This is a genomic window from Microvirga sp. P5_D2 (assembly GCF_054049475.1).
Genome location: NZ_JBFUMH010000021.1, coordinates 1 through 49,215 on the forward strand (window position 1 = coordinate 1; position 49,215 = coordinate 49,215).

Sequence of the window (49,215 nt, forward strand, 5' to 3'; positions counted from 1 at the left end):
CATCTTCAACGACTTCGAGGAGGTAGTGCGCCAGCGCCCCGCAACAGTCGCCGCCGTGTCGGTTGCCGTCGGCTTCCTGGCCGCGCGGTTCCTCAAGAGCACGGCGGAGGATCTGAGGCAGGATCGTTTGAACCCGCAGGTCTCGCAGGGTGGCCGCAACCGGACTCGACAGGCGCAGCGCTCGGGCAACCGAGCCGGTGCGTGACGGAGAGCGCACATGCAGGGCAACGGTCAACAAACCATTCAGGGCCTCGTCGGTGAGGCCCTGCGCGAATCCACCGATCTCGCCCAGAAGGAGTTCACGCTCTTCCGGACGGAAATCTCGCAGAACATCCGGACACTTTTCATCGGCCTCGCCATGATGGTGGCCGCTGCGGTCTTCGCCATCGCCGCCGTGATGCTGCTGACGGAATCTCTCGTCAAGTGGTTAGCAACCGTTCTCAATTCAGAGGCTCTTGCAGCGCTCATCGTCGGCGGTGTGATGGCGATCATCGCCATCGGTCTCGGCCTCTACGGACGCAATGCCATGTCGGCTTCAACGCTTACACCGCAGAGGACGATGCGTTCGCTCAAGCGCGATGCGGAAGTTCTCTCCGAGAGAGGTGCATGATGACACAGAGCCTTCAGGATCTGGAGCGGGATATCGAGCAGAGCCGCGCTCAGCTCGATCAGACCATCGACCGGCTCCAGAACAAGATGACCGTCTCTGGCGTCGTCGATGACATGCTCGGTACCGCGCGCACCAGTCAATACGGCCCGGTCTTCGACCGCATGCTCGACACGGTTCGTCAGAACCCGGTTCCCGTCATGCTGATCGCGGCCGGTCTCGGTCTCCTGGCATATCGCCTCGGCCGTCCGGTTCGCCAGCGTCCGACGCGGCTGATTCCTGCCGACGAAGACTTCGTCACGGAGCAGGATCTCGCCATGGAGAATGACGACATGCGTCTTTACGGATCGGGTGCCGCACCTCTCCACGATCCCGATGACCTTTACTACCAGCGTCGCAGAATGAACCCCGGAATTTGAAGAACGAACAGGAGCTTTTCATGGCGAACAATACCAAGAACGAAGGCGGCAAACCGCAAGCCGACAAGCAGGCCGACACCGGAACCGGCAAGGTTTCCGCCGGAACGTCGGTCGGCAATATCGGTGAAGCCCCAATGCCGCATGCGCATGACGAGAAGAAGGGTGCGCAAAGCTCGACACTCGCCTCCCATACGTCTCACCCAATGGGCGGCAATCAGGGTGATCGTTCGAAGACGGAGGCCTCCCAACAGCGCAGTTCTCAGGATGAGAAGTCTTCCATGACGGACAAGGCTCAGGGCGTGGCGCAAGACGTGCGCCATCGTGCTGAAGAGGCTTATGAGGGTGCTTCCGATTGGGCGCGCGATACTTACGAGCGTGCATCAGACTGGGCGTCTGACACATATGAAGGCCAGCGTCGCCGCGTGAGCCATATGGGCGGCCGTTCGTCGAAAGCTTTCGGCCAGGCGCGCGGCGGTGTGCAGCATTACGTATCTGAGAACCCGATGGTCGTGGGCCTCGTCGGTCTGGCCGCCGGGCTTCTTCTCGGTGCGCTTCTGCCGCGTACGCGCCGTGAGAACGAAGCGTTCGGCGAATGGGCCGATGAAGTCCGCAACCAAGGTGTTCGCTATGCACGCGATGCCGCCAGCCGCGGGCGCGAATATGTGGAAGAGAGCTTCAGCGGCGATGAGCCACGCTTCAGCCGTCACGAGAGCGAATTCGGCTCGAACCCGCAGGACGCCAACCGGCATTGATGCAGGCTATCCCTGAACGACAAAAGCGCCGGCAGAGATGCCGGCGCTTTCATTTTGCGGGGAAGCGAAGGGGCAATCGCACCCTGCGGAAATGGCAACGGCCACGGCGAGAAATGCGCGTACATCCGGCGTCATTCCTCAGCATCGTGACCGTATCTGATGGGCATGCGCCACCAGTTAAGTATGAGATGGTGCCGATGTTTCAAAATTTCAAGAGGTGCTCCAGGAAATCCCGCCAAGCTGCCTCAAAGCATGTGCTTCGCCGCTCATGCTTAACCATGTAAGCGTTAAAAACCCTGTATTTCAGCGGCAAAGCTGGAACTTGGAACTTTTTGAACCGTTTCCTCAAGGATTGGAATAAAGTTGCGTTTCACCTGTCTTAAATCGGCAGCAGACGTGATTTCGCTAAAATCTTTCAGCGGAGCGATAGTGTGCGTATTTTAATTTTAGAGGACGACCCATTCATCGCACTCGATCTTCAGGCCATCCTCGAAGCGGATGGCCACGAGATCATCGGCGTTTTCGAATCCGTCGATGATGCCTACGAGCATATCGAAGATGGTTTCGACTATGCCTTGCTGGACGTGGACGTCGTCGGCGGCAAGAGCTTCGGGGTGGCGAGCGCGTTGGCCGAACGGCGCATTCCGTTCGCCTTCGTTTCAGCCTCGTCGCCGGGCGATCTACCTCATTCGCTCCGTCAGGCCGCTTTCATTCCAAAGCCGTTCGAGGAGAAGGCTATTCTGGAGTCGCTTGCCGACACGCCTTGACCGACGCCCAACTCTCTTCAAAGTAGATCATTGCCCCTCATGACCACTCCGCGCCTCGGCTTCTGCTGCAAGTACCTTCCCGAAGACGGCGCAGCAGATGTGGCGCGGCAGATGAACACCATGACGGTGACGATGACCTATCTGGGCAGGCAGGATGCCACGGCCGCCTATGACAAGCTGTTGGCCGTTGTCTCGCACAATCTCGAAGCCGTCACGCGCCAGATCATGCATGTGGCGAGCCGCCCGAAGCTGGAGCGCCTGCATCGGATGTCGAGCGACCTTCTGCCCGGGTACACCCATGCCTCCTGCCAACAGCTTTATCGGGATTACGACCTACGCAATCTGATCGAGATTAAGCTCGCCCGGGCTGGGCAGCTTGCGCGCGAGCATGGCGTGCGTCTCAGCATGCATCCGGGCCAATTCTGCGTCATCGCATCGGCCAATCCCAATGCCGCAACAAATGGGATCGCCGAGTTCGAGTACCATGTCGATGTCATGCGTCTCATGGGCTATGGCGATGGCTGGCATCCGCATGGCGCCCATATCAACATCCATGGCGGAGCGAAGGCGCTGGGGGCCGAGGGCATCCGGGGCGGCTTGGCGAACCTCTCCGCGACCGCCCGCAACCTGATCACCATCGAGAACGACGAGGTAAGCTTCGGCCTCGATGATCTGCTGCCCCTGGTGGACGATGTGCCGCTCGTCCTCGACCTGCATCACCACTGGATCAAGTCCGGAGGCGAATACATCGAGCCGGAAGACCCGAGGATCGGCCTCATCAACCAATCCTGGCGTGAGGTTCGGCCCCTGAGCCATGTGAGCGTCTCACGGGAGGAGTTGCTGCCGGCCTGCGATATCCATGCGCTTCCCGATTTTCAGGTCCTTACGGAGGCGGGCATCAGGCCAAGGGACCTTCGAGCCCATTCCGACCTCATGTGGAACGTGGCGGTCAACGATCTCGTCGCCCGGCACCTTGCCTGGTCCGATTTCGAGGTCGAGGCGAAGATGAAGAATATCGCCTCCGAGGGATTGGCGCTCCATGTGGAAAAGGCCCTGGACCGGCAAAGGCTTGCAGTCTAGGCGTAACTTTGTTTCTGAGAAGATGCCTGAAATCCACAAGTGGTCTCTTGGAGGTCTGGAACCAAACCGCTACGGCGGCGTTGTTGGGCATTGTGCAGTAGCTTGAGCAGTCGATGTCCGAGAGCCAGTCCACAGTTCTTTTGGTTGAAGACGAACCCCTCATTCGCCTCTTCATTTCCGAGCTTCTCGAGGAAGCTGGTTTCAAAGTGGTCGAGGCCGCCAACGCCACGGAGGCCATGGTCCTCCTTGAGGCCGGGCTGGGCGTCAACGTACTCCTGACGGATGTGGATATGCCGGGCGGCTGCAATGGTTTCGAGCTTGCCCATAAAGTCCGTAAGTCCTGGCCGGAAGCGGAGATTTTGATCATGTCGGGCCGGCAGTGGCCCGCCCAGGGGGACTTGCCCCTCGGGGCCGCTTTTCTGGCCAAGCCATGCCCGAACGAAGCCATCGTATCCTACGTCTATTCCGCAGCGGAACGGTCGAAGAGGTCTCATCAAACGGCCAAGGCTCACCCTGCTTCCTACGAGACAGGCAAGATCGTCCCCTTTCCGAAAACCGCCTAAATTCCTGAAGTCTATCTTGCTGAAGGCGAGGAGCAGACATAAGCTCTGCCGGAATTGAGCTTCCTTCGGGGGCTGGGGCCTAGAACAGTCTCCGGAATATCCGACCCAGGGAAGGTCAATGAGCTGTCGGAGCCAGGACCTACTGCCGACGACAAGCTTTCCCATCCTACTCCCGGAGGAATACATGCCGACCAAGACCACAGACGGAAAAGCCGGAGCGAAGAAGGCTGCTGCTAAGCCCGCCGCCAAGAAGGAAGCTGGCGCCAAGCCTAATGCTCTTCAGAAGCCCCTGCAGCCGTCCAAGGAGCTGGCAGCCATCGTGGGCTCGAACCCGCTCCCCCGCGGCGAGGTTGTGAGCAAGATGTGGGAATACATCAAGAAGAACAACCTGCAGAACCCCGAGAACAAGCGCGAGATCATCGCCGACGACAAGCTGAAGCCAATCTTCGGCAAGCCGAAGGTGACCATGTTCGAAATGAACAAGCACCTCGCTCAGCACCTGAAGTAGGCGCTCTCTACTCTAAAATCAGGAATCCTGCCGCCATTGTACGAGCGGCAGGATTTCCGGCCTCTGGCCCGGGGCACGCCTCCAAGGGTCTACGGCCCATTCCCTGCCCGTCCGCTTTTCCGCGATGATGGCGGTAAAATGCGGGTAGCGCCCGTCGAAGAAGAAGCCACGCGATTCCGGCTGATCGACCCGGTGATATGTCAGCAGGCCCTGGTCCTGCAGCACCAGCAGCAGGCTCAACGTGTTGGCCGTCTCATCGAGACAATCCATCTGTCCGTGAACATTCGACATCTGCGGTGGTGAACCCGGAATGTCCGGCCGGCCACCGAGGCTTGCCGAGACATAGGCCGTATAGGTGCCGACAACCTGCGCCAGGGCCTGCCTTTCCGCCTCCGGAGAGCCACTCCCCGCCCTCAACAGGGCGCTTGCCCGGTTGATCCAGGCTCCGTCCACAGAAATCGCCTTGCGACGTACGCAGCCATAGCCATGGCAGGCGATGATCTGTGTGCCTGCCGGTGCCACATAACCCCTCTCCTGAAACCAGCTCTGTGGGTTTTGCGCCGCATGGGCGGGAGAAAATGCCATCAGCGGCAGCACGACCGAGATGAGAAGTGGCATCGCTTTCATGTTGGGTTTACCTATGGCTCCGAAGCTGATCCGTATCCCCGGTCATTTAGGTCAGATGATCGCGCTGCCTACCGTTACGGAATGGGATCGCGCGTCGTATCATTCGAGGTATTCATGTCCCGCATCGTCTTCCTGAACGGCTCCTTCCTGCCCATCGAAGAGGCCAAAGTAGATTTCATGGATCGCGGCTTCATGTTCGGTGATGGCATCTATGAGGGCGTGGGCGTCCTCGGCGGGCAGCTCATCGACAACGATGCGCATCTGGAGCGCCTGGAGCGGTCCTTGAGGGAAATCCGGATCGCCAATCCCTATACCCGTGCCGAGTGGACTCATCTCCAGGAGGAACTCGCGCGCCGCAACGGGATGGAAGAGGGCTTCATCTACTTCCAGGTCACGCGCGGCGTGGCTGAGCGGGATTTCACGTTCTCCGAGAACGCGGCCCCCACGGTCGCCATGTTCACCCAGGCGAAGGCCATCGCAGCCTCTCCAGCCGCGCAGACCGGCGTCGCAGTCATCACCGTTCCGGACATGCGCTGGAAGCGCCGCGACATCAAATCCATCAATCTGCTCGCGCAGGTTCTGGCCAAACAGGCGGCCAAGGAAGCCGGTGCCCTGGAGGCCTGGATGGTCGAGGACGGTTACGTGACGGAGGGCGGCTCATCGAGCGCCTTCATCATCACCAAGGCCGGGCGCATCGTGGTGCGGCCTCTCTCCAACGCCATTCTGCCGGGCATCACGCGCCGGTCCCTGCTGGCTCTCTCCGAGGAGCACGGCATCGGACTGGAGGAGCGCCTGTTCACGGTCGAGGAGGCTTATGAGGCCGCCGAGGCCTTCCTGACCAGCGCCTCCAACTTCGTGCTGCCCGTCGTCACCATCGACGGCCGCCCCGTGGCCGACGGCAAGCCCGGCCCGATCACCCGGAAATTGCGCGAGATTTATCTCCAGATGGCGGCCGCGCCGCGCCTTGCGGCCGAGTAATCGAAGCGGAACTGCCTCAAGGATCGCCCGTTGCCTCCCCAAAGGAGCGATCCATGAAGCGAATCCTGGTTCTATCCCTCGCCATGGCGGGCAGCATCACCACCGCCCTGGCGCAAAATCCCGAGGTTCTCCAGCAGCAGGCGCCGAACATGCCTCCGCTGCAGCAGATGCCGGCCGAGAAGGTCGCGCCCAAGGAGCCGTCGGAGACAGGCTCTACCGGCAATACCTTGAGCGACAAGCTTCAAAAGAGCGATGGCGTCATTCGTCCTCCGCAGACGGCCACGCCCGATATGAGGGTGCCCGCGCCTGTGCCTGAGCCGGGCACGACGCCAGTCATTCCCGCGCCCGGCGGCCCGGGCGGCAATCCACTGGTTCAGCCTAAATAAGGTGATCTGATCAGGATGCGGTGGGGGCCGTGCGGTTCTGCTTGCCGCCCTTCTTCCGCCGCTGGTTCCGACTGCTGCCGTCGCCGCGCGGCTCTGCCGACTTGCCGTTGCCCTTCATCACCTGGGCCGCGACCTCGGAGATCTGGCGGCGCAGGTCTTCATTCTGGTTGCCGAAACTCTCCTGAGAGGCGAGACGCTCCTGCGCCTCGTCGCGCTCTGCCTCGATTTCGCGGATCCGCTGCTCCAGAATGAGCCCGCGCTCGTGCTCGGCGGCAATGTTCTTGACCAGTTCGGCAAGACGCTTGCGCTCCTCGGTCAGCTCCAGATGGCGCTCTTTCAGGGCACGCTCGAAGTCGTTTCCGCGCGCCGTCTGGGTCATCAGCCGGGTTTCGAGATCCGAGATTGCGATGCGCTTGGCATCGAGTTCGCTCAACGCACCTGTCAGGCGCTGATCCGTATCGGCATATTGCGTTTCGAGACGCGTGAGCTTTTCCACCGCGTGGATGAGGTCGGTCTTCGTCCTGGTGCGGTCCCCGTGCGTCAGGTCCAGCTCCATGCGCGTCTTGGACAGCTCGTCCAGGGTTGCGCGATGGGCGTTCTCGAGCGCGGACAGCGTTTCGCGTGTGCCGTTCAGGAAGGTCCTGGTCTGCGCGAGGTCTTGGTCCGTCACGCCGAGGATGTCCTGAGTGGAGGCGAGCTTGCTTTCCAGCTCCGTAATGATTTTGTCGCGCTCGGTAAGGGCGCCTTCGAGGGCTTCGATGCGCACGGCCCGGCGGCCGAGTTCTTCCATGCTCTGGTGCTTGGCGGCCATGGCTTCTTCCGCCTTGCGCTCAATCCGCCGCTGCAGCACCGCGAATTCGGCGCGCAGGTGGTCCTTCTCCGCCGTCAGTTCGGAGATCGACATGGGAAACAGCGCCTCGGCCCTGCGGCGCGCGAGGCGCTCGGCACGGGCATTGATGGCGGGAATGATGAGAAGGGCGATAAGGGATGCTGCCACAAACCCCAGCGCGAAAATCATGATGGTTTCGACCACGCGGACGCCAACTCCAAGATGCCTGACCGGTAACGCTCAAGCACCTTGCCTTGTGCCCGCGCAGCTTTCCAGAGCGATCATGCCCCGGCTTGCCGGTTGTAGAGCATTTCGAAGAGGTTTCTACCGGCGCGGGATAAATCCGCGCCGGATTGGTGTCTTAGAAGGGATTCCATGTCGGCTCTGGGGTGAATTTCAGGTAGCCCATGTTCACGCCGAGCCTCGCGCCGACGCCCGCCCTGATCGGCACCACGACCATCTCGTCGGCCGCAGCCGCCGTCACGCCGAAGCCCCCGATGAAATAGGCCGAGCCGTCGATGCCCACGAAGCGCTTATAGAGGGCTTCCGTGAAGGGCATGTTGTAGACCAGCATCATGGTCCGGGCGCCTTCGCCACCGAAATCGAATCCAATGGACGGACCCTGCCAGAAGACGCGGCGCTCCCCGGCATTGCGGGTGAACAGCTTGCCCTCGCCGTAGCGAAGACCGCCGATGATGGCGCCGGAGGCTTCCTGTCCGAGGATATAACCATTGGGTTCGCCCCAACGGCTGATGGCCTCCTGAAGCGCCAGCGCCAGGCCGCGGGAGGCCGAGCCGAAGAACTGATGGCCGGAATCCACCAATTCGTCGGAACGGAAGGAATCGGGCCGGCCGGGATTGCTTGCATAGGCTTGCTGAACCCTCTGGGCCGAGGCCTGCATGGGCAGGGCGCTGAAAGCAGCAAAAGCTGCGGCAGCCAGCAACGGAATTCGGGAGCGCATGGGCTATCTCCTCGTCTTGAGACAGGGGACGATCCGGCCGCACACAGCCGGACGGCTTCTATCGAGCCCCAAATTTACGGGCATCAACCCTAACAATCTCTGTACGAGTCGTTCATTATTGCCGCAGGGGAAGGTTCGCTTTGTATAACCTGATCCCTGATGTGAAACTTATACAGGGGCAAGGGGCTGGATCGGCCCACTTTCTGTCGGCGTCACAGGAGCTGTAGCTTGCGGCGCCTTTTCCCGAAGTGACTTTACTTCCGAGACAATTTCCTTGTGGAACGTGCTGTATCCAGGATCATGAAGCTCAAGGTTTAGGATGACCCAACCGAAAACAACAACGTTCAGCAGAATACCTGCGCTCGCTTTGGCTACAACAGCAGTCCAAAGCGAGCCTAGATATGCCGCTTCTGCCATTGAATAGGAACCTCGATTAGAGCCGGAGTATCCACTCGTCGTCAGGATCTCCATAATGAGATAAAACAATCCTCCCAAGTTTACGGGAATAAGCAGAACTACCAGTAACGCCCCAAACCCATTTACTCTGACTTTCATATAATCCTCCCAATTCGCCACCTAGGGAATGTGAGGATGTTGCAAGTGTCAATTAGAAATTGTTAAGCCGCTGCGACCGGCAGGTCGAGCTGCGGCGCCAGGGCGGGATCGCCCATCGCGGCGAAGGGGCCATTCAGATAGCCTCGATCCTCATGGCCGTAGGTGAGGGGGGTGCTGCCCGGGCCGACCACGCTGCCACCGGCGCAGCAGAGGATATGGTCGCCCGCCGCCGTGTCCCATTCCATGGTTGCGCCGCAGCGCACATAAACATCCGCCTCGCCCGAGGCGATCAGGCAGAATTTCAGGGCTGAAGAAGTCATGCGCCGCGTGCCGATGGAAAGCACGGAGAGACAGGCTTCCGTTGCGACATCGCCGTGGCGGCGGCTCACCAGGGCAACGAGGCCGTCCTTGGGCGCCTGGCGAATCTTCGCCTCCCGCCAGTCGAAGCCGCTCGCCAGATCGGCGGGGAGGGGGCTTGTCCAGGCGGTCGTTCCGGCCATCCAGATCGAGCCCATGGCGGGCGCGGAGACAACGGCCGCAATCGGCCGGTTGCCCCGGACCAGAGCGATGTTGACGCTGTACTCGCCGGTGCCGTTCAGGAAATCGCCGGTGCCATCCAGCGGGTCCACCAGGAAAAAGTATTCGCCGGTGGTTGCGGTGCTCGCGGTTTCCTCAGCGACGATGGGAATGCCGGGCCAAGCTTCGTGAAGGCGCTGGATGATGAGCTCCTCGGCCGCCAGATCGGCCGCCGTGGTGGGGCTTCCATCATCCTTGATCCGCTTGTCGATGAGGGCATTTTCCAGCCCCAGCAACAGGTTGCCGGCCTCCCAGGCGATATGGGCCAGCCGCTGGGCGATTTCGTCGGGGTTGGAGTCATCGAGACGCATCATCGATTTGTGCCTGCTCTGCTAAGATCTGTCGATCTCTTTTGACTGCTTTCCAAAGAACTCGTTGCCGGGTATCCGGTTCACRTTCTCTTTCCTGTTTGGCGCTATTCATGACGGCGAAATCCAGCATTTCATGAATCCAACGCTGAACTTACGGTGCTTCCGGAGCCCTCATGGCCACCATTTCCCTTGATTCGCTCGATCTTGCCGCTCTTCTCTGCTCGCGCGTCTGCCACGACGTGATTTCGCCGGTCGGCGCGATCGTGAACGGCTTGGAGGTTCTGGAGGACGACAGCGACACCTCCATGCGCGAATTCGCCCTCGACCTGATCCAGAAAAGCGCCCGCCAGGCCTCCGCCCGCCTGCAATTCGCCCGCCTCGCCTTCGGGGCCGCCGGATCGGCGGGAGCCTCCATCGACTTGGGCGATGCCGAGCAGGTGGCGCGCGGCATGTTCCTCGACGACAAGATCACCTTCTCCTGGTCCTCGCCCCGCCTGCTGTTCCCGAAAAATCGGGTCAAGCTTCTCCTCAACCTGATCATGATCGCGATCACCGCCATCCCGCGCGGCGGCTCGATCGCGGTGACGGTGACGGGCGACGCGGAGAGTTGCCAGTTTGAGATCCGCTCCAAGGGCCTGAACGCCCGCATCCCCGCCCATTCGCAGGAGCTGCTCGCAGGCCATTCCGAAAACGGCACTGTCGATGCGCACGGCATCCAGATCTTCTACGCCGGCATGGTGGCGCGCGCCTCCAACATGAACACCACCTTCAGCATCGACGGCGACGAGGTGACGATCAGGTCGGTGACGGCCTGACTTCAACATGAATGTCATCCCGGACGGAGCACAGCGACGATCCGGGATCGCCTACTATGTGAAGCGCTAGAAACTCAACGCTATCATCCCCACGCGAATGAAAGCGGAGACTCAAGCGCATTCTCACACTCGCATTTCGCAAAACAAAAAGCCCGGCAACATGCCGGGCTTTTTTATTCTCGTATTCGCTTCGCTTAAACCGCGACGCGCTCTTCGGACTCGTTCGGCTCGCGCAGCACGTAGCCGCGGCCCCAGACGGTCTCGATGTAGTTCTTGCCTTGCGAGGCATTGGCGAGCTTCTTGCGCAGCTTGCAGATGAACACGTCGATGATCTTCAGCTCCGGCTCGTCCATTCCGCCGTAGAGATGATTGAGGAACATCTYCTTCGTCAGCGTCGTGCCCTTGCGCAGCGAGAGCAGCTCGAGCATCTGGTATTCCTTGCCGGTCAGGTGCACGCGCGCGCCGCCGACTTCGACCGTCTTGGTGTCGAGATTGACGACGAGGTCGCCGGTGGTGATCACCGATTGCRCATGGCCCTTCGAGCGGCGCACGATCGCATGAATGCGAGCGACCATCTCGTCTTTGTGGAAAGGCTTCGTCAGGTAATCGTCGGCACCGAAGCCGAGACCCTTCACCTTGTCCTCGATGCCGGCCATGCCGGAGAGAATCAGGATCGGCGTCTTCACCTTCGCGACGCGCAATGTGCGCAGAACCTCGTAGCCGGACATGTCGGGCAGGTTCAGATCGAGAAGGATGATGTCGTAATCGTAGAGCTTGCCGAGGTCGATGCCCTCTTCGCCGAGATCCGTCGTATACATGTTGAAGTTCTCGGACTTCAGCATCAGCTCTATGCTTTGCGCAGTTGCGCTGTCGTCTTCGATCAGAAGTACGCGCATGTTCAATCCCCAGCCCATGCCCTTGAGCTTTCGAGTAGCCTTTCGCCACCCATCCGCCGCCGGGCTTGCGACGGATGCCCTTTTGAACTGATTCGTAACGCTAGTTTGGAATGGTTAACAAACCCTGATTCATGCATGCAAGCGCTTAACGACTTGGGCGTGCCAATCTGTCGTTCAAAGCTGTCCCGCTGTGCTCTCAAGATGACCATGCGTAACCGCGTCGCTCCACGTGAAACCCTTGCAAACGAAAGGTTTTGTCTGCACTTGGCTGAGACTCTTGGAGAGCCGCAACCGTGACGGCGAACAGTGTTAACGAAATCGGTAAACGAAAGGTTTACGGGCACTTCAGGGGAGGGGGTGAGAGCCTCTCATTGGAGCTATGGATCTGTGCCGTCAGCGCTTTTCCTTCGCGTCGGTAAGGAAAGGTCAACTTCCATGCGAGATGATGTCTCATACCGGGCGGATAACTGAGCGATCCGCGAGGTACCTGAAACAGCGACGTGTGGAGTTGAATCAAAATGAAGTCGCGGGATACGCTCATCCGCMTCAAGCGCTTTCAAGTCGATGAAAAACGTCGGCGCGTGGCGCAGATCGAGATGATGATGGCCGAGTTCGACCGCATGGCGGCTGACCTCGACCGGGAAATCGCAGCGGAAGAGCACAAGGCCGGGATCTCCGATCCGAACCATTTCGCCTATCCGACCTATGCTCGCGCCGCAGCCCAGCGGCGGGACAACCTTCGCATGTCGGCTCAGAACCTGAACACCCAGCTCGACGACGCCAAGGCCGAACTCGGCGTGGCGTTCGAGGAGCTGAAGAAAGCCGAGAGCCTGGAAGACCGGGAGCGCTCCAGCGAGCGCAACATCGATCCGGCCATCAGCCAGCCCTCCCAGGCCCGTATGCTTCGCGCCACGGCCTGAGATCCTCTCCTGTAGCCTTTCAAAAGGACGCGCCGCAGCCCGGCGCGTCCTTTTCTTTTTCAGCCCTCGGACAGGACTGGAACGTGATCGGCGGAATCGCGCGGCAGGAAGCCTGCAAGGCGCGGATCGTCCGCAACCTCGATGGCGCGCTTGTAGGGCGTGAAACCGGCCCGTCTGTAGAATGCCAAAGCGCCCGGATGATCGAGGGTGCAGGTATGCACGAAGAACCGGCGGATCGGCTTGGAGAAGGCCCGGCGGATCGCCTCCTCGATGAGGAACCGGCCGGCGCCCTGGCCGATGATTCCGGGCACGAGACCGAGGAAGGCAAGCTCGGCTTCTCCTTCCGGCCGGAAGTCCAGCTCCAGCAGGCCGATATCGTCGTTGCCATCATGCAGGGCGAAAGCCTCGACCCTCGGATCGCCGATGATCGCGGCAAGCTCCGCCTCGGGCATGACTGTCCGGCTGAACCAGAGCCACGGTTCGCCGATGCGGCGATATAGAGTTCTGTAACGATCGACGTCGGCCCCGATGGATTGCATCGTCCATCCGGCCGGTGCCGATACGTTCGACAGGCGAGGGGGCTCGTGCATTTCCAGATAGGTGACGATGGCAGCGACCTTGCCCGGCGGCAGATCCGTGTAGCCGTCGAGGTTCAGAAAAGTCTGGTGGTCCGCCATGGATCGCCGTCTCCTGATTGGGATCAGACTGCCGCTGTCTCACGCACGGGATCGAAGGGCAACCGCTCCAAGGCTTGCCTCATGCGGAATTGAGCCGAAATCTTGCTGTCCAGACCATATGTCCAGCCGCTTCGGCCGCCCACCCTCTTGCAGATTAAGGGGATTATGGGCACAGAAGAGGGAACGAGGGAGCGCTGCCGTCTCGATGAAGAATGTGCGTGAGTTCATCTGGCCCGTGATCGGGCTTGCGGCTGTCGTCATTTCCTGTTGGCTTCTCTATCGCGAGCTGCGCGGCATGTCCCTCGACGATGTCTGGGGCAGCCTGACAGCCGTACCGGCCCATCGCTATGCGCTCGCCGGCCTCTCCACTCTCGTCGCCTATGCCGCTCTTGCCTGGTACGACCGGATCGCGCTGCTCCATCTCGGCGTGCGTCACATTTCGTGGCTGTTCGTTTCCGTCACGTCTTTCACCACCTATGCCCTGTCGCACAATATCGGTGCCTCGGTCTTCTCCGGCGCCGTCGTGCGCTACCGGGCCTATACGTCCAAGGGCCTGAGCGCCGCCCAGATCGCGGTGCTCGTCGCCTTGTGCTCCTTCACCTTCGGGCTCGGCACCATCCTGCTCGGCGGCGTGGTGCTGACTGTCAGCCCGACCCTGCTGCATCGGCTCGAGGATCTGCTGCCCTCGGCGCTTACCAATCCTGCGACCGCCCGCATTATCGGCATTCTGCTGCTTGCTTTCGTCACGCTGTATGTGGTCGGCTCCATCCTGCATTTGCCGCCGCTCTCGATCCGCAAGATCAAGCTGGAATATCCGCGGCCGGCCATCATGGTTCGGCAACTGATCGCCGCTCCGCTGGAGCTGCTGGGTGCCGCCGGCATCATCTATTTCGTGCTGCCGGCTCATCTGGAGCCGAGCTTCATCATCGTGCTGGCTGTGTTCCTGGCCTCGTTCTCGGCCGCTCTCGTCAGCCACGCGCCCGGTGGACTGGGCGTCTTCGAGCTCGTCTTCCTGACGGCGATGCCGGACATCCCAAAAGCGGATGTGTTGGCGGCCCTCATCATTTTCCGTCTGTTCTACCTGTTGATCCCCTTCGCCATGTCTCTCGTCGTCGTGCTCATGTTCGAGAGGGCGCGTCTGGCCCAGGCTTGGCGCGGTCGGACCCCAGTCGATACGAGCTCCGTGCCGCCGCCACCGCTGCATACCTCCGATCAATGACCATGTTCTGGCGCCGGCTGCGCTTCGGGCTTCCGACTCTGCTCGGCCTGAAACGGCTAGGCTTCTTCATCCCCTATCGCTATGCGCCGAGCGTGGAAGCCGAGGATTATCCAGCCCTGCGCCCACTCTTCGAGGCGGCAATCCTGCGCTTCGATGCCGTTCTCGGCTCTGTCGAGAGCCACGCACCGGACCTCATACGCATTCTGGAAGGGGAGAGCCCCGCCCGTTTCGACCAGAGCTGGTTTCCACGCCTCGACGCCGTGGCGGCTTACGCTCTCGTGCGCCAGGAAAAGCCCGCCAGGATCGTGGAGATCGGCTCCGGCCATTCCACGCGCTTCATGGCCCAGGCCGTGGAGGATGCGGGCCTGCCGACGCGGATCACCTGCATCGATCCGGCACCCCGCGCCGTCCTCGGCAAGCTCAAGGTGGAGCACAAGCCCGTCCTGCTGCGCGATGCGGAGCCCGGCATCTTCGAGACCCTTGCGGCCGGCGATATCCTGTTCATCGATTCAAGCCACATCGCCATGCCGGGCACGGATGTGGACCGCCTGTTCCTTGATGTGCTGCCACGTCTGGCGAGCGGAACCCTGGTGCATATCCACGACATCACCCTGCCCGATGCCTACCCGGAATCCTGGGACTGGCGCGGCTATAACGAGCAGCTTCTCGTCGGGACGCTTCTGCAGGGCAGGGGTTACGAACTCGTCTTTTCGAGCCATTTCGTGGCTAAGCACCATGCGAAGGCCCTGGCGAACGGCATCCTGTCCCGGATCCCGCTGGTGCCCGGGGCTCATGAAACGAGTGTCTGGCTGAGGAAGCTCTAGGCCGCGAGGGTGGGCTTCTGGCCCGGCTCCGGCACCTGAATGCCCGCCTGCACGTATTCGTTCAGCTTGTTGCGCAGGGTCCTGATCGAGATGCCCAGGATGCGTGCGGCGTGCGTCCGGTTGCCGAGGCAATAGGCGAGGGTATCAAGGATCAGGTGGCGTTCCACATCGGCGATGGTGTGACCCACCAGGATGCTCCTGAGTGCCTCGACGGTCCGATCGGCAGCGGAAGATGGCGGAAAGCCCGCGAATGTAGGGGCAAGGTCTTGCTGTTCCGGCATGTCCTGGGTGCTGAGCACGATTCGAACCTATCCATGTAAGGGTAAGGATTTATGCCCATCTTATGGTTAGGAAGGTCTTAACGCGGCAGGCTCTCAGAGCCGAATTTCCGTAACGGAAATGAAAAAGGCGCCGCTTGATGGCAAGCAGCGCCTCATCGTCTATCGCTTTCAGCGCCCGGCTTACTGCCGGTATTGCTGAATGCGGGTGGTACGCAGCCCGGCGAGTCCATGCTGGTCGATGGACATCTGCCAGCTCAGGAATTCTTCGGTAGTCAGCGTGTAGCGCTGACAGGCTTCTTCAAGGCTCAGGAGACCGCCGCGAACGGCGGCAACAACTTCGGCCTTGCGGCGGATGACCCAGCGGCGGGTGCTGGAAGGAGGCAGGTCGGCAATCGTCAGGGGACTGCCATCGGGCCCTATGACATACTTGACCCTAGGGCGGTGGGGTTCGGTCATGATACGCTCACACAAAAATTCAACGACCTTGATAGGCTCTAACCTACAGGGTGGGGCTTAATGTTTTCCTAAGCCGTCCAGACGGTTACGAGGATGTCTAAACTTAGCCATAAACGTTAATGTTGGCTTATTACGGCGCACTTTCCCTTTAAGAATTGTGGCGCAAGAGCATCGAACCCAAAGTGGACTTACACTTTTGGGATCTATTCCAATGCTCATCTTCTGAGCCGGCGCATCGTTCGGCGCCGATCTGCATGGCCACATTAGTGACCCATCGGGCCGCGCTAGCGACCCGAAGGGCACACTTGTGAAAACCGKGTCCACTTTTCCGCACGATGCGCTATAGAAGGGCTTTGGCACCTCCCGTGCGCCGCCTTGAACGGCGCCTCTGGATGGAATGATGTTCAACTCACTCGACCTAAAAACCGACCCCTCCAAGACCCGCGTCGTCGTTGCGATGTCGGGCGGCGTGGATTCCTCCGTCGTGGCCGCCTTGCTCAAGCGCGAGGGCTATGACGTCATCGGCATCACGCTCCAGCTTTACGACCATGGCGAAGCCGCGCATCGCAAAGGCGCCTGCTGCGCCGGTCAGGACATCTATGATGCCCGCCGGGTGGCGGAGGCCATCGGCATTCCCCATTATGTCCTCGATTACGAGGAGCGCTTCCGCACGGCCGTGATCGACCGCTTCACCCAGAGTTATCTGGCCGGCGAGACGCCGATCCCCTGCGTCGAGTGCAACCGCACCATCAAGTTCCGCGATCTCCTGGAGACCGCCAAGGAGCTGGGTGCCGACATCCTGGCCACCGGCCATTACGTGGCCAGTCGCGCCCTGCCGGATGGGCGCCGCGCTCTGCACCGGGCGGCCGATCCGGACCGGGACCAGAGCTATTTCCTCTATGCCACCACGCCGGAGCAGCTCGACATCCTGCGCTTCCCCCTGGGCGAGCTGCCGAAGGAGAAGACCCGCGAGCTCGCCCGCGAGTTCGGGCTCACCGTGGCCGAGAAGGCCGACAGCCAGGACATCTGCTTCGTCACGCAGGGCCGCTACAGCGATGTCATCGAGCGCCTGAAGCCAGGCGCCGTGCAGGGCGGCGAGATCGTCCATGTGGACGGGCGCGTGCTCGGCCGCCACGAGGGCATCATCCATTACACCGTGGGGCAGCGGAAGGGCTTAGGGCTTTCCGTGGGCGAACCGCTCTACGTGGTCCGGCTCGACGCCAAGGAGGCGAGGGTGGTCGTGGGGCCGCGCGAGGCGCTGGCGACCAAGCTCATCCGCATCACGGACGTGAACTGGCTCGGTGATGTGCCGCTGGAAGCCTTGAGCGAGAAGGGGATGGAAGTCGCCGTGCGCGTGCGCTCCACCCGCGAGCCCCGCCCGGCGCTGTTGCGATCCACAGGAACCGTCACTACGGTCGAGCTGTTATCGGCGGAAGACGGGGTGTCTCCCGGTCAAGCTTGTGTCATCTATGAAAGCGATATTTCGCGGGCACGGGTGCTGGGCGGAGGTACCATAGTCAGGACCGCCGCCGAGGCCGCACCCGCCGCAGCCTGAGGCTCGACATAAGGAACCTGCATGAACGACGGAGCGACCACGGTTCTGATGCGCAAGGCTTATGCGCGTTGGGCGCCGATTTATGACCTCGTCTACGACAAGCTGACGGAACCTGCCGCCCGCGCGGCCGTGAATGCCGCCGTCGCCTGCGGTCCCAAGATTCTGGAGGCAGGCGTCGGCACCGGCCTGTCCCTGGGCTATTACCCCCGTCAGGCCGAGGTCTATGGAGTCGATCTCTCCGAGGACATGCTGCGCCGGGCGCAGGACAAGGTCGAGAAGCGCGGCTTGTCCCACGTCAAAAGCCTGCAGGTCATGGATGTGACCCGCTTGGAATTCGCCGACGAGACGTTCGACGCGGTCACCGCGCAGTTCATCATCACCCTCGTGCCCGAGCCTGAGGTCGCGCTTGCCGAATTCGCCCGCGTGCTGAAGCCCGGTGGCGAGATCGTGCTGGCGAACCATTGGGGCCAGCCCTCCGGCCCCGTCGCCGCCCTTGAGGAGCTAGCGGCGCCGGTCGCCAAGGCCATTGGCTGGAGTTCGTCCTTCAAGGCCGCCCGGGTCGAGGAATGGGCGCGGAGCGCCGGCAACATGGAAGTGGTCGAGCTGAGATCCCTCTTCCCCGTGGGTTTCTTCAAGCTGATGCGGATCAGGAAGCGCGCCTGAGCGGCGCCAAGCGGCCCAAGGGGGCGCTCCGGCTGACTTTGGAAGGCTTGTGCCCTATTTCTAGGATGAGGGCACAACCTGCTGGTAAGAAAGTCATTCCCATGCGTCTTTTCATGTTCACGTCTCAGGCCAAAGACGATCTGCACGCCTTCGCCGGCGACGAATCCGGCAGCAAGCTTCCTGCCAAGTATGGCCCCTGGGGCCTGACCGGAACCCTCAATTCCCGCGAAGCGCCACCCCACAAGTTCTCGCGCCGCGCCATCGAGAATTCGATTTCGGCGGAGGGCTTTCAGCTCTGGCGCATGAAGCCCAAGGGGTAAGCTGAAGGCGGCTGGGAATGAAAGACATACCAAAAGGCTGACGGCGAATCTCGCTGGTTCCGCCGACGGAGCAGGGCACCCCGACTCTCAGCCTCAAGCTCGAAGACACGCGTTATTGGGTGAGCCCATCGAGACGGCCGGCAACAGCTTTAGATGCCGGATCGGGACGGATATTCCGGTCGTCTGACCGGTTTTCCGGGTGCTCACCGAGCACAATCACAGGCCAGCTATAATTTCTTGAGCCAAGCGCAGCCTCATTCTTGACACTGGGGCTCAATCTTCCCTATATCGCCCATGCCTGACGCGGGTTCGCCCCGCGCCCTGGGGCGGAGTAGCTCAGTTGGTCAGAGCAGAGGAATCATAATCCTTGTGTCGGGGGTTCAAATCCCTCCTCCGCTACCACTCTTCAGCCAATCACCGAAAAACCGAATCTGGATTGGCCTTCGGCGGGAAAGCTCGGCAGCTTAGTCTGAAACCCCATCCCGCCCTTCAATCGTCATCAGTGTTGCTGTGTGCCTTACAAGTTCTGTCCCAAACCAATGACTGGTGTGTGGGAGTCGGGCGCGAAATCATCCCAGATGCTCTCGCTGGTATCGCAATCCGTCCGTGTCGGAAGCTGCGCTGGTTGAGCCATTGCATCGGGCGCATCCCAGCCGGAGATTTCGCGGATGATCTTGGCCCGGGTTTCTTTCTGGAACTGCTGGGGATCGCGGACCGGGATCATGAATGCGCCTGCGCCGCCAATGATGCAATCGCGGTAATAGGCATCGATGAGCGCGCTTTCGCGCCGGTCGGTGCCTCTGAGCAGGATAGGCAATCCGTTGATGGTAACGCCGCGGGCCAGCGCCTCGTCGCGCGCTTCCGTCACCAAACGTCCCTGATTGTTGGAGCCGTCGCCCGAGATGTCGATGACGCGCCGTGTGGCCTGGACGGGAGCCGATGCGAAAAGCGCCATGCTGAAATCGATGGCCTGAGAGATGGATGTGCCGCTCGCCCGCTGAATGGGAGCATGGGCGAGGCGATCTGCGAAGGCGAGGCTGTCATCGGATGTCTCGAGGATGCTCCATGGCACCACGATCCGCTGGAAGCGGGGCCGGGCGCCGGCCCATTCCACATAAGTCACCGCGATGCGCCCGAGCATGCCGGCCTGAATCGCCTGATGCATGGGGCTTGAGCGGAACGCTTCGACATAGCCCTGTCGTTGAAGCTGCTGCTCGCCAGGGTCCATGGAGAGCGACACATCGACGGCGAGAATGAGCGCCAGATCCACATCCGGCGGCGCGCGCTGCCAGGCCGGCGCCAGCATCGAAAGGCCGGCGACGAGCACCATGATATGCAAAGCCTTGGGACAGCGCATTGCGACCTCCCTCAAGAATAGGCTCTGATCTCCGGCGGCCTGTGTTGGTCGCTCAGCTTTCTTTTTTGCGATAGGTCTCGTGACAGCCACCGCAACTCTGGCCGACCGGCTGGATCACCGCCTGGAGTCCGGCCTGGTCGGTGACGCGGGTCTGAGCCGCCTTGGCAGCCTGCGCAAGCTTGGCGGCGTGTGCATCGAAATCCGCCTTGCGCTCCCAAATCACCGGCAAGGCTGCGGTTTTGCCCTGGTGCGATCCAGCAGGGAAAAGCGCCGGAATTTGCTCGGCGTTCCGCTCGATGGTCTGGAACGCGGCTTGCGCGCGCGCCGCATCGAAAGGCGCCTGGCCGCGAGCCATCCCGGTCAGCAGGCGCACCTGCTCCTGGTTGCTCTTCATCAGGTTCTGGCGCTGCGTGATCGGATCCCCCTGCTGGGCCACGACGCCGAGGCCGCTGACGATCGACAAAGCTGCTACTACAACGACTGTCTTACGCATGATGCTCATCCTCGCGTGAGGGCAACAGAATTGCTCTTCAGCGGGCGGACGGCCAGTGCGAATGAGTGTTAGAAGGAAACCATTCAGCCGAGCGAGGGTGCCGAACGAGCGGCTGACGGCTTGGCCCTCCCTTCACCTTTCGACCATTCGGTGATTGGGATAATCAGAAAGGATACGGCTCACAGGCAATGCCGTCCTTATCCGCATCGAGGGCGGCTTGGTATCCTGCAAAGCCGCGATAGAGCGGCGTGACGCCGATCCGGCGCGCCTCTGCGCAGCTTCGAAAGGACACAGTCCGCAACAGCGTCTGCTGCGACGACCAGAGGTTCGAGTTCCAGACCCAGGAGTAAAACAGATAAAGCGTCATGACCGCCAAAAGGCCGGTGCCGAGCCAAGTTCGAGACGACCAAATGCGCCATCTGGGCCGCGACTTGCGAAGGCTCTGTTTGGACACAACCTGGAAGCGATGCTTTAGATCCTGGACCTTTTGATCAGGATCYCGCGAAGTCGAGCTTCTATTCCTAAACTTTTCCTGCATCTCAGCCCCATGCCATACTCCCAACTATAAGTTGTTGGCTTTCACAGTTCCATGACATCATGCGTGCAGATGAAGCGAATGCAAGATTTCTAGGAATAAAGCTTCGCTTTGTGAATGTTATGTAATATTGTAATAATGTTCTTTCAGATTGATTTTCATTCAAGGCGCTGGCGTGTTGCGCAAGGTTTCCTCTCTTGACCAGTTAAACTGGCGATTCACCATGCGGGTTCTGCTGCCAGTCGTGGCCAGCACGGCGGCGGCTCTCGTATTGGCGGCGCTTGCCTTGGTATGGGCCGTGCGCCAGAGCGATGAAATTTCCATTGAACGCCAACAGCGGATCACGGAGCGCAGCATCCGCACCTTCGTCGGGGAACTGGCCAAGCAACAAGAAATGGTGGCGGTCTGGAACGACACCGTACGCCAGGTCAACGCGACACCACTGGACGAGAAGTGGCTTGATGCGAATATTGGTGGCTGGTTGAACAAGACTTTCGGGCAGGATCAGGTTTTCATTCTCGATCCCCATAATGCATCTGTGGATGCAGCCATCGGTGGCGTGCGTGTTTCACCATCCGAGTTCGAAAAGGCGAGGCCGGACCTGGAGAGCCTCATAACAGGGCTTCGCGGCGATCCTCACTCCCCTCATCGAGGCCACTCCGCGCGCCCGGTGGACGAGGCCTACCTGACCAGCGGTCGTGCGGTGCATGACGCGCATCTCCTGAAGCTTCAGGGAAGGCCGGCCGCCGTCAGTGCGATGATGATTGTTCCGGAGAACGACGAGATCGAGCAGGTGCCCGGTAGTGAGTTTCTGCTGATCAGTGTTCGCTTTCTCGATGGCAGTTTCGTTCACCAACTCTCTGAGCAGAATCTGATCGAAGATTTGCGCTTCTCCCAGAACAGTGGGACGCAGACAGGGGAAGTAAGCGTACCGCTTCGATCCGATGAGGGAAACTTGATCGGCTATTTCATCTGGCGTCCTGAATTGCCGGGCACGACGATCCTGCGCGTGATCGGTCCGAGTATTGCAGCTGTGTGCGTACTGATGATCGCGGTGATGGCGCTGCTGTCGCGATCACTGCGGCGTTCCATGGCGAAGCTGCGTCACGCCGTCGCCGAACTCCGTGCCAGCGAAGAACAGGCTCATCATCTGGCCTATCATGATGTGCTCACGGGCCTTCCCAACCGGGCCTTGTTCGAGAACAAGCTCGATCGAGTTCTGCTGACGGCGGACGCGCAGGAATCGCTGGCCGTGCTGATGCTCGATCTCGATCGATTCAAACACGTGAACGATACGCTCGGCCATCAGGCTGGCGATTGCGTCGTGCGTGAGTTCGGGCAAAGACTCTCGGCGCTCCTGCGCAGCAGCGATGCGGTTGCAAGACTTGGCGGTGATGAATTCGCGGTCGTACTGGCGGGCATCCCTGGCAAAGAGGACGTCGAGGCGGTTTGCCTGCGGATTCTGGAATCCGTGCGTCAGCCGTTCGATGTTGCCGGCCGGCAAGCCTTTGTCGGCGTGAGCATCGGCGTCGCCCTCGCGCCGGAGGCGGGGACTGAGCGCATGGACCTCATGCGCAAAGCGGACATTGCTCTCTACCAAGCCAAGGCTGAGGGTCGCGGCTGTTATCGCATCTTCACCGCCGCGATGGATGAGACGGTAAAGGTGCGTGGCACAGTCGAAGGGGAACTGCGGGCAGCTCTCGCGGGCGGTAGAGACCTGCAACTCTTCTACCAGCCGCAGGTCGATGTGACCGGCCATGCGATTGTCGGACTGGAGGCTCTAGTGCGATGGCAACATCCGACTCGAGGAATGATTGCTCCTGATCAGTTCATCCCGATTGCCGAAGAGGCTGGTTTGATCTCATCATTGGGAGAGTGGGTGCTGCGGCAGGCATGTCTTGCCTCGAAGCGTTGGCCCGGCCTGTCGGTCGCCGTCAACCTGTCTCCCGTCCAGTTCCGTGCAGAGGATCTAGCCGATCGTCTGATCGCCATCGTTCACGAGACCGGGGCCGATCCGCGAAAACTCGAGTTCGAGATTACGGAAAGCCTTCTGCTTGAAGACAGCGAATTCTCGCGCGAGCATTTGCGAAGGCTGCGCCAAGAGGGCTTCAAGATTGCTCTCGACGATTTCGGAACAGGCTATTCCAGTCTGAACTACCTACGCCGCTTCGAAGTCGACAAGATCAAGATCGACCGCTCCTTCGTGCAGCATATCGGTCAGCAGAATGAGGCGGTCGCGATTGTGACAGCGATTATCACTCTGTGCCGCGCCATAGGTTTGACTGTCACTGYGGAAGGCGTGGAGACTGAGGACCAGAAGATCTTTCTGTCGCAAACGGGATGTAGCGAAATGCAGGGATATCTTTTTTCTCGTGCTTTGCCCGAGGATCAGATCGGCGACTTGCTCAGCCGCCCCGCGGACGTGATTGGCACTGCGTCTGTCAAAAATCACGAGCATCCGCATCCCGAGCGATTTGCAGATAAGTCTGTCGAGGCTGAGAGCCTGATCGCCTGATATGGCCTTCAGGGATGTCTGTCGCCAGCCTCAACGCTGTTCTTCCAAAAGCTCTGACATGGCACTTGGAGAGGGGCGTGTGAGAATCTGAACGCGTCGGCCATCAGGATACTCGATGGTTCGAAGCGTCATCAACTCAAGACCTGAATCAAGACCACGCCTCACACGCTCATCGCGTGTCATTCTCGGCTGCTGCTGACTCGCGCGTGATGAGACGCTCGCTTCCCGTGTTGGCCTGCGCAGCTTCCTCTCGGCCACGACTTTTTTCGGAGCAGGCTTGGCRATGGGCTTCCCGACCGTTTCCGCCGATTTCTCAGCCTGGGTCGTGACCGGCTCTTTTTCCGGTTTGATTGCGGCAGCAGGCGTTACGGGTGCGAGAGGCTTGGTCTCGACCGGGCTCGGTAGCGGCGCGCCGTTATCCGAAGGAGGATCTACCCATGGCCGGGGGGCTTGCGCTAGGCCCGGCGAACCCGTCGCCATGACACAGGCGACCAAAGCGGCGCCTGTCAACCAATGAAACTTCGTAGCCATGGAAACCTCCCTCGTCTGAGAGAAGGAACGCTTGCGCAGCCCCTCATGGTTCCGCCTTGACCTTCCGTCGCCTGCTGTTTGGATACTAGGTCACGCACGATAACATTCCCGTGATGCGGTCGTTATTCGCTCAAGCAGCGACTTGAGAGAGCAGTGTCCCACTTGCCGAACCTTGGCAGGACCCTGACATAGGGTCAGGTTTCATATGAGAGAGGATCATGGATCAAATCATCGCATTAACCGCCGACCCGGCAGCCTGGGTGGCCCTGGCGACCCTCGTCGTAATGGAGGTCGTGCTCGGTATCGACAACCTGATCTTCATCTCCATCCTGACCAACAAGCTGCCCGCCCACCAGCAGGCGAAGGCGCGGCGCATCGGCATCGGCCTTGCTCTCATCATGCGTTTAGGCTTGCTGGGAACGATCGCCATCATTGTCCAACTTACGGAGCCGCTCTTCACAGCCTTCGGCCACGGCTTCTCCTGGCGGGACATCATCCTGATCGCGGGCGGCCTTTTCCTTGTGTGGAAGGCCACAAAGGAGATTCATCACAGTGTGGATCCCAATCCGAACCCGGACCTGTTCGAAACGCGTGGTCCGAGCCTCGGCTTCAGCGCGGCCATCGTGCAGATCCTGCTGCTCGATCTCGTGTTCTCCGTCGACAGCATCATTACGGCTGTGGGCATGACCGATCACATTCCGATCATGGTCGTGGCCGTAGTGACCGCCGTCGCGGTAATGCTGCTGGCCGCCGATCCGCTGTCGCGCTTCATCCAGGCCAATCCCACGGTCGTCATGCTCGCGCTCGGCTTCCTGCTCATGATCGGCATGACCTTGATCGCCGAGGGCTTCGGCGTTCACGTCCCGAAGGGCTACATCTACGCCGCGATGGCCTTCTCGGCCCTCGTCGAGGGCCTCAACATGCTCTCGCGGAGAAGGCAGAAGAGTTCGCATTAACGAAAAAAGGCGCGGTCGGGATAACCGACCGCGCCTTTCTATTGAAGCGTGTTTGATCAGAACACGAAGAAGTCGTGGTATGTCATCTTCAGCTTCGGGGAGAGCTTCGCGAAGGCGATAGCTGCGCCCTTGCCGGATCCGTCGGCGTCGTAACGCAGATATCCCGAATTGGAATCGTACAGGACATGATCGTTCCTGTCCTCGGCAACAGCACCGATCTTGAAGAACGCTTCCTTAAGCTTGCCGGTTTTTGAGCCCAGCTTCTTGAAGATCGCGTTGTCGAGCTTGATCGTATCGTCCTTCACGTTGAACCCAGTGATGACATCCAGGTTCTTGGAACGGCTCAACTTCGTGTCGAAGACAAACACGTCCTTGCCGGCGTCTCCAATGAGTCGATCGTTGCCCAGGCCGCCATTGAGCGTGTCGTGTCCGGAGCCGCCTCTGAGTACGTTCCTTCCGTCATTGCCGGTGATCGTGTTGTTGAGCGAGTTTCCAATCAGTTGGATAGCGTCCGCGCCTGTTCCAAAAAGCTGTTCGACCTCGGGTGCGAGCATATAGCTGACAGAAGAATAAACACGGTCGATTCCACCGCCTCTGCCCTCGATAACCTGATCGCCCCAATGATCGACGTAATAGGTGTCGTTGCCCAATCCGCCTTCCATGCGGTCGGCTCCGCCCATTCCGTCGAGGATATTATCTGCGGCATTGCCGACTAGGACGTTGCCTGACAAAGCATTGCCTTTGGCCCAGATGGAATTGCCGGTCAGGATGAGACGCTCGATGTTGTCGAGGAGTGCGCCGTCGAAATTGCTGTAGACCGTGTCGAAGCCCCCATTGGCAGCTTCGACGACAACGTCGCCGKGATTGTCGATATAGTAAGTATCGTCCCCTTCGCCGCCTTCGAGCCAGTCGGCTCCTGCTCCGCCATCGAGTGTATCGTGGCCGGCGCCGCCTTTCAGAACATTCGCGGCGGCATTGCCGGTCATGTAATTGTTCAATTCGTTGCCGGTCAGGGCAAGGGCAGCGCCACCCGTCGCGACAATATTCTCGACATTCGCAGACAGGGCGAGGTTGATGGAGGTAAGGACGGTATCCACACCTTGCCCGGGAGCCTCGATGGTGAGATCCCCCGCATCATCGACGATATAGATGTCGTCGCCCAGGCCGCCTTCCATGCTGTCCGCGCCCGCCAGGCCGTTGAGCACATTGTTCAGGTTGTTGCCGACCAGGTAGTTTCCGGAAAGGGCAGTACCTGTCGCCCAGATCGCACCGCCGATCAGAACCAGCTTCTCGACTTCGGCTGGAAGGGCATAATCGATGCTGCTATAGATGACATCGTAGCCGCCGGCTCCGGCGCTGAACTTCTCCGTCACCTTGTCGCCGGCATTGTCGACATAATAGACGTCGTTGCCGTCGCCGCCTTCGAGAACGTCGGCACCCGCACCGCCATCCAGGGTATCGTCACCCAGGCCAGCCTTCAGAATGTTTGACGCGGCGTTGCCGGTCATGCGGTTGTTGAGTTCGTTGCCGTTCAGGTTGATGGCCGCGCCGCCTATGGCGAGGATATTTTCGACATTCGCAGACAATGTGAAGTTCACGGATGTGTAGACAGTATCATTGCCCTGTCCGGGAGCTTCGATGGTAAGATCGCCCGCGTCGTCGACGACATAGATATCGTCCCCAAGGCCACCTTCCATACGGTCCTCGCCGGATAGACCGTCGAGGATGTTGTTCAGATCGTTGCCGATCAGGTTGTTCCCCGAGCCGGAATTGCCCGTAGCCCGGATCGCGTTTCCAGTCAGGATCAGTTTCTCGACTTCATCCGGCAGGGCATAATCGACAGAGCTGTAGATGACATCGTAGCCGCCGGCGCCGCCGTTGAACTTCTCCGTCACCTTGTCGCCGACGTTATCGACATAATAGGTGTCGTTTCCGTCGCCACCATCGAGGATATCGGCACCARGGCCGCCGTCGAGGGTGTCATGACCTGCGTTCCCCTTCAGCGTGTTGACGGCCGCATTGCCGATGATGCGGTTGTTCAGTTCATTGCCGTAACCGTTGATGGCTGCGGTGCCGACCAGCGTCAGGTGCTCGACATTCGCCGTCAGCTCATAGGTGATGAACGAAAGGACATGGTCGGTTCCCTCGCCGGGGTTCTCGACGACCTTATCCAGCGAATGGTTGACGACATAAGTGTCGTTCCCGCCCAGTCCGCGAAGCTCCTCGCCTTGCTCCGTGCCATCCATCAGATCGTCGCCGGACGTCCCGTTCCAGATATATCCGGGAACAGAGATGGATCCCCGGTCCATTCCGGAAATCTCGTTGCCGACGACATTAGTGCCGGACGGAGCTTCAGTTACGTTTTCCTTCTCTTCCCGGATGCYGTAGCGCGCATTAACGACGCCGTTTGAGTAGATCTCATTGTTCAGGATCTGGGTGTTGGTGGAGTAGTATATCTGGCCGGAAACGGCAGTATCGTCGCGAAATCGGATATTGATTTCGTCATAAGTGCCGTCCGCTTCCTGCGAGTTATTGTAGATCGTGCTGTTCTGCACGATTGTGTCCGTTGCCCCCTCGATCCGGATGCCCTGTCGCAGATTGCCGTAAACCTTCGCGCCGTCGATGACGACATCATCGGATAGTTTGACGAGAATGCCTTCCTTGGTGTTCCCGTAATACTCGCCGCCAATGATCCGAACGTCGGTCACCCAGTCGATTGTCGTGGAGCCTTCGCGGGGAAGATCGCCACGCTGCACGGTGATGCCTGCCGAACCGTTTGCGTAAGCCTTGTTATTGATCAGGTCGATGTCAGTGCTTGCATTCTGGATGTTGAAGCCATGGCGATCGTTATTGTAGGCGCTGTTGTTCTCATAGACGCCGCCGACTACGCCGTCCGCCACGAAGCCGTCGAGACCATTTCCGTGAGCGACGCTGTTCTTGATGGTGACATTGTGCGAGGTTTCGTGAGGATTGAAGCCGTAGGCGGTGCAGTCTTTGATTTCCACGCCGACAAGGGTGATGTCCTCCTGAAGCTCTTCCTTGTCGCCGCAGATGAAACCGGCCTGATGCCCTGTGTTGTTGGCACGATTGCCGTCGATGGTCAGGTTGGCGATCGACACATCGTTGATCTCGCCAAGAGCTGTTCGAACAATGCCATTGATACGCTCATTGAAGCCATCGGCGAGCCTGATCGTCGTTTGCCCCATGCCTTGTCCGACGAGCGCGACGCCACTAAGCAGTTCGACCGGACCCTTTGATGGATTGGTCGGATCGCCGGTGACTGCATATGTGCCGGCGGAAAGTTGAACAGTGACTTGTCCCGCACTTGGGTTGAGGAGATAGGCCTTGTTTGCATTCGCGATGGCCGTGTTGATAGCAGCCATATCCTGTGCGGCGTTTCCTGTCGGAGGCGCGACATTGATGATTGTGGGCATAGACGACGTCCCTTGGTTTGCATTCTTGATATAGCAAAGGAGTGCCGTCGTTCGACTGAGCCTTCGAGGTAACCCGTCAGGCAGAAGGAGTATGGAGGGTTAGATGTCTAGCATTACACTTTGGAAAAATTTAGGCTGCCTTACAGAACGAGCGCGTTAAAAACAAAGAAGCCCCGGATTGCTCCGAGGCTGCGATGCGTCATCGTGATCGACAGGATCAGATGATGATGAAGTGAGAAGCCATCAGCGACAAACCCGCGTCAATTCTAGCGAATTGAACGGCATCTACATTTCCGCTGCCATCGGCATCATAGAACACGGCGCCTGTTTTGTCGTCGTACACGATCCTGTCACTCGGATCGCTGGCTTGTGCCCCGATCACGAAGCTGTCTGCCGAGAGCCTGCCGGATTGGATGCCGGTATAAACGGAATCGTTGAGGCGAATGACGTCGTCCCTCAGGCTGAAATCTCTGATGACGTCCATATTGGTCTTGCTGTTGGGCGTCGCGTCGAACACGAAGGCGTCTTTGCCTGCACCACCCACGAGCGTGTCATTGCCGCCCTTGCCGTACAACTTGTCCGGACCGCCATATCCGTAAATGACTTCCTTGGACGAACTGCCGCTCAGCACATTGTGCCCGTTGGTCCCCTTGACCGTTTTCGTCACGTTGGAGGAAGGAGAGGCAGCGGCCCCTTTGGACCCGAAGCTGTGGCTGTATGTCAGGGCATAGAATGAAGTCTGTCCGTAGCCCGTGCCTTGCGTTTCATTCACGCCGAGATAGACGCCTGCCTTGAAATAGAATTTGTCCGTGTCCCAGACGTCGTTGATCCGGGACTGTGACTTATAGACGTTTCCGTCTGCCCGAACGACCACCTCCAGAAAATCGCCCTTCGCCTTGATGGAATATGAGAACCGTTCATCCAGAGAAACGTTCGGCTTGTGCCCCGATGCATTCTTCAGGTCGAAACGGAGTTCCTTGTTCCCCGCGCCTGCCCGATCGTTCTTGAAGTAAATGGTGTTGTTTTCCCAATACAGCCGGACCAGTTCCTCGTCCTGACCGTGAACCTGGCCGATGACGACGCGTCCGCCTTTGCCGCTGAAGAGGGTAGGGGCCGTATCGACTTCGAGCGTTGCAGAGAGGGTGCCGCCCTGGGCAAGCGTCCATGCGGCGCGCTCGGAGCCCTTCATCTCGCGAAGCTCGGTGCGGGCATATCGAGAACCGCTTGTCGTGGCGCCTTCTACAGGTGCATTGAAGACCATCGCTCCATCGCTCCCAGTATAGAAGTAGCTGGGGTTCTGATAGTCGGCGAGTTTCTTCACCTCGACGGCGGTCCGGGAGAAGCTGCCGGAGGCATCCACGGGAAGTGTAATCTTCCAATTTTTCAAGCTGAAATTGCCGCTCGGAGCGGCATTAAGATCCAAAGCCACTGTCTTGCCCCAAATATATTAGGTCCCATTCCACGGGACTTCTGCAAAATCTTCAATAACGCTTCGATGACGAATGGGCGACGTGGTAAATAGCGGAATGTTGTAGCGCTATATTAGAATAGCCCATTTCAAAGTCTCGAAATGTCAGACTTTTACAATAACTCAACTAAACGCACGGAATCTTTGTTGCTCGGATAAGGCAACATTATGGCAGATGTCAATCTTTCCTTACTTTAAGGCATGATTCCGATGCGTGTGCCCTTGCCTGCACGAATCTCGACGCAGGTAGCCCTGATGGGCTTTTCTAAACGTTATGACCTTTTACGAGGCCTGTGCTCAAACCTGTTGCCATTGCGCCCGCCTGTTGCATGGCTTGCCCAAGAGCCGGGCATTAACTCGTGGCAACCTGTCTGCTGTAGGTGTTTTCAAGCTCTTTCGAGTTAATTTAAGCCATTAGAGGGAGTAACGCTTTGACTTACCCCTCGGGGGTATCTCTCCAGCCGAAATAGTGACGAGAAAAAGGCCGGGTCGATAGTATTTAATAGGCTACACCGGGCGCCGCTTTAAAGATTTCGCGCCTGATTTTCACTGTTGTCCAGCAGGAACAGCCTATGCAAATCAGTATTTTTGGAATTGGCTATGTGGGAGCCGTTTCGGCTGCATGTTTGGCCAATGACGGTCATAACGTCATTGCAGTCGATCCCAATCCGCAGAAGGTCGAGCCGCTCAATGCCGGCATCAGTCCCATTGTCGAGCCGGGTCTCGAAGGACTCATCCAGGAAGGCATTCGCTCCAAGCGTCTGACGGCGACAAGCGACGTCCGCGATGCCATTCAGGGCACGGACATTTCGTTTGTCTGCGTAGGCACGCCCTCCCGTTCGAACGGCTCGCTCGACACGAATTATGTCACCGCTGCTGCCGAGGAAATCGGCGCGGCGATCCGTGAGAAGAACTCCTTTCACTCTGTCGTCATGCGCTCCACCATCCTGCCCGGCACGATGGAAAGCATCATCCTTCCGGCCTTGGAGCGCGCTTCTGGGCGCCAGGCCGGCGTCGGTTTCGGCATTGCCTATTATCCTGAGTTCCTGCGCGAAAGTACTGCGATCGCGGATTATTACGATCCGGGTGCGATCATCTTCGGACGTCACGATCAGGCTACCGTCGACCGCCTCGTCGACCTGCACAAGATCTTCAAGGTCGAGCCTCGTATCGTTTCGATCCGCACCGCTGAAGCGGTGAAGTACACCAACAATGCTTGGCATGCGTTGAAGATCAGCTTTGCCAATGAGATCGGCAACATCTGCAAGGCAGCCGGAATCGATGGCCACGCGGTCATGGATGTTCTGTGCGCAGATACGCGCCTCAATATCTCGAAGGCCTATCTCAAGCCGGGCTTCGCCTTCGGCGGGTCATGCCTTCCGAAGGATCTGCGGGCGCTGCGCTTTGCCGCGCGCAGGCTGGAGGTTCCGACACCTGTTCTCGATGCAACCATGGAAGCCAACGAGGAGCAGCTCCGTCGCGCCTATTCCATGGTTGCCGCCACCGGCAAGCGCCGCATCGGCATCATCGGCCTCAGCTTCAAGCCGGGAACCGACGATCTGCGCGAAAGCCCACTAGTTGAACTCGCCGAGCGTCTGTTCGGCCGCGGCTACGACATCCGCATCTATGATCCAAACATTCAGGTGTCGAAGCTGACGGGCGCCAACCTGCAGTTCGTGCACTCCCATCTGCCGCATCTCACCTCCCTGCTGACGGCGGACATCAATGAAGTGGTCGACCACGCGGAGGTCTTCGTCCTCGGAAACCGGGCAGAAGCCGCGCGCTTGATGAGCGTCGTCGATGACGACCGTCCACTCATCGATCTCGTCCGCATCGATCAGACAAGGTGTTCAAGTGAGCTCTATCAGGGAATCTGCTGGTAACACCGGCAGCGTTCGGCTCTCGGAGTCGGTTTGGGGACATCTACTCTACATCGTTGCCGTTGTAGCTTTTGCGATCGAACTGCCGGGCGAGGTCTACGGCATGATCGGCGGCGGCTTCATCGGAGCGGTCGGCTTCCTGGCAATCTGGCGCTACGGGTGGGGCTTCCTCCACTTCATCCGTGCGCTGGTTTACCGGAAGCGGGTTTTCCCGAGAATGCGCAGGATCGCCGATGAACTCGTGACCGCGCAGGCCCCGCATGCCTACCTGCTCGTGACGACGTTTCGCATCGATGCCGCCGTCACGGCGCGGGTCTACAAGGCGGCTTTTGAGGCTGCTCTTGCAGCCCCGGGGAAAGCCACGGTCGTCGCTTCGCTCGTCGAGGCCGGCGATCAGCGCCTCGTGAAAGCCCTGTACCACAGCGTCTGCAAGGATCAGGACAAGGTCGATCTTGTCGTCGTGCGCATTGCCGGTACAGGCAAGCGCGATGCCCTTGCCTATGGCTTCCGGGCCATCGCGCGCCGCACGCCCTCGAAGGATGATGTCGTTGCCGTAATCGACGGGGACAGCATCGTTCCGCGCGATCTCATCGGGAAATGCGCAGGCTTCTTCCAGTTGGACCCGCAGGTCGGAGCCTTGACGACGGATGAAGCATGCGAAGTGCGCGGCAGCCGCATTTTCCAGGAATGGTATGCGCTCCGGTTCGCTCAGCGACATACCCTCATGTCGTCGATGGGGCTTTCCGGGCGCGTCCTGACTCTCACCGGCCGCATGTCGATGTTCAGGGCCGACATCGTCTGCGATCCGACTTTCGTTCGCCAAGTCGAGCTCGACTACATCGATCATTGGCGTCTTGGCCGCTTCAAGTTCCTGACGGGTGACGACAAGTCCAGCTGGTTCTGGCTTCTGCGGAACGGCTACAAGATGCTTTATGTACCCGACATGGTCGTGATGACGGTCGAGGACCCGCCGGCCACGAATTTCGTGTCTGCCGCGGCCATGCTGATGGTCCGGTGGTTCGGCAACATGCTGCGCACGAACTCCCGCGCCCTTGCCCTTGGCCCGAAGCGGATCGGTCTCTTCACCTGGTGGGCGATTCTCGATCAACGCATGTCCATGTGGACGTCGCTCGTAGGTTTCGCCGTCGCCATGATCGCCGGCTTCTTCATCAGCGGCTATGCGTTCCTGCTTTACGCGCTGTGGATCCTGGCGTCCCGCTATGTCCTGACGCTCTCGCTTCTGGCTGCGCGCCCCCGGGTGTCCGTCTTCTATCCGTTCCTTCTGTACTTCAACCAGATCTTCGGATCCCTGATGAAGGTGCACATCACCTTCCGGCTCGACCGGCAGAAGTGGACCCGCCAGAAAACCACATCTGCGCAAGCTGCAAAACGCCCCTTTGCCGCAAGCAGTATCATGTCGACCTACATGCATAGCCTTTCACTTGTCGCCTTCCTGACAATCCTGGCCTGGAGCGTGGATGTTCTGCCGACGCCGAAAGCTCTCTTCTTTTTTCCATAAGCTGCCGATTTCGAGATGGAGAATCTAGCAATGAAGATGATTACGCATGAAGCTGAGGTTCAACGACAGCACCCCCGTTACCGCCTGYCGATGAAGTGCGTTCATGCTGGGACACAAGTGTCGGTCATCGATCTTTCCGTTGGTGGAATTGGTCTGCGGAGCGGATCATTCGATGCCGTTCCAGGGAATGTCGTGGATCTGACCCTGATCTTTCCCTTCAACGGTTACGAACTCACCCTGCCGGTGCAGGCGGAGGCTCGCTATGTCAACGAGGAGCATGGCCGGGTCGGCATGCGCTTCGTCAACGTCTCGCCCCGGCAGCACAACCTCCTGCGCTTCATTCTCGATGCCTACCTCTCGGGAGAGGTCGTCGAGGCTGGCGACGTGCTGGATGTCGTCTCGCGCCGCAACGAAGGGAAGACCCGTGAAGTGCCGCAGCGCCCGAAACCTCAGGGTCTCATGGAAAACGCGGCGCACTATGGGCGCAACTTTGCCGGATACGGCGCCGTTGCCGCAGTCACGCTGCTCCTTGCAGGCTTCATCGGAACAGGAATCTTCCAGAAGCTCTACATCATCCCCGCACAATCGGCGCTGATCACGGCTGATCTCGTTACCGTCCCCGCGCCATCCAGCGGTCAACTGACCTTTGTTGCGCAAGGCGAAGAAGTTCAAGCGGGCGAGCCGCTTCTCACCATCCAGGGGCCGCAGGGCAGCAGCAGCATCGTCATTGACAGCCCTTGCGATTGCGTCGTCCAGGCCCGCTACAATCGCGCTTCGAACTTCGTGCGTGAAGGCGCGCCGATCCTCGTGCTGAAAGAGAAGACGAGCGCCCCTTACATCGCGGCCAGCATTCCTCAGAGCGAGGTGCTACGCTTCTATCGCGGGGCAAAGGCCGTCATCGAATACGCCGACGGCACGAAGGTGCGGGACGCACAGATCGAGCGTCTTCCCACTCTGTCGGATGGAGATGCAAGCGCCGGGCGCTTCCTCGTCAAGCTCGCGCCCGGTCGCGAACTTGAGAACAGCGCCATCGGACAGCCGGTCTCCGTCGTGTTCGACACTTTCTCCGGAACATCCATCGGCAGCGCAGCGACGAAGGTTCATGCGGGCATGAGCTGGGCAGGCAATCAGATCGCCTCGATTTTTCGCAGTGAGGAGACCGCTGACGCACGAGAGATTTCCGAAGCACCGGTGAAGGCCGACGACAAGCGCATCGCGATCCTCAAATGAGCTTCATGGGCCGTTCCGGCTGCGTACCCGGAGCGAGTTCGAATTATTGGAGATGAATAATGAATAATATCATTCCGGTTTTGATGTGCGGCGGATCGGGAACCCGTTTGTGGCCTGTTTCCCGCTCCAGCGAGCCTAAGCAGTTTCATGCTCTTTCCGGTGAGCGGAGCCTCTTCCAGCAGACGGTCCAGCGCTTTCGCACGGACCTTTATGCCGAGCCCCTCATCATCGTGAACAACAACCACCGGGATCTCGCCCTGCGTGAGTTCGGGGAGATCAGCTCCGGCGCCGTGCGCCTTCTGGTCGAGCCTTCCGTCCGCAGCACGGCCCCGGCCATTGCCGCCGCGGCAGCTCTGATCGCCGAGGAGGACATCGACCGGCWCATGCTCGTCGCGCCCAGCGATCATGTGATCGACCAGGCGGAAATCTTCGCGGAAGCGGTGGCACAGGCCACTGAGGCCGCGCGCAATGGGCAGATCGTCCTGTTCGGCATTCGCCCGACTCATGCGGAAACCGGCTTCGGCTACATCGAAGTCGGCGAGTCCTATGATGAGGCGAGCTACAAGGTCGCCGGCTTCGTCGAAAAGCCGAAGCGCCCTGCTGCCGAAGCCCTTTTCGCCGGCGGTCGCCACCTATGGAACAGCGGAATCTTCATGTTCACGGCGCGCACGATCCTCGAGGAACTCGAGCGTTATGCTCCGGAGGTCCTGGCCTGCGCTCGCCGCGCTCTGGGCTCCGCCAAGCGCGGCAATGATACGATCCGTCTGTCGTCGGAGTTCGATGCGGCCCCCGCGATCTCGATCGATTATGCCGTGATGGAGCACAGCGAGCGCCTTGTCTGTGTGCCCGTGTCTCCTGAATGGCGTGATCTCGGCTCCTGGTCGGCTCTTTGGGACGTCGGGTCGAAGGACGACAACGGAAATGTCTCGCGCGGCGACACGCTTCTCCATGACGTACGCAACAGCTACGTGCACGGCAATTCCCGCCTCGTTGCAGTGCTAGGCGTGGAGAGGATCGTCGTGGTCGATACGGCCGATGCCGTCCTCGTCGGCTCCATCGATCAGGCGCAGAATGTGGGGCGCCTCGCGAGCGAGCTTGCCGCCGCGCGACGGCCCGAGGCCAACACTCACCGCAAGGTTCGCCGTCCATGGGGATCCTATGAATCCCTGCGGGTAGGCGAGGGCTTCCAGGTCAAGCACATCATCGTCGATGTGGCTGGCCGACTTTCGCTTCAATATCACCATTTCCGGTCGGAGCACTGGACCGTGGTGTCCGGAACGGCGCGCGTCACGGTCGGCGATGCCGTCTCCGTGATGACGGCCAACGAGTCCGTCTACATTCCAAAGGGCGATGTGCATCGGCTGGAGAATATCGGCGACGAGGAGCTGCATCTGATCGAGGTGCAGTGCGGGTCGTATCTCGGCGAAGACGACATCGTGCGCCTGGAGGATCAATATGATCGTATCGTTGCGAGCTGAGCGCCGCCGCATGCCGGCTTTCGTCGCCCTTCTGGCAATCATCCTGAGTTCGGGGATCCTGGCAACGGGAGCCCTCGCTCAGGAGCCGAACGAAGYCTCGCGCCTCGCCGAAGAGGCTCGGCAGGCCTTCATGTCCGCCGAGCAGGGAGGGAATGCGAAGCAGAAGGCCGGCTTCTATCAGGTGTCGCTCGCCCGCATCCGGCTTCTCGAAAAGTTCGCGGAATCTCAGGGCCAGGGATCGCCTGAACTGCGGGACAGCGCGCGGGCCGAGCTCGGGCGACTGGCTGATGACGGACTGAGCCGGGATATGCTCGGCTCGATGCTGCTCCAATCTTCCCTGGCGGAGCTGACGGCCTTGCAATCCAATGCGGACCGTGTCGAACTGGGCGTGACACTTCATCAGCTCGCAAGCGAACAGAAAGCGCCGGAATATCGCGCCGCCGCTTTCATCGAGCTCGCTCAGGCTTATGCGAAGATCGGCGTGCAGGATCGTGCGTTGCGCTACGTGCAGCTTGCGATCGACACGGCGAAATCCATTCCCGGAGCCGGCGAGCAGTCCGGCGCATACAACGCCGCTGCCCGCCTTGCCGTCAATCTCGGTCCGGCAGGCGTCACCTTGGCCGAACGCGCCATCACTCAGATGCCCCGTGCACGTGACCGTGCCTATGCACGCCAGGATCTGGCAGTGGCGCGTCTGAAAGGAACGCCTTGGCAGAAAGCTCCCAAGGATCAGCTCGCAGTCGAGGCACGCAAGCGCCTCTCCGCCGGAGATATTCCCGGCAGCCTTCAGGTTGCGCTGGCACTCCCCGGCAGCAATGATCAGGAGAAGCTTCTCAACGATATCCTCACGGCTTCTCTCAAGAAGCAGGATCAGCAATCCGCGCTGTCTGCCGCGCAGGGTCTCTTCAGCCCCAGCGATCAGCAGAAGGCGCTCGCCGCCATCGTGAAGGAGCACATCGCCAAAGGCGTGCCGCTTCAATCCGTCGCCATCATCGACAGCATGCAGGACGGTGCGTCGAAGATTACGACGCAGCTCACGCTCGCAAGTGAGCTGGAGCGTGCAGGCTATGGCAGCATGGCGGAGCAGGTCTTCTCCAAGGCGCTTGAGAGCGCCGAAGCGGCGGATAAGGCGACCCAGGTCGTGGTCTGGCCCGAGGCCGTTCGTGCTCTCACGCGCGCGGACCGGCTGAATGAGGCCATGAGCTATATCGGTCGTCTGGAGGAAAGCTCGGAGACGTCGTCCGCCCTCGGCGACCTTGCCAAGCGCCTAGCTGAAAGTGAGCGTCTTGCGGATGCGGAAGCCATACTGCCCAAGATCCGCGAGCGCGAGGACCGGTCGCATGCCCTCAGTGGCATCGGTCGCGCCAAGGCTCAAGCCGGGGACGCTGCCGGTGCGCTTTTGATCCTCTCCGACATCTCCGAGCCGGAGGATGCAGGCCGTGTGCAGGCCGCCGTTGTTAAGTCCCATTCCCAGGCCGGTAAGTTCAGCGACGCGACCGCTCTTGCCGGTCGTATCGCGGACAAGGAGGCGCAGGTCGAGGCCTGGGTCGAGATCGGGCGCCAGGCAAGCCGGAAGAAGGACGCCAAGACCGGTGAGCAGGCTTATGCAGAGGCCATCCGCATTGCGGAAAGCCAGGACAAGACGGACCGCGACAAGGCGTTCTACACGATCGTCAAATCGCTTGCAGATCTGGGGGACAAAAATCGAGCCGGCGAACTGAAGCAACGGATCGTCGACGACAAGATCCGTACCCGCGCAGATGAGGCTTTGGCCAAGGCCGAGGCCAAGCAGGCGGTGGAGCAGAAGAAACGCAGCAGCCTGCCGGATGCCGTCCTCAAGCGCCGTTTGAGCCAGACGATGAGCGATGCCGACAAGGAGGACATTGCTCTCGAAATCGCCGGACAGGCCGACGGCATTATTCTGGCTGCGGATCTCATCCGTTCGATCGCGGATGATCGGACACGCGTTGCCTCCTTTCGTCGCCTTGCGGAGATGCAGGCCGCTTCCCTCTCTGTTCCTGTGAAAGAGGATGCGACGGAGGTGGTCGACACCACCGCTAGCCTTCCGACGGAGACGGATGAAGCGGAACTCGGACGCGAGCAGCGCACCCGTCGCGGCCTCGTGCTTGCAAAGGTCGAGAGCGCGCCTGCGCCTTCCACCAAAGTTCCGCTGCCGTCCCACTATGCAAAGGCCAGCGAGATTCGGGACATGGTGCCCTGGCCCGGCGGCGCCGAAGCCGGCGTGACGTTCGCGAATTACAATCTCTACATCTCTAAGTTTCTCGACGAAGGGCCGACCGGCAGCACACGTATCGAGCAGGCGATCCGTTATCAGGGCATCCCGAGCCCGCGTATGATCGTGGTCCAGAAGGGCGTGACCACATTGGGCATGCTGGCACGCCAGCTGCAGGGAACGCCCGACCAGAACCTGATTTCCGTCGATGGAGACGTCCTGACGCTGCGCGTGCCCGTATTCGTCGCTCCCGGTGCGAAGCTCATCCTTTCCCGCCTGGACGTGCCGACTTACCGGTTCAGCGCGGAAGCGGGCGCTTTCATCGCCAGCGCCGGTGAGCTTCACGTCGTGGATGCCGATATCGTGGGCTACAGCGAGCAGGCCGGACAGCCGGCATGGTCCGACAAAAGCAAGACACACATTTTCCGCCCCTTCCTGCTGAGCTGGGGCGACGGACGGATGAACGTGGCCGCATCCGTTCTGGTGGCGCTCGGTTATGAGAACTCCAAATCATTCGGTCTGTCCTATTCGTCAGGTCCCATCCGCGTGTCCGAACTTCGCGATCAGGTTCATGCGACCGGATACGTAGTCGACAACGTCTTCCGCAATTCGCATTTCGGCTTCTACTCCTATGAGGCAGAGAATATTCAGATCGTCGGCAACGAATATGTCGATAATGTCGTCTACGGTCTCGATCCGCACGACCGGACGCGCAAGCTGACCATCGCTTTCAACACGACATACGGCACTATGGTGAAGCACGGCATCATCATCTCGCGCGAGGTCGATGAAAGCTGGATTGTCGGAAACCTCGCCTTCGACAATGTGGGCTCCGGCATCATGCTGGACCGAGACAGCTCCAATAACGTCGTTCACGCCAACAGCGCCTTCCAGAATCTGCAGGACGGCATCACACTCTTCGAGAGCTCCTGCAACCTGATGACCGACAACCAGTTGCTCGCCAACAAGCGTGATGGTCTGAAAGTTCGCAACAGCTTCGATATCGGCATTTACGGCAATCGGATTGAGCGCAACGGGAATTCCGGCGTCAATGCCTATGTGGCGAACCTCATCGACACGAAGAGTGGCGAAACGCGCGATTTCAAGCTCGATCCGTATGCCCCCGTAACCAGCGTATCGCTGCGCCGCAACCGGTTCTCGGCGAACGGCGTGGGCATCAATGCTCAAGGCGCATCCGGTCTCAGCATGTTCTCCAACCGCTTCGTCAAGCAATCACGGCGCTTGTTCGGCGGCGATCTACGCGGTCTAGAAGGGCTCGTGCTGCAAGCGGCCTCCCAGGCCGATACGCTGGTGGCCAGCACCTGCCGCCCGGCAAGGCCGGTCATCGCCTGTCGTCTGCGCGAGCAGGGCTATTTCGAAGGCGCTGCCGATCTTCACATCTTCGATTCCAATGCGTCGTCCGATTGCACGTCGACAAGCGACACCGTGCAACATCGGGCATTCTCCACCACATCCCAAGGGACTTGAGAAACAGGCATGCAGCGTCTTATTGCCATTCTGACCCTGACTATCCTCTCGGCGGGATCATCCTTCGCTCAATCGGCGCAGCCTGGGCTGTTCGATGTGGAGCAGCGGCGCTCGGCTCTGACCCAGCCGGCTTTTGCCAATATTCGCGCGGCATGTCTTGCGATCCCGCGTGACGCCGCGTGGAACGCGTTGAAGCCGATCCCCGGTCTGAAGGCCACTGAAGGGTACGGCACGGACGGTGCGGCCAACGATTATGCCTGGGCGGTGATGGTGCTGACCGGAAGGGCGCTTGCGGGAGACACATCGTCCGAGACTGCGCTGCGCGATCTCTATCTCACTTGGGCCAAGGCAAAGGCCTTCGAGGGCACCGAGGTCGAGAACGATGCTTATTACGCGCTCAAGCGCATCCTCCTTCCGACGATCGTCGGCTACTCGGTCATCCAGAAGGGATTGGATGACGAGCAGCGCCGCACCATCTCCGGATGGATCGATCCTTTGGTGCGCAAGGTCGATTGGATCTTCGACGGCACGGTCGATCACAACAACCATCGCTATCTCACGGACAGCGTCCTTATGGCCTGGGGTGCGGTGGTCGGCGATGAGGCGCTCTATGCCAAAGGGCAGAACCGCTACCGCACGATCCTGTCTGAAACACGCATGGACGGCAGCCTGCCGCTGGAGACGCGCCGTGGCTCCCGTGCTCTCTGGTATATGCGCCAATCCCTCGCGAGCATGACCGTCATGGCCGAGATCGCTGGTGCGCGCGGAACGGATCTCTACAGCCTGCGCGAAGGAAACGGCAGCTTCGATCGGGTTCTCTCCTATCTGCTCAACGGTCTGACGGAGCCGAATGTGGTTCTGGCTTACGCCTCGGAGAACTACATTCCCGGTGACGAATCCGATTTCCGGAAGCCTGACCTCGGCTTCCTCACGAAGCGCGGCCACGGACGTCATTATATGGCCTGGGTCGAGCCCTATCTCGCACATGAGCGCCCCGGCCTCGCATCCAAGCGGCTCAAGGCGCTGTTCGCACGCAATCTTCGCAATGAGCGTCCGCTGATCGACGAGTTCGTCGGCGGCAACGCGACCTGCATTTGGGGGCGCGGTTGATCATGCAAAAATCCCGGCTTCTTCCTTTTCTTGCGACGACAGCATTTCTGTCTACCTCAACGGCCTGGTCTCAGACCAATACCGATGTGGAAACCCGCACCCAGTTCCGCGCGACGATGGAGCGTGTCGAGCAGCTGCGCCGGCGACAGGATCAGGAGGCTTTCGTCGATCAAGCGCAACTCCTCGAGGACGGTCTTCCGGTCAGCGAGTCGAACCCGTTGCGCAAGACTGACCCGAAGGAGGCCGAGCGGCTTTATGAGCGCGCCTTGACGAACCTCGGCCCGCAATGGCCGGCCGCCGCAGTCCGTCGCGCGAAGATGCTGCTCAACAGCGACAGCGGACAGGCCGCCAATGAGCGTGCCGCCGATCTGCTGCGTCGCGCCGCTGCCATGCAGAACCGTGAAGCGGCTTATCTCCTGGCAGGACTGACAGAAAACGGCATCGGCGTCCCTCGTGATGTGGCGGCTGCGCGAAGCCTTTACCAAGTGGCTCTGCGCCAGGGCCACGGCCAGTCTGGTCTAGCCCTTGCGCGCCTTGAGACGGATGCCACCAAGGCGAATGTTTTCGCCACGCAAGGCCTTCGCCTTCTCTTCCAGGAGGCCAAGCAGGGTTCCGCCGATGCGGCGAGGACTCTCGCGGATCACTACCGCATGACGAGCGACGGCGCGGAACGCCTGAGTGTCGCGCTCGACTGGTATCGCCGTGCATCGGATCTCGGTGACGCGGAAGCGGCGCTCCGTCTGGGCCGCATGCGTTACGATTCGAAGTCTCCCCTTTATCAGCCGCAGGAGGCGAGGGCTGCTTTCGAGACCGCCGCGAAACGTGGTTCGGTGGAAGCCGCGCTGGTGATCGCCGAAGATCCGTATAATGGTGGCGCTCTTGGAGTTTCTCCTGCGCAGGCGGAACTGTGGCTCGACCGGGCCATCGAGACGAAGGCGCCGCGCGCGCTCGTGATGGGCGCCGAGATCCGCAGCCAGTTCAAGCCGGATGAAGCGAAGATCCTTTTGACCGAGGCTCTCAAGGTTGTCGACAAGGACCCGGGCGTTCTCGTCTCACTTGGTCGCTTTCTTCGGAACGGTGACTTGATCGATCGCAATCTTCCGCTTGCTATCGAGTTCTTCGATCGGGCAGCAAAGCAGGACAGCACGACAGCGCTCTACGAATTTGCTCGCACTGTTCTGGCTTATCCGGACTCGATCACCGCGCCCTTGCAGAAGATCGCCATCGAGCGCCTGCAGGGTGCTGCCGAGCGCGGCCATGTGAAGGCCGCTGTCAGCCTTGGCGATGCGCTGATGAATGGCAACGGCGTCGCGCCTGCTCCAAACGATGCGCTGCGCTGGTATCAGAAAGCGGCCGAAGGAGGCGCGACCGTCGCGCTGGTTCGGCTTGGCGATTTCTATGCCCTTCGCTCTGACGGCGTGGAAACGCCGCGCGCTTTGGAATGGTATCGCAAGGCCGCCGAGGCGAACAGCTCCACCGCCATGGTCCGGCTCGGGCGCATGTTCAGTGAAGGACGTGGCGTCCCGCAGGACTACGCACTCGCCGCTGCATGGCTGAGCCGTGCGGCTGCGGCAGGCAGTGGGCCCGCGATGATCGAGCTGAGCGCGCTTTACTCCAAAGCGGGCGGCCCGGGTCACTTCAACATGGCGCGGGAAGCCTTGGAGCGCGCCGTCCGCGCCGGCGATGCCCGCGCTCCTATCGCTCTCGCAAAGCTGTATCTGGCTCGCGGCGAGCGTCCCATGGCAGATGCGGCTTTGCGCAAAGCGGCTGAGGGCGGCAATGTGGAGGCGGCGCTGCAGCTTGCCGAGACATATCTGGCGACGAAAGCACCGGATCAGATCGCGCAGGCCCGACGCTGGCTTGCCTCCGCCGAGAAGGCGGCCGCCGGGAATGATGAACTCTTGAGCCGTATCGCAATCCTGCAGCTCAAGGATCCAAGCACATCGCAGCGCGGGGCTGCGACTCTTGAGACGCTTGCTCGCAAGAACAACCCGGCGGCCATGACGGCCTATGCGCAGGCACTTCTCCGCGGTTCGGGCGTTCAATCCGACGGCGTTCGTGGGGAGGCCCTGCTGCGGCGTGCCGTCCAGCTGGGATATGACCCGGCGCGTTTCGTTCTCGCCAAAGCCTATCGCGAAGGGGAGGGGCTGCCGCGTGATCCGGCGCGGGCCATCGCGCTTTATCGCGAGATCTACAATGACGAGCCCGGTGACACGAAAGTCCTTCTCGCCCTTGGCGATGCCTATGTCCAAGGCGATGGGGTCGCGCGGGATCGCAAGCTGGCAACGCAGTTCTATGCGCTCGCCGCGCAGAACGGTGATCCGGAAGGTCAGCTGCAGCTCGGTATGGCCTATCTCTATGGCGGCGGGGTTGAGCATGATGGTGTCAAATCGGAGCAGCTTCTGACGCAATCCGGCGAAGCCAACGTGATGATGGCTCGGCTTGAGCTTGGAAATGCCAAGGCATCCGGAATGGGTGCGGCGGTCGATCCGGAAGGCGCGTTCGCATCCTTCCTGCGGGCCGCCGAGGCGGGTTCCCCGGAAGCGATGATCGAAGTCGCGCGCGCCTTGCGGAAAGGATTCGGTACGCAGGTGGATCCGGCACTCGCGCAAACCTGGCTCGAGCGTGCAGCTCGTGTCGGCTCGTATGATGCGTTCTACGAGCTGTATCGCATCAATACCGTTGCGCATGATTCCAAGCCTCAGGAGGCTGAGCGTTGGCTGATGCAGGCAGCACAGGGCGGGCATCCAGCCGCGATGTATCATCTGGCGCTCCGCTATAAGCCCGCATCCCAGGATAAGAACAATATCGATGGCAACGATTGGCTCACCAAAGCTGCGAAGGCTGGGCACTGGCAGGCCATCAAGGCCGTACGCAAGAAGAAGCTGCCGGAACCCGGCGATCCTGAAGATGACGAGTGATCCGCACCGAACGACACCAGCAGAGGAATAAGCGCTCCCGATGAAAGCCCGTCACGCCAAGGCAGAATGGAACATCAGCATGAAGACGCTCATTCAGTTCGGCTGCTCCCGGCATGGCAGGCAATTCGGTTCTGCGATCGCCGCTGCCTCGCTATCGGCTTTGGCTTTCTTCCCTGGTTCGGCGCAGGCGCAGGCCTCGCGCTCCCTGGGACCGAACGCGGATTTCAGCAAGATCTGCGCTCAACCGTCAAAGGCGAACCTTACCCGTGATTGGAAAAAATGGGAGAAGACGCAAGCCGTCATCAATCTCGAAGAGATGTTCGATGCAGCGGCTCTCTATGCGGATGGTTCCGCACAGGTGGTGCGTGATCCCGCGATCGCACGCAAGCTGTTCGAGAACCTTGCCAGCCGCAACTGGCCCGGCAAGGGACGAGCTGTGTACCGCCTTGGCAAGCTGATGCTCGACCCGGCCGCCGGGCCTGTGGATGCTGAGCAGGCCGCATCGCTCTTCACGTCCGCCGCATCCATGCTGCATATGGATGCCTCCGTGCAGCTCGCGCGCCTTCATGCGGAGGGGCGCATCGCTGGAGCAGACGTGAAGGAGGCGGAGCGGCTCCTTCGTACGGCATCCGCTGCAGGTAACGTGGATGGCGTGATCGGCCTTGCCCGTCTTCAGCGCAGCGGACGCGTCGGTGAAGTGCCGAAGGCGGTGACGGATGATCTCGTCAAACTGGGGTTCCTTATTCTTTACGGTGATCTCGGCAAGGGTAAGTGCAACTCTCTTTTTGAGATCGGCACGGTGCTTGCGGATGAATCCCTTGTGCCGAGCGGCCTGCCGGAGGCGGTGAAGTGGTTCGAGGCATCGTCTCGCCAAGGCGACTACCGCGCCGATATCGCCCTTGCTGAAATCTACACCGAGGGACGCGCGAAGACTTCTCCTGACATTATCCTCAAGCACCTCAACCGCGCCGCCGCCGCCGGCGCACCGAAGGCCATGACATCGCTCGGCGAGCGCATGCTGCGAGGAGACGGAACAGCCAAGGATCTCCCGAAAGCGATTGCGTGGCTGGAGAAGGCCGGATCTTACGCCGATATCGATGCCTACAAGATCCTGGCCCGGCATTATCGTGGTGAGTACGGCGCGACGCCCGATCTTCCGAAGGCGGCCGATGCGCTCACGCGCGCCGCCGAATTGCCGGGGCATAGCCCAAGCGTCGTCGTATGGCTCGCACGGCTCCACGTGATGGGCATCAACGGGCAGCCGGATCTGAAGAGTGCGCTCGCGCTCTATCGCAAGGCCGCGGATCTCGGCGATCCGGCAGCTCTCACCGAATTTGCGAAGCTTCTTCTGGCGCGCCCGCAGGATGCGAACGGAACCGACGTTCTTGGCCTTCTCAAGGAGGCGGCGAGTCGTGGCAATCCGGAATCCATGGGTGTGCTTTCCGACCTGTATGCCTGCAGCGCCATCGTCTCTCCCGATGCGGAGCAGGCCCGTGCCTGGATGGAGCGGGCAGCAGAGGCGGGCCACGCGCGCAGCATAGCGACACTAGCCGCACAAACGGATGGAGATCCTGCCGCCGCGCAGAGAAGCATGGCGGCCCTCATGAAATCAGCCGAGCGTGGTGATCGCGAAAGCATGATCATGCTGTCGTTGGCTTACAAGACAGGGCAGGGTGTTGCCGCCGACGAGAGTGCCGCCGAGCGGTGGAAGAGTGCAGCCCTTGCACCGGGAGAGGACCGCTCGCGCGCGCTCCTCCTTCTGGCGCGCAGGCTTTTGAGTGCCGAGGGTCCATCGCGTGATGATGCCACTGCGAAAGCGCTGCTTGAGGAAGCTGTGCAAGCAGGCGATCCAAACGCCATGCTCGAATTAGGGCGCTTCCTGGTTTCCCAGAGCGGCAATGATCAGTGGAAGGGCGTGACGCTTCTGCAGAAGGCGGCTTCCGCCGGCAATCCCGCAGCCATGCTGGCGTTGGYCGATCAATCGGATGAGCAGCTTCGCCCGACAGCCAAAACCGCTTCGGATTGGCGTCGCGCGGCGGTGGATGCAGGCAGTGCCCGCGCTGCGATTGCTCTTGCGTCCATGTCGACGAACCCATCCGAAATGTCGCGCTGGGTACAACGGGCTGAGGCGCTTCCTGTCTGCGTGGCGCGTGACATGGCCGAGCTGGCGCAGGTTTATCGCCGCATGCCTGACCCGCAATCGAGCGAGCGCGCCCATATGTGGATTCAGCGGGCGCTCAACGACATCAAGCTGGATCAGCCCGACCCGGCAACCCTGTTCCTCATCGGCCGCGTCATGCTCGACGGAGATCCGCAGGAGCAGCAGGCGGCGTTCGGGCTCATCGAGAAATCCGCCAATGCCGGCAAGGTCGAGGCCATGCGTTTTCTCGGACGTAGCTACGCCTCCGGCAAGTTCGGAGAGGGAAAGACCGATGAGGCGGTTGCATGGCTCGGCAAGGCTCTGCGGCAGGGAGACGACGTTGCCGCTGTCGATCTGGCACGCCTTGCCGGAGGATCGGCGAGTGACGAGGGCTCCGCCATCGCTGTTCTGAAGGAAGTGGCCGAAACAGGCTCGGTTCCCGCCATGCGTGAATATGGGCGCAGCCTGCAATTCGGCTTCGGCATTCCGGCTGAACCCGAACAGGGCGCTGGCTGGCTGCGCAAAGCGGCGGAGGCCGGCGATACTCTCTCCATGAAGGAACTCTCGCGCGCCTACGCATCCGGGTATGGCGTCGAATTGTCGGCGAATGTCAGCACCGATTGGCTGCTGCGTGCGGCCAATGCCGGCGATGCCGAGGCCATGTATGGCGTCAGCCTCGCCATGACACTTGGATTTGGAACGGACGTGAATGCGGAAGCCGCTCAGAAATGGCTGGCGTCGGCGGAAGCGGCAACACGCAAGTAACACTGAGTAGGCGCCTCGGCGCCACCGGCTCTTCGAGAGCCGAAAAGATCGCAAGGGAGTAGTCCAATGATCAGAACAACGCATTTCATGCTTCTGAGCTGCCTGATGACAGGTACCGCCGTTGCGGCGCCGGCTCTTCCGGTCAAACAGGACAAGGGTACGGAGGCGGCCGCTTCGTCCGGGCCGGCCATGGCCCAGCTTCGCGCCATGCCAACAGTGCGTCTCTTGAAATTGGGCGATGCCGCATTGAAGGCGCAGGTGGATTCACCTGCATTCTCGACAGGCTTGGACGCGCTCCAGGTCGCATCGTCGCGCGGAGATCGCGCCGCAACGCGTCTTCTGGCAAAGGTCATGGCGCGTCATGAGGTCAGCATCGAAGGTGCAAATCGCGGGAAGATCGAAAGCAAGCTTCGTTATGAAGCGATGCGTGGCGCTTCGAGCTCCGTTCTCGCGATTGCCGGCATGTATGATCGCGGGGAAGGCGTTCCGGTTGACGTGAAGAAGGCGACGGATTGGTATCTGTGGGCGGCTCGCGTCGGCAATAAGCGCGCGAGGGCGCATGTGGCCTATGCCTACGGCGCCGGCCGCGGCGTGGAGCGCAGCGAAGAAACTGCGCTGAAATGGCTCGATGCGGTCAATGACGGACGCACCCGCATTACGCTCGTTGAGATTGGCTGGGCTCTCGCAACCGGCGCAGAAGGAGAAGCCGACATGCCTGCGGCCCTGCGCTATTTCGAGCGTGCCGCGCAGATCAAGCCCTATGTCGCCTATCAGGTTGCCATGGACCTGGAGCGTGGGACGAACGGCGTACAGGATCGCGAGGCGGCAGGTCACCTGATCAAGGTGGCTGCGGACCGCGGCGACACCGCTGCTGCTACCCATCTTGCCAACATGCTGGCGGGCAGCGACAAAGTCGAAGACCAGCGCCAAGCCGTGCAATGGTATACACTCGCTGCGCAAGACAAGGAGAATGTCGCAGCCGGTCAGGGCTTGTCGCGCCTTCTCGCGCTGCGCTCGAAGAGTGAAATCGTGCCGGACATCGTCGCCGGATTAGAGAAGGCGGCCGCGGCCGGGAACCAGGAAGCCTTGATCGGTTTGGCGCAAGCCTATTCCGATGGAACGGGTGTCTCTGCCGCGCCTGAGAAGGCGGCAAGCCTGCTGCAACAGGCCGCGGATGCGGGCATTCCGGAAGCCAAGTATCGCCTCGGCCTCATGTACAAGTCCGGCACGGGGGTCGGTGCAAATCTCAACAAGGCGATTGAGCTCATGAGCAGCGCCCAGGAAAGTGGATTCCCGCTCGCCGCCGTGGCGCTTAGCTCCATGACGGAGCCGACGGCTACCAGCTCGGTCGGAGAACAGCTCACACCGAAAGCAGCCGAGACCGGTACTGTCGTGAAATGAGTGAAAGCAGATAGGGCGTTGCGAAATGCCCTATCTCCGATGCTTGTCTTATGATTTTTGCGTCCTGATCGAGCAAGATGAGGATACCGCCAGCGAGTCGCGAGCTCGCTGGCGGTGGGAGGGGACGGGTCGTTCCGATGCAGACCGGTGCGGGTCGAGCTAGAGTCAGACCGCCCCTCTCTTTTCCTCGTGGCCTGAACGGATACCCGGGCGTGATGGCCCGCATGACAAGCCAAGGACGCGGAAAAGATGGATCATCCTATACCACAGACCGCCGGCATCGACATCGCCAAAGATCAGCTCGATGTTTGTCTCTACCCTGATGGAGCCGCGCGCCACTTCCCCAACGACGCCAAAGGCCATCGCGCCCTCATCGCCTGGCTCTCCGGCCATGCCATCGAGCGCGTGGTCTTCGAGCCGACTGGTGCGTATCACCGCGTGCTGGAGCGAAGTCTTGCCAGGGCCGGTCTGCCGCTGGCGAAGATCAATCCCCGTCACGCTCGCCGCTTCGCGGAAGCTCTGGGCCAGCTCGCCAAAACCGATCGGCTTGATGCGGCGCTGCTGGCACGCTTTGGAGCCCTGCTGGAGCCACCGACCCGGCCTGTGCTGAGCCCCACGCTGGATGCAATGAAGGAGTTGTTGGTGGCGCGACAGGCGCTGATCAAGGATCGCACGGCCGCCCTCAACCGGCAGAAGATCGTGCGCTCATCGCTGGTGCGGCGTCAGCTCGACCAGCGGCTGCGCCAGATTGCTCACCAGCTCGCCGCCCTTGAGGCTCACCTTCTCAGCCTGTGTCAGGAGGATGCGGATCTTGCCCCACGCTTGGCGATCCTCATGAGCATCCCCGGCATTGCTCAAGCCACCGCCGTCAGCCTGCTGGTTGAGATACCCGAACTCGGCAGCCTCGATCAGAGCCAGGTGGCGAGCCTCGCCGGCTTGGCTCCAGTGGCGCGCGACAGCGGGGCTTCACGCGGCCGCCGCATGATCCGCGGTGGTCGCGCCCATCTGCGTCAGGCGCTGTACATGCCGGCGCTGGTAGCGGCCCGCTTCAACCCGGATTTGAAAGCCAAGTACCAGGCCCTGCTCGCGGCGGGAAAGCCGGCGAAAGTCGCCCTGACGGCGATCATGCGCAAACTCATCATCTTGGCCAATGCGCTCTTGCGAGATCAGCGAAATTGGTCCCCAAAACCCGCTTGATCAATACGGATACTCTAGC

At 60.6% G+C, this 49,215-nt stretch carries 41 protein-coding genes, 1 tRNA gene and 2 pseudogenes; 30 read left to right on the forward strand and 14 right to left on the reverse strand.

Annotated elements, in window-relative coordinates; translation table 11 throughout:
- The 8 genes and pseudogenes from ACXJKO_RS08845 to ACXJKO_RS08880 all read left to right on the forward strand — a co-directional run.
- Positions 1-205, forward strand: a pseudogene (locus ACXJKO_RS08845) (hypothetical protein); the annotation flags it as partial.
- 12 nt (positions 206-217) lie between these two features.
- Entirely contained in the window at positions 218-610 is a 393-nt protein-coding gene (locus tag ACXJKO_RS08850) for a phage holin family protein (protein WP_457090719.1), read from the forward strand.
- A complete protein-coding gene (locus ACXJKO_RS08855; protein ID WP_457090720.1) occupies positions 607-1,026 on the forward strand; it encodes a DUF3618 domain-containing protein in 420 nt (139 codons plus the stop codon). Before ACXJKO_RS08850 ends, ACXJKO_RS08855 begins: the two co-directional genes overlap by 4 nt.
- A 20-nt stretch (positions 1,027-1,046) precedes the next feature.
- Positions 1,047-1,778, forward strand: coding sequence for a hypothetical protein (locus ACXJKO_RS08860; protein ID WP_457090721.1), 732 nt, complete (start codon positions 1,047-1,049; stop codon positions 1,776-1,778).
- A 431-nt stretch (positions 1,779-2,209) separates the two neighbouring features.
- Entirely contained in the window at positions 2,210-2,545 is a 336-nt protein-coding gene (locus ACXJKO_RS08865; protein ID WP_457090722.1) for a response regulator, read from the forward strand.
- 39 nt (positions 2,546-2,584) lie between these two features.
- The gene (locus ACXJKO_RS08870) at positions 2,585-3,625 is read left to right on the forward strand and encodes a UV damage endonuclease UvsE (RefSeq protein WP_457090723.1); all 1,041 of its coding nucleotides are present in this window, start codon (positions 2,585-2,587) and stop codon (positions 3,623-3,625) included.
- Positions 3,626-3,738: 113 nt separating this feature from the next.
- The gene (locus ACXJKO_RS08875) at positions 3,739-4,188 is read left to right on the forward strand and encodes a response regulator (protein WP_457090724.1); all 450 of its coding nucleotides are present in this window, start codon (positions 3,739-3,741) and stop codon (positions 4,186-4,188) included.
- Positions 4,189-4,372: 184 nt separating this feature from the next.
- Positions 4,373-4,696 (forward strand): SWIB/MDM2 domain-containing protein, encoded by a 324-nt coding sequence (locus ACXJKO_RS08880; RefSeq protein ID WP_457090725.1) that lies wholly within the window; start codon positions 4,373-4,375, stop codon positions 4,694-4,696.
- Positions 4,697-4,714: 18 nt separating this feature from the next.
- Here ACXJKO_RS08880 and ACXJKO_RS08885 read toward each other — a convergent pair whose 3' ends face one another.
- Entirely contained in the window at positions 4,715-5,323 is a 609-nt protein-coding gene (locus ACXJKO_RS08885; RefSeq protein ID WP_457090726.1) for a hypothetical protein, read from the reverse strand.
- Positions 5,324-5,437: 114 nt separating this feature from the next.
- Here ACXJKO_RS08885 and ACXJKO_RS08890 point away from each other — a divergent pair, with 114 nt between their 5' ends.
- Together ACXJKO_RS08890 and ACXJKO_RS08895 are read left to right on the forward strand one after the other, a co-directional pair.
- Positions 5,438-6,301, forward strand: a complete 864-nt coding sequence (locus ACXJKO_RS08890; RefSeq protein ID WP_457090727.1) for a D-amino-acid transaminase — start codon at positions 5,438-5,440, stop codon at positions 6,299-6,301.
- A 53-nt stretch (positions 6,302-6,354) separates the two neighbouring features.
- Entirely contained in the window at positions 6,355-6,687 is a 333-nt protein-coding gene (locus tag ACXJKO_RS08895) for a hypothetical protein (RefSeq protein ID WP_457090728.1), read from the forward strand.
- Between the two features lie 10 nt (positions 6,688-6,697).
- Here ACXJKO_RS08895 and ACXJKO_RS08900 read toward each other — a convergent pair whose 3' ends face one another.
- The 4 genes from ACXJKO_RS08900 to ACXJKO_RS08915 all read right to left on the reverse strand — a co-directional run bounded on the left by ACXJKO_RS08900 (position 6,698) and on the right by ACXJKO_RS08915 (position 9,922).
- Complete coding sequence (locus tag ACXJKO_RS08900; protein WP_457090729.1) at positions 6,698-7,720, reverse strand: hypothetical protein; 1,023 nt, start codon at positions 7,718-7,720, stop codon at positions 6,698-6,700.
- Between the two features lie 157 nt (positions 7,721-7,877).
- Positions 7,878-8,417, reverse strand: a complete 540-nt coding sequence (locus tag ACXJKO_RS08905) for a DUF1134 domain-containing protein (RefSeq protein ID WP_457090757.1) — start codon at positions 8,415-8,417, stop codon at positions 7,878-7,880.
- Between the two features lie 228 nt (positions 8,418-8,645).
- Positions 8,646-9,032: a hypothetical protein gene (locus ACXJKO_RS08910; protein WP_457090730.1), complete on the reverse strand. Its 387-nt coding sequence runs from the start codon at positions 9,030-9,032 to the stop codon at positions 8,646-8,648.
- A 62-nt stretch (positions 9,033-9,094) separates the two neighbouring features.
- On the reverse strand, positions 9,095-9,922 hold the full coding sequence (locus tag ACXJKO_RS08915) for a 3'(2'),5'-bisphosphate nucleotidase CysQ family protein (RefSeq protein WP_457090731.1): 828 nt from the start codon (positions 9,920-9,922) through the stop codon (positions 9,095-9,097).
- 170 nt (positions 9,923-10,092) lie between these two features.
- Between ACXJKO_RS08915 and chpT the strand changes: the two genes are divergently transcribed.
- Entirely contained in the window at positions 10,093-10,734 is a 642-nt protein-coding gene (chpT, locus tag ACXJKO_RS08920; RefSeq protein ID WP_457090732.1) for a histidine phosphotransferase ChpT, read from the forward strand.
- 194 nt (positions 10,735-10,928) lie between these two features.
- Here the strand turns inward: chpT and ctrA are convergent, their stop codons facing one another.
- Positions 10,929-11,630, reverse strand: coding sequence for a response regulator transcription factor CtrA (gene ctrA / locus ACXJKO_RS08925; RefSeq protein WP_457090733.1), 702 nt, complete (start codon positions 11,628-11,630; stop codon positions 10,929-10,931).
- A gap of 518 nt (positions 11,631-12,148) precedes the next feature.
- On the opposite strand from ctrA, the gene fliJ reads away from it, so the two are divergent.
- Positions 12,149-12,550 (forward strand): flagellar export protein FliJ, encoded by a 402-nt coding sequence (gene fliJ / locus ACXJKO_RS08930; RefSeq protein WP_457090734.1) that lies wholly within the window; start codon positions 12,149-12,151, stop codon positions 12,548-12,550.
- 59 nt (positions 12,551-12,609) lie between these two features.
- On the opposite strand, the gene ACXJKO_RS08935 is transcribed toward fliJ, so the two are convergent.
- On the reverse strand, positions 12,610-13,227 hold the full coding sequence (locus ACXJKO_RS08935; RefSeq protein WP_457090735.1) for a GNAT family N-acetyltransferase: 618 nt from the start codon (positions 13,225-13,227) through the stop codon (positions 12,610-12,612).
- A 205-nt stretch (positions 13,228-13,432) separates the two neighbouring features.
- On the opposite strand from ACXJKO_RS08935, the gene ACXJKO_RS08940 reads away from it, so the two are divergent.
- Both ACXJKO_RS08940 and ACXJKO_RS08945 read left to right on the forward strand, forming a co-directional pair.
- Positions 13,433-14,446 (forward strand): UPF0104 family protein, encoded by a 1,014-nt coding sequence (locus tag ACXJKO_RS08940; RefSeq protein ID WP_457090736.1) that lies wholly within the window; start codon positions 13,433-13,435, stop codon positions 14,444-14,446.
- A 2-nt stretch (positions 14,447-14,448) separates the two neighbouring features.
- The gene (locus ACXJKO_RS08945) at positions 14,449-15,270 is read left to right on the forward strand and encodes a class I SAM-dependent methyltransferase (protein WP_457090737.1); all 822 of its coding nucleotides are present in this window, start codon (positions 14,449-14,451) and stop codon (positions 15,268-15,270) included.
- On the opposite strand, the pseudogene ACXJKO_RS08950 reads toward ACXJKO_RS08945, so the two are convergent.
- Both ACXJKO_RS08950 and sciP read right to left on the reverse strand, forming a co-directional pair.
- A pseudogene (locus ACXJKO_RS08950) lies at positions 15,267-15,548 on the reverse strand (helix-turn-helix domain-containing protein); the annotation flags it as partial. The gene ACXJKO_RS08945 and the pseudogene ACXJKO_RS08950 overlap by 4 nt on opposite strands.
- A 183-nt stretch (positions 15,549-15,731) precedes the next feature.
- Positions 15,732-16,007 carry a CtrA inhibitor SciP gene (gene sciP, locus ACXJKO_RS08955; RefSeq protein WP_009763782.1) on the reverse strand — a complete coding sequence of 92 codons (276 nt, stop codon included), beginning with the start codon at positions 16,005-16,007 and terminating at the stop codon, positions 15,732-15,734.
- Positions 16,008-16,407: 400 nt separating this feature from the next.
- Between sciP and mnmA the strand changes: the two genes are divergently transcribed.
- The 4 genes from mnmA (at position 16,408) to ACXJKO_RS08975 (ending at position 18,947) form a co-directional block, all read left to right on the forward strand.
- Positions 16,408-17,562, forward strand: coding sequence for a tRNA 2-thiouridine(34) synthase MnmA (gene mnmA, locus ACXJKO_RS08960; protein WP_457090738.1), 1,155 nt, complete (start codon positions 16,408-16,410; stop codon positions 17,560-17,562).
- A 21-nt stretch (positions 17,563-17,583) separates the two neighbouring features.
- Positions 17,584-18,225 carry a class I SAM-dependent methyltransferase gene (locus ACXJKO_RS08965; RefSeq protein WP_457090739.1) on the forward strand — a complete coding sequence of 214 codons (642 nt, stop codon included), beginning with the start codon at positions 17,584-17,586 and terminating at the stop codon, positions 18,223-18,225.
- 101 nt (positions 18,226-18,326) lie between these two features.
- The gene (locus tag ACXJKO_RS08970) at positions 18,327-18,545 is read left to right on the forward strand and encodes a hypothetical protein (RefSeq protein WP_457090740.1); all 219 of its coding nucleotides are present in this window, start codon (positions 18,327-18,329) and stop codon (positions 18,543-18,545) included.
- A gap of 325 nt (positions 18,546-18,870) precedes the next feature.
- A tRNA-Met gene (locus ACXJKO_RS08975) sits at positions 18,871-18,947 on the forward strand.
- A 115-nt stretch (positions 18,948-19,062) separates the two neighbouring features.
- Here ACXJKO_RS08975 and ACXJKO_RS08980 read toward each other — a convergent pair.
- The 3 genes from ACXJKO_RS08980 to ACXJKO_RS08990 all read right to left on the reverse strand — a co-directional run bounded on the left by ACXJKO_RS08980 (position 19,063) and on the right by ACXJKO_RS08990 (position 20,762).
- Positions 19,063-19,902 (reverse strand): DUF1194 domain-containing protein, encoded by an 840-nt coding sequence (locus tag ACXJKO_RS08980; protein WP_457090741.1) that lies wholly within the window; start codon positions 19,900-19,902, stop codon positions 19,063-19,065.
- 52 nt (positions 19,903-19,954) lie between these two features.
- A complete protein-coding gene (locus tag ACXJKO_RS08985) occupies positions 19,955-20,395 on the reverse strand; it encodes a c-type cytochrome (RefSeq protein ID WP_457090742.1) in 441 nt (146 codons plus the stop codon).
- A 163-nt stretch (positions 20,396-20,558) separates the two neighbouring features.
- On the reverse strand, positions 20,559-20,762 hold the full coding sequence (locus tag ACXJKO_RS08990; RefSeq protein ID WP_457090743.1) for an excalibur calcium-binding domain-containing protein: 204 nt from the start codon (positions 20,760-20,762) through the stop codon (positions 20,559-20,561).
- Between the two features lie 343 nt (positions 20,763-21,105).
- Between ACXJKO_RS08990 and ACXJKO_RS08995 the strand changes: the two genes are divergently transcribed.
- Together ACXJKO_RS08995 and ACXJKO_RS09000 are read left to right on the forward strand one after the other, a co-directional pair.
- Positions 21,106-23,445 (forward strand): bifunctional diguanylate cyclase/phosphodiesterase, encoded by a 2,340-nt coding sequence (locus tag ACXJKO_RS08995; protein ID WP_457090744.1) that lies wholly within the window; start codon positions 21,106-21,108, stop codon positions 23,443-23,445.
- A gap of 749 nt (positions 23,446-24,194) precedes the next feature.
- The gene (locus tag ACXJKO_RS09000) at positions 24,195-24,932 is read left to right on the forward strand and encodes a TerC family protein (protein ID WP_457090745.1); all 738 of its coding nucleotides are present in this window, start codon (positions 24,195-24,197) and stop codon (positions 24,930-24,932) included.
- Between the two features lie 56 nt (positions 24,933-24,988).
- On the opposite strand, the gene ACXJKO_RS09005 is transcribed toward ACXJKO_RS09000, so the two are convergent.
- Positions 24,989-28,366, reverse strand: a complete 3,378-nt coding sequence (locus ACXJKO_RS09005) for a right-handed parallel beta-helix repeat-containing protein (protein ID WP_457090746.1) — start codon at positions 28,364-28,366, stop codon at positions 24,989-24,991.
- 217 nt (positions 28,367-28,583) lie between these two features.
- The gene (locus ACXJKO_RS09010) at positions 28,584-29,795 is read right to left on the reverse strand and encodes a polysaccharide lyase family 7 protein (RefSeq protein WP_457090747.1); all 1,212 of its coding nucleotides are present in this window, start codon (positions 29,793-29,795) and stop codon (positions 28,584-28,586) included.
- A 611-nt stretch (positions 29,796-30,406) separates the two neighbouring features.
- Between ACXJKO_RS09010 and ACXJKO_RS09015 the strand changes: the two genes are divergently transcribed.
- From ACXJKO_RS09015 to ACXJKO_RS09060, 10 genes are all read left to right on the forward strand, one after another.
- On the forward strand, positions 30,407-31,717 hold the full coding sequence (locus ACXJKO_RS09015; RefSeq protein WP_457090748.1) for a nucleotide sugar dehydrogenase: 1,311 nt from the start codon (positions 30,407-30,409) through the stop codon (positions 31,715-31,717).
- Complete coding sequence (locus ACXJKO_RS09020; protein WP_457090749.1) at positions 31,689-33,233, forward strand: glycosyltransferase; 1,545 nt, start codon at positions 31,689-31,691, stop codon at positions 33,231-33,233. Before ACXJKO_RS09015 ends, ACXJKO_RS09020 begins: the two co-directional genes overlap by 29 nt.
- A 36-nt stretch (positions 33,234-33,269) precedes the next feature.
- Positions 33,270-34,463: a PilZ domain-containing protein gene (locus ACXJKO_RS09025; protein ID WP_457090758.1), complete on the forward strand. Its 1,194-nt coding sequence runs from the start codon at positions 33,270-33,272 to the stop codon at positions 34,461-34,463.
- A gap of 59 nt (positions 34,464-34,522) precedes the next feature.
- Complete coding sequence (locus ACXJKO_RS09030) at positions 34,523-35,941, forward strand: mannose-1-phosphate guanylyltransferase/mannose-6-phosphate isomerase (protein ID WP_457090750.1); 1,419 nt, start codon at positions 34,523-34,525, stop codon at positions 35,939-35,941.
- Positions 35,919-39,662, forward strand: coding sequence for a NosD domain-containing protein (locus ACXJKO_RS09035; RefSeq protein WP_457090751.1), 3,744 nt, complete (start codon positions 35,919-35,921; stop codon positions 39,660-39,662). Before ACXJKO_RS09030 ends, ACXJKO_RS09035 begins: the two co-directional genes overlap by 23 nt.
- Positions 39,663-39,671: 9 nt before the next feature.
- The gene (locus tag ACXJKO_RS09040; RefSeq protein ID WP_457090752.1) at positions 39,672-40,772 is read left to right on the forward strand and encodes an alginate lyase family protein; all 1,101 of its coding nucleotides are present in this window, start codon (positions 39,672-39,674) and stop codon (positions 40,770-40,772) included.
- A gap of 2 nt (positions 40,773-40,774) precedes the next feature.
- Positions 40,775-43,693 carry a hypothetical protein gene (locus tag ACXJKO_RS09045; protein WP_457090753.1) on the forward strand — a complete coding sequence of 973 codons (2,919 nt, stop codon included), beginning with the start codon at positions 40,775-40,777 and terminating at the stop codon, positions 43,691-43,693.
- Between the two features lie 79 nt (positions 43,694-43,772).
- On the forward strand, positions 43,773-46,598 hold the full coding sequence (locus tag ACXJKO_RS09050; RefSeq protein WP_457090754.1) for a tetratricopeptide repeat protein: 2,826 nt from the start codon (positions 43,773-43,775) through the stop codon (positions 46,596-46,598).
- A 66-nt stretch (positions 46,599-46,664) separates the two neighbouring features.
- Entirely contained in the window at positions 46,665-47,999 is a 1,335-nt protein-coding gene (locus tag ACXJKO_RS09055; protein WP_457090755.1) for a tetratricopeptide repeat protein, read from the forward strand.
- Between the two features lie 249 nt (positions 48,000-48,248).
- Positions 48,249-49,196 carry an IS110 family RNA-guided transposase gene (locus ACXJKO_RS09060; RefSeq protein WP_457090756.1) on the forward strand — a complete coding sequence of 316 codons (948 nt, stop codon included), beginning with the start codon at positions 48,249-48,251 and terminating at the stop codon, positions 49,194-49,196.
- Positions 49,197-49,215: the final 19 nt, after the last annotated feature.

What these genes read in the sequence shown, in the direction of transcription:
- ACXJKO_RS08935 (WP_457090735.1), bottom strand. Translation starts at nt 13,227, where the DNA reads ATGGCGGACCACCAGACTTTTCTGAACCTCGACGGCTACACGGATCTG.
- ACXJKO_RS08895 (WP_457090728.1), top strand. Translation starts at nt 6,355, where the DNA reads ATGAAGCGAATCCTGGTTCTATCCCTCGCCATGGCGGGCAGCATCACC.
- ACXJKO_RS08885 (WP_457090726.1), bottom strand. Translation starts at nt 5,323, where the DNA reads ATGAAAGCGATGCCACTTCTCATCTCGGTCGTGCTGCCGCTGATGGCA.
- ACXJKO_RS09000 (WP_457090745.1), top strand. Translation starts at nt 24,195, where the DNA reads ATGGATCAAATCATCGCATTAACCGCCGACCCGGCAGCCTGGGTGGCC.
- ACXJKO_RS08880 (WP_457090725.1), top strand. Translation starts at nt 4,373, where the DNA reads ATGCCGACCAAGACCACAGACGGAAAAGCCGGAGCGAAGAAGGCTGCT.
- ACXJKO_RS09015 (WP_457090748.1), top strand. Translation starts at nt 30,407, where the DNA reads ATGCAAATCAGTATTTTTGGAATTGGCTATGTGGGAGCCGTTTCGGCT.
- ACXJKO_RS08945 (WP_457090737.1), top strand. Translation starts at nt 14,449, where the DNA reads ATGTTCTGGCGCCGGCTGCGCTTCGGGCTTCCGACTCTGCTCGGCCTG.
- ACXJKO_RS08940 (WP_457090736.1), top strand. Translation starts at nt 13,433, where the DNA reads ATGAAGAATGTGCGTGAGTTCATCTGGCCCGTGATCGGGCTTGCGGCT.
- ACXJKO_RS09040 (WP_457090752.1), top strand. Translation starts at nt 39,672, where the DNA reads ATGCAGCGTCTTATTGCCATTCTGACCCTGACTATCCTCTCGGCGGGA.
- sciP (WP_009763782.1), bottom strand. Translation starts at nt 16,007, where the DNA reads ATGACCGAACCCCACCGCCCTAGGGTCAAGTATGTCATAGGGCCCGAT.
- ACXJKO_RS08905 (WP_457090757.1), bottom strand. Translation starts at nt 8,417, where the DNA reads ATGCAGGCCTCGGCCCAGAGGGTTCAGCAAGCCTATGCAAGCAATCCC.
- ACXJKO_RS08980 (WP_457090741.1), bottom strand. Translation starts at nt 19,902, where the DNA reads ATGCGCTGTCCCAAGGCTTTGCATATCATGGTGCTCGTCGCCGGCCTT.
- ACXJKO_RS08890 (WP_457090727.1), top strand. Translation starts at nt 5,438, where the DNA reads ATGTCCCGCATCGTCTTCCTGAACGGCTCCTTCCTGCCCATCGAAGAG.
- ACXJKO_RS08970 (WP_457090740.1), top strand. Translation starts at nt 18,327, where the DNA reads ATGCGTCTTTTCATGTTCACGTCTCAGGCCAAAGACGATCTGCACGCC.
- ACXJKO_RS08855 (WP_457090720.1), top strand. Translation starts at nt 607, where the DNA reads ATGATGACACAGAGCCTTCAGGATCTGGAGCGGGATATCGAGCAGAGC.
- ACXJKO_RS08875 (WP_457090724.1), top strand. Translation starts at nt 3,739, where the DNA reads ATGTCCGAGAGCCAGTCCACAGTTCTTTTGGTTGAAGACGAACCCCTC.
- ACXJKO_RS08910 (WP_457090730.1), bottom strand. Translation starts at nt 9,032, where the DNA reads ATGAAAGTCAGAGTAAATGGGTTTGGGGCGTTACTGGTAGTTCTGCTT.
- ACXJKO_RS08915 (WP_457090731.1), bottom strand. Translation starts at nt 9,922, where the DNA reads ATGATGCGTCTCGATGACTCCAACCCCGACGAAATCGCCCAGCGGCTG.
- ACXJKO_RS09055 (WP_457090755.1), top strand. Translation starts at nt 46,665, where the DNA reads ATGATCAGAACAACGCATTTCATGCTTCTGAGCTGCCTGATGACAGGT.
- ACXJKO_RS08870 (WP_457090723.1), top strand. Translation starts at nt 2,585, where the DNA reads ATGACCACTCCGCGCCTCGGCTTCTGCTGCAAGTACCTTCCCGAAGAC.
- ACXJKO_RS08850 (WP_457090719.1), top strand. Translation starts at nt 218, where the DNA reads ATGCAGGGCAACGGTCAACAAACCATTCAGGGCCTCGTCGGTGAGGCC.
- ACXJKO_RS09045 (WP_457090753.1), top strand. Translation starts at nt 40,775, where the DNA reads ATGCAAAAATCCCGGCTTCTTCCTTTTCTTGCGACGACAGCATTTCTG.
- ACXJKO_RS08965 (WP_457090739.1), top strand. Translation starts at nt 17,584, where the DNA reads ATGAACGACGGAGCGACCACGGTTCTGATGCGCAAGGCTTATGCGCGT.
- ACXJKO_RS08860 (WP_457090721.1), top strand. Translation starts at nt 1,047, where the DNA reads ATGGCGAACAATACCAAGAACGAAGGCGGCAAACCGCAAGCCGACAAG.
- ACXJKO_RS08985 (WP_457090742.1), bottom strand. Translation starts at nt 20,395, where the DNA reads ATGCGTAAGACAGTCGTTGTAGTAGCAGCTTTGTCGATCGTCAGCGGC.
- ACXJKO_RS08990 (WP_457090743.1), bottom strand. Translation starts at nt 20,762, where the DNA reads ATGACGCTTTATCTGTTTTACTCCTGGGTCTGGAACTCGAACCTCTGG.
- chpT (WP_457090732.1), top strand. Translation starts at nt 10,093, where the DNA reads ATGGCCACCATTTCCCTTGATTCGCTCGATCTTGCCGCTCTTCTCTGC.
- mnmA (WP_457090738.1), top strand. Translation starts at nt 16,408, where the DNA reads ATGTTCAACTCACTCGACCTAAAAACCGACCCCTCCAAGACCCGCGTC.
- ACXJKO_RS09060 (WP_457090756.1), top strand. Translation starts at nt 48,249, where the DNA reads ATGGATCATCCTATACCACAGACCGCCGGCATCGACATCGCCAAAGAT.